The organism is Staphylococcus sp. 11511212, from assembly GCF_011394755.1.
Classification (GTDB): Bacteria; Bacillota; Bacilli; order Staphylococcales; family Staphylococcaceae; genus Staphylococcus; species Staphylococcus chromogenes.
Genome location: NZ_JAANBQ010000003.1, coordinates 230,685 through 288,355 on the forward strand (window position 1 = coordinate 230,685; position 57,671 = coordinate 288,355).

At 34.6% G+C, this 57,671-nt stretch carries 61 protein-coding genes (1 of these 61 only partly in view); 57 read left to right on the forward strand and 4 right to left on the reverse strand.

Annotation, left to right across the window (positions count from 1 at the left end; all coding sequences use genetic code 11):
- The first annotated feature begins 224 nt into the window (after nt 1-224).
- The 24 genes from G8Y84_RS02530 to holA all read left to right on the forward strand — a co-directional run bounded on the left by G8Y84_RS02530 (nt 225) and on the right by holA (nt 20,565).
- Nucleotides 225-869 (forward strand): O-methyltransferase, encoded by a 645-nt coding sequence (locus tag G8Y84_RS02530; protein ID WP_037574145.1) that lies wholly within the window; start codon nt 225-227, stop codon nt 867-869.
- A complete protein-coding gene (locus G8Y84_RS02535) occupies nt 862-1,791 on the forward strand; it encodes a peptidase U32 family protein (RefSeq protein WP_037574142.1) in 930 nt (309 codons plus the stop codon). The genes G8Y84_RS02530 and G8Y84_RS02535 overlap by 8 nt, the downstream gene beginning before the upstream one ends.
- Nucleotides 1,792-1,828: 37 nt before the next feature.
- Nucleotides 1,829-3,094, forward strand: coding sequence for a peptidase U32 family protein (locus tag G8Y84_RS02540; RefSeq protein WP_037574139.1), 1,266 nt, complete (start codon nt 1,829-1,831; stop codon nt 3,092-3,094).
- Nucleotides 3,095-3,097: 3 nt separating this feature from the next.
- Nucleotides 3,098-3,724 carry a uridine kinase gene (gene udk, locus G8Y84_RS02545; protein ID WP_037574136.1) on the forward strand — a complete coding sequence of 209 codons (627 nt, stop codon included), beginning with the start codon at nt 3,098-3,100 and terminating at the stop codon, nt 3,722-3,724.
- Nucleotides 3,725-3,750: 26 nt separating this feature from the next.
- Nucleotides 3,751-4,227: a transcription elongation factor GreA gene (gene greA, locus G8Y84_RS02550; protein ID WP_037574133.1), complete on the forward strand. Its 477-nt coding sequence runs from the start codon at nt 3,751-3,753 to the stop codon at nt 4,225-4,227.
- A gap of 237 nt (nt 4,228-4,464) precedes the next feature.
- On the forward strand, nt 4,465-5,196 hold the full coding sequence (pxpB, locus tag G8Y84_RS02555) for a 5-oxoprolinase subunit PxpB (protein ID WP_037574130.1): 732 nt from the start codon (nt 4,465-4,467) through the stop codon (nt 5,194-5,196).
- Nucleotides 5,186-6,211, forward strand: coding sequence for a 5-oxoprolinase subunit C family protein (locus G8Y84_RS02560; protein WP_037574127.1), 1,026 nt, complete (start codon nt 5,186-5,188; stop codon nt 6,209-6,211). Before pxpB ends, G8Y84_RS02560 begins: the two co-directional genes overlap by 11 nt.
- The gene (locus tag G8Y84_RS02565; RefSeq protein WP_103159032.1) at nt 6,202-6,648 is read left to right on the forward strand and encodes an acetyl-CoA carboxylase biotin carboxyl carrier protein; all 447 of its coding nucleotides are present in this window, start codon (nt 6,202-6,204) and stop codon (nt 6,646-6,648) included. The genes G8Y84_RS02560 and G8Y84_RS02565 overlap by 10 nt, the downstream gene beginning before the upstream one ends.
- 11 nt (nt 6,649-6,659) lie before the next feature.
- On the forward strand, nt 6,660-8,024 hold the full coding sequence (locus G8Y84_RS02570; protein WP_037574120.1) for an acetyl-CoA carboxylase biotin carboxylase subunit: 1,365 nt from the start codon (nt 6,660-6,662) through the stop codon (nt 8,022-8,024).
- Entirely contained in the window at nt 8,017-8,778 is a 762-nt protein-coding gene (gene pxpA, locus G8Y84_RS02575) for a 5-oxoprolinase subunit PxpA (RefSeq protein ID WP_037574117.1), read from the forward strand. The genes G8Y84_RS02570 and pxpA overlap by 8 nt, the downstream gene beginning before the upstream one ends.
- A gap of 3 nt (nt 8,779-8,781) precedes the next feature.
- Entirely contained in the window at nt 8,782-10,008 is a 1,227-nt protein-coding gene (locus G8Y84_RS02580) for an NRAMP family divalent metal transporter (RefSeq protein ID WP_165806096.1), read from the forward strand.
- A gap of 285 nt (nt 10,009-10,293) precedes the next feature.
- Entirely contained in the window at nt 10,294-10,986 is a 693-nt protein-coding gene (locus tag G8Y84_RS02585; RefSeq protein WP_037574111.1) for a 5'-methylthioadenosine/adenosylhomocysteine nucleosidase, read from the forward strand.
- Between the two features lie 66 nt (nt 10,987-11,052).
- Entirely contained in the window at nt 11,053-11,583 is a 531-nt protein-coding gene (locus G8Y84_RS02590; RefSeq protein WP_037574108.1) for a YqeG family HAD IIIA-type phosphatase, read from the forward strand.
- The gene (gene yqeH / locus G8Y84_RS02595; protein WP_037574105.1) at nt 11,580-12,680 is read left to right on the forward strand and encodes a ribosome biogenesis GTPase YqeH; all 1,101 of its coding nucleotides are present in this window, start codon (nt 11,580-11,582) and stop codon (nt 12,678-12,680) included. Before G8Y84_RS02590 ends, yqeH begins: the two co-directional genes overlap by 4 nt.
- 13 nt (nt 12,681-12,693) lie before the next feature.
- Nucleotides 12,694-13,506: a shikimate dehydrogenase gene (gene aroE / locus G8Y84_RS02600; protein ID WP_037574102.1), complete on the forward strand. Its 813-nt coding sequence runs from the start codon at nt 12,694-12,696 to the stop codon at nt 13,504-13,506.
- Nucleotides 13,507-13,515: 9 nt separating this feature from the next.
- A complete protein-coding gene (gene yhbY, locus G8Y84_RS02605) occupies nt 13,516-13,812 on the forward strand; it encodes a ribosome assembly RNA-binding protein YhbY (protein WP_037574099.1) in 297 nt (98 codons plus the stop codon).
- The gene (gene nadD / locus G8Y84_RS02610; RefSeq protein WP_037574096.1) at nt 13,812-14,378 is read left to right on the forward strand and encodes a nicotinate (nicotinamide) nucleotide adenylyltransferase; all 567 of its coding nucleotides are present in this window, start codon (nt 13,812-13,814) and stop codon (nt 14,376-14,378) included. Before yhbY ends, nadD begins: the two co-directional genes overlap by 1 nt.
- Complete coding sequence (yqeK, locus tag G8Y84_RS02615; RefSeq protein ID WP_037574093.1) at nt 14,371-14,943, forward strand: bis(5'-nucleosyl)-tetraphosphatase (symmetrical) YqeK; 573 nt, start codon at nt 14,371-14,373, stop codon at nt 14,941-14,943. Before nadD ends, yqeK begins: the two co-directional genes overlap by 8 nt.
- A 12-nt stretch (nt 14,944-14,955) precedes the next feature.
- Nucleotides 14,956-15,312 carry a ribosome silencing factor gene (rsfS, locus tag G8Y84_RS02620; RefSeq protein ID WP_103158624.1) on the forward strand — a complete coding sequence of 119 codons (357 nt, stop codon included), beginning with the start codon at nt 14,956-14,958 and terminating at the stop codon, nt 15,310-15,312.
- Complete coding sequence (locus tag G8Y84_RS02625; RefSeq protein WP_172458438.1) at nt 15,312-16,034, forward strand: class I SAM-dependent DNA methyltransferase; 723 nt, start codon at nt 15,312-15,314, stop codon at nt 16,032-16,034. Before rsfS ends, G8Y84_RS02625 begins: the two co-directional genes overlap by 1 nt.
- A 48-nt stretch (nt 16,035-16,082) precedes the next feature.
- Nucleotides 16,083-16,721 carry a helix-hairpin-helix domain-containing protein gene (locus tag G8Y84_RS02630; protein ID WP_103158622.1) on the forward strand — a complete coding sequence of 213 codons (639 nt, stop codon included), beginning with the start codon at nt 16,083-16,085 and terminating at the stop codon, nt 16,719-16,721.
- A gap of 82 nt (nt 16,722-16,803) precedes the next feature.
- Nucleotides 16,804-17,265, forward strand: coding sequence for a ComE operon protein 2 (locus G8Y84_RS02635; protein WP_037574083.1), 462 nt, complete (start codon nt 16,804-16,806; stop codon nt 17,263-17,265).
- 132 nt (nt 17,266-17,397) lie between these two features.
- On the forward strand, nt 17,398-19,491 hold the full coding sequence (locus tag G8Y84_RS02640) for a DNA internalization-related competence protein ComEC/Rec2 (RefSeq protein ID WP_107520542.1): 2,094 nt from the start codon (nt 17,398-17,400) through the stop codon (nt 19,489-19,491).
- A 96-nt stretch (nt 19,492-19,587) separates the two neighbouring features.
- Nucleotides 19,588-20,565, forward strand: coding sequence for a DNA polymerase III subunit delta (gene holA / locus G8Y84_RS02645; protein ID WP_037574078.1), 978 nt, complete (start codon nt 19,588-19,590; stop codon nt 20,563-20,565).
- Nucleotides 20,566-20,591: 26 nt separating this feature from the next.
- Here holA and rpsT read toward each other — a convergent pair whose 3' ends face one another.
- Entirely contained in the window at nt 20,592-20,840 is a 249-nt protein-coding gene (gene rpsT / locus G8Y84_RS02650; protein ID WP_037574074.1) for a 30S ribosomal protein S20, read from the reverse strand.
- 241 nt (nt 20,841-21,081) lie between these two features.
- Here rpsT and lepA point away from each other — a divergent pair, with 241 nt between their 5' ends.
- The 19 genes from lepA (at nt 21,082) to recO (ending at nt 39,065) form a co-directional block, all read left to right on the forward strand.
- Nucleotides 21,082-22,905, forward strand: a complete 1,824-nt coding sequence (gene lepA / locus G8Y84_RS02655) for a translation elongation factor 4 (RefSeq protein WP_037574071.1) — start codon at nt 21,082-21,084, stop codon at nt 22,903-22,905.
- A gap of 61 nt (nt 22,906-22,966) precedes the next feature.
- Nucleotides 22,967-24,088, forward strand: a complete 1,122-nt coding sequence (gene hemW, locus G8Y84_RS02660; protein WP_037574619.1) for a radical SAM family heme chaperone HemW — start codon at nt 22,967-22,969, stop codon at nt 24,086-24,088.
- 99 nt (nt 24,089-24,187) lie between these two features.
- On the forward strand, nt 24,188-25,171 hold the full coding sequence (hrcA, locus tag G8Y84_RS02665; protein ID WP_037574068.1) for a heat-inducible transcriptional repressor HrcA: 984 nt from the start codon (nt 24,188-24,190) through the stop codon (nt 25,169-25,171).
- A gap of 38 nt (nt 25,172-25,209) precedes the next feature.
- Nucleotides 25,210-25,815, forward strand: a complete 606-nt coding sequence (gene grpE, locus G8Y84_RS02670) for a nucleotide exchange factor GrpE (protein ID WP_037574065.1) — start codon at nt 25,210-25,212, stop codon at nt 25,813-25,815.
- A 63-nt stretch (nt 25,816-25,878) separates the two neighbouring features.
- A complete protein-coding gene (gene dnaK, locus G8Y84_RS02675; RefSeq protein ID WP_037574062.1) occupies nt 25,879-27,711 on the forward strand; it encodes a molecular chaperone DnaK in 1,833 nt (610 codons plus the stop codon).
- A gap of 115 nt (nt 27,712-27,826) precedes the next feature.
- Entirely contained in the window at nt 27,827-28,957 is a 1,131-nt protein-coding gene (gene dnaJ, locus G8Y84_RS02680; RefSeq protein WP_037574059.1) for a molecular chaperone DnaJ, read from the forward strand.
- A gap of 3 nt (nt 28,958-28,960) precedes the next feature.
- Nucleotides 28,961-29,890: a 50S ribosomal protein L11 methyltransferase gene (gene prmA / locus G8Y84_RS02685; RefSeq protein WP_103158626.1), complete on the forward strand. Its 930-nt coding sequence runs from the start codon at nt 28,961-28,963 to the stop codon at nt 29,888-29,890.
- 5 nt (nt 29,891-29,895) lie between these two features.
- On the forward strand, nt 29,896-30,645 hold the full coding sequence (locus G8Y84_RS02690; RefSeq protein ID WP_103158619.1) for a 16S rRNA (uracil(1498)-N(3))-methyltransferase: 750 nt from the start codon (nt 29,896-29,898) through the stop codon (nt 30,643-30,645).
- 18 nt (nt 30,646-30,663) lie between these two features.
- Nucleotides 30,664-32,010 carry a tRNA (N(6)-L-threonylcarbamoyladenosine(37)-C(2))-methylthiotransferase MtaB gene (gene mtaB, locus G8Y84_RS02695; protein WP_037574053.1) on the forward strand — a complete coding sequence of 449 codons (1,347 nt, stop codon included), beginning with the start codon at nt 30,664-30,666 and terminating at the stop codon, nt 32,008-32,010.
- A 130-nt stretch (nt 32,011-32,140) separates the two neighbouring features.
- Nucleotides 32,141-32,317 (forward strand): 30S ribosomal protein S21, encoded by a 177-nt coding sequence (gene rpsU / locus G8Y84_RS02700; RefSeq protein ID WP_002471046.1) that lies wholly within the window; start codon nt 32,141-32,143, stop codon nt 32,315-32,317.
- A 193-nt stretch (nt 32,318-32,510) separates the two neighbouring features.
- On the forward strand, nt 32,511-33,218 hold the full coding sequence (locus tag G8Y84_RS02705; RefSeq protein WP_037574050.1) for an NfeD family protein: 708 nt from the start codon (nt 32,511-32,513) through the stop codon (nt 33,216-33,218).
- A 12-nt stretch (nt 33,219-33,230) separates the two neighbouring features.
- Complete coding sequence (gene floA, locus G8Y84_RS02710) at nt 33,231-34,229, forward strand: flotillin-like protein FloA (RefSeq protein WP_037574047.1); 999 nt, start codon at nt 33,231-33,233, stop codon at nt 34,227-34,229.
- 12 nt (nt 34,230-34,241) lie between these two features.
- Nucleotides 34,242-34,859, forward strand: coding sequence for a hypothetical protein (locus G8Y84_RS02715; RefSeq protein ID WP_037574045.1), 618 nt, complete (start codon nt 34,242-34,244; stop codon nt 34,857-34,859).
- Between the two features lie 346 nt (nt 34,860-35,205).
- The gene (locus G8Y84_RS02720) at nt 35,206-36,153 is read left to right on the forward strand and encodes a PhoH family protein (protein WP_037574043.1); all 948 of its coding nucleotides are present in this window, start codon (nt 35,206-35,208) and stop codon (nt 36,151-36,153) included.
- Nucleotides 36,153-36,617 carry an rRNA maturation RNase YbeY gene (ybeY, locus tag G8Y84_RS02725; RefSeq protein ID WP_165806097.1) on the forward strand — a complete coding sequence of 155 codons (465 nt, stop codon included), beginning with the start codon at nt 36,153-36,155 and terminating at the stop codon, nt 36,615-36,617. Before G8Y84_RS02720 ends, ybeY begins: the two co-directional genes overlap by 1 nt.
- Nucleotides 36,617-36,952 carry a diacylglycerol kinase family protein gene (locus G8Y84_RS02730; protein WP_229717290.1) on the forward strand — a complete coding sequence of 112 codons (336 nt, stop codon included), beginning with the start codon at nt 36,617-36,619 and terminating at the stop codon, nt 36,950-36,952. The genes ybeY and G8Y84_RS02730 overlap by 1 nt, the downstream gene beginning before the upstream one ends.
- Nucleotides 36,953-36,966: 14 nt before the next feature.
- Nucleotides 36,967-37,371 (forward strand): cytidine deaminase, encoded by a 405-nt coding sequence (gene cdd / locus G8Y84_RS02735; RefSeq protein ID WP_037574034.1) that lies wholly within the window; start codon nt 36,967-36,969, stop codon nt 37,369-37,371.
- 1 nt (nt 37,372) lies between these two features.
- Entirely contained in the window at nt 37,373-38,269 is an 897-nt protein-coding gene (gene era / locus G8Y84_RS02740) for a GTPase Era (RefSeq protein ID WP_105965450.1), read from the forward strand.
- Nucleotides 38,270-38,291: 22 nt separating this feature from the next.
- Nucleotides 38,292-39,065, forward strand: a complete 774-nt coding sequence (gene recO / locus G8Y84_RS02745; RefSeq protein WP_165806098.1) for a DNA repair protein RecO — start codon at nt 38,292-38,294, stop codon at nt 39,063-39,065.
- Between the two features lie 89 nt (nt 39,066-39,154).
- On the opposite strand, the gene G8Y84_RS02750 is transcribed toward recO, so the two are convergent.
- A complete protein-coding gene (locus G8Y84_RS02750; protein WP_037574027.1) occupies nt 39,155-40,546 on the reverse strand; it encodes a glycine--tRNA ligase in 1,392 nt (463 codons plus the stop codon).
- 420 nt (nt 40,547-40,966) lie between these two features.
- On the opposite strand from G8Y84_RS02750, the gene ccpN reads away from it, so the two are divergent.
- The 6 genes from ccpN (at nt 40,967) to G8Y84_RS02780 (ending at nt 47,350) form a co-directional block, all read left to right on the forward strand.
- Entirely contained in the window at nt 40,967-41,590 is a 624-nt protein-coding gene (ccpN, locus tag G8Y84_RS02755) for a transcriptional regulator CcpN (RefSeq protein ID WP_103158618.1), read from the forward strand.
- A 15-nt stretch (nt 41,591-41,605) separates the two neighbouring features.
- Nucleotides 41,606-42,430, forward strand: coding sequence for a pyruvate, water dikinase regulatory protein (locus tag G8Y84_RS02760; protein ID WP_107363426.1), 825 nt, complete (start codon nt 41,606-41,608; stop codon nt 42,428-42,430).
- Nucleotides 42,431-42,501: 71 nt separating this feature from the next.
- A complete protein-coding gene (gene dnaG / locus G8Y84_RS02765; protein WP_136731877.1) occupies nt 42,502-44,286 on the forward strand; it encodes a DNA primase in 1,785 nt (594 codons plus the stop codon).
- A gap of 17 nt (nt 44,287-44,303) precedes the next feature.
- Nucleotides 44,304-45,413 (forward strand): RNA polymerase sigma factor RpoD, encoded by a 1,110-nt coding sequence (gene rpoD / locus G8Y84_RS02770; protein ID WP_019165210.1) that lies wholly within the window; start codon nt 44,304-44,306, stop codon nt 45,411-45,413.
- A gap of 162 nt (nt 45,414-45,575) precedes the next feature.
- Entirely contained in the window at nt 45,576-46,253 is a 678-nt protein-coding gene (locus G8Y84_RS02775; RefSeq protein ID WP_105965455.1) for a tRNA (adenine(22)-N(1))-methyltransferase, read from the forward strand.
- On the forward strand, nt 46,250-47,350 hold the full coding sequence (locus tag G8Y84_RS02780) for a Nif3-like dinuclear metal center hexameric protein (protein WP_107363428.1): 1,101 nt from the start codon (nt 46,250-46,252) through the stop codon (nt 47,348-47,350). The genes G8Y84_RS02775 and G8Y84_RS02780 overlap by 4 nt, the downstream gene beginning before the upstream one ends.
- Nucleotides 47,351-47,494: 144 nt before the next feature.
- Here G8Y84_RS02780 and G8Y84_RS02785 read toward each other — a convergent pair whose 3' ends face one another.
- Nucleotides 47,495-48,463 carry a 4-hydroxy-3-methylbut-2-enyl diphosphate reductase gene (locus G8Y84_RS02785; RefSeq protein WP_037574009.1) on the reverse strand — a complete coding sequence of 323 codons (969 nt, stop codon included), beginning with the start codon at nt 48,461-48,463 and terminating at the stop codon, nt 47,495-47,497.
- 186 nt (nt 48,464-48,649) lie between these two features.
- Here G8Y84_RS02785 and G8Y84_RS02790 point away from each other — a divergent pair, with 186 nt between their 5' ends.
- From G8Y84_RS02790 to G8Y84_RS02810, 5 genes are all read left to right on the forward strand, one after another.
- The gene (locus G8Y84_RS02790) at nt 48,650-49,990 is read left to right on the forward strand and encodes a DEAD/DEAH box helicase (protein WP_037574006.1); all 1,341 of its coding nucleotides are present in this window, start codon (nt 48,650-48,652) and stop codon (nt 49,988-49,990) included.
- Nucleotides 49,991-50,003: 13 nt separating this feature from the next.
- Complete coding sequence (locus tag G8Y84_RS02795) at nt 50,004-50,894, forward strand: deoxyribonuclease IV (protein ID WP_103158625.1); 891 nt, start codon at nt 50,004-50,006, stop codon at nt 50,892-50,894.
- A gap of 137 nt (nt 50,895-51,031) precedes the next feature.
- Complete coding sequence (locus G8Y84_RS02800) at nt 51,032-51,802, forward strand: metal ABC transporter ATP-binding protein (protein ID WP_037574004.1); 771 nt, start codon at nt 51,032-51,034, stop codon at nt 51,800-51,802.
- Nucleotides 51,799-52,650 (forward strand): metal ABC transporter permease, encoded by an 852-nt coding sequence (locus G8Y84_RS02805; protein ID WP_037574001.1) that lies wholly within the window; start codon nt 51,799-51,801, stop codon nt 52,648-52,650. The genes G8Y84_RS02800 and G8Y84_RS02805 overlap by 4 nt, the downstream gene beginning before the upstream one ends.
- The gene (locus G8Y84_RS02810) at nt 52,651-53,061 is read left to right on the forward strand and encodes a Fur family transcriptional regulator (protein ID WP_037573998.1); all 411 of its coding nucleotides are present in this window, start codon (nt 52,651-52,653) and stop codon (nt 53,059-53,061) included. It abuts the gene before it with no gap.
- Between the two features lie 32 nt (nt 53,062-53,093).
- Here G8Y84_RS02810 and ispG read toward each other — a convergent pair whose 3' ends face one another.
- Complete coding sequence (gene ispG, locus G8Y84_RS02815; RefSeq protein WP_037573940.1) at nt 53,094-54,194, reverse strand: flavodoxin-dependent (E)-4-hydroxy-3-methylbut-2-enyl-diphosphate synthase; 1,101 nt, start codon at nt 54,192-54,194, stop codon at nt 53,094-53,096.
- Nucleotides 54,195-54,522: 328 nt separating this feature from the next.
- On the opposite strand from ispG, the gene G8Y84_RS02820 reads away from it, so the two are divergent.
- The 3 genes from G8Y84_RS02820 to G8Y84_RS02830 form a co-directional block, all read left to right on the forward strand.
- Nucleotides 54,523-55,122, forward strand: a complete 600-nt coding sequence (locus G8Y84_RS02820) for a superoxide dismutase (RefSeq protein ID WP_037573937.1) — start codon at nt 54,523-54,525, stop codon at nt 55,120-55,122.
- A 225-nt stretch (nt 55,123-55,347) separates the two neighbouring features.
- Nucleotides 55,348-57,384, forward strand: coding sequence for a peptidoglycan D,D-transpeptidase FtsI family protein (locus tag G8Y84_RS02825; RefSeq protein ID WP_037573935.1), 2,037 nt, complete (start codon nt 55,348-55,350; stop codon nt 57,382-57,384).
- Between the two features lie 270 nt (nt 57,385-57,654).
- Nucleotides 57,655-57,671, forward strand: partial view of a PstS family phosphate ABC transporter substrate-binding protein gene (locus G8Y84_RS02830; RefSeq protein ID WP_037573932.1) — the 5' end (the start) only. 955 nt of this gene lie beyond the right edge of the window; only the first 17 of its 972 coding nucleotides appear in the window; its start codon is at nt 57,655-57,657; its stop codon lies beyond the right edge, outside the window.

The following is a 57,671-nucleotide window of genomic DNA, read 5'->3' on the forward strand; positions in this document are numbered from 1 at the left end:
AGAGTTGTTTTATGAATACTAAATGCATTTACATGAAAATCGTTGTTAAAAAATATTATGACTTATGGTATAATTCTAAGAAGTATTTTCAAGAATAGATAATAGTTACACACTTTTCGATTCTTTTTAAAACAAACCTACAATTATAATGGCATTGAGCAAATCAGTCAAAATGACTGGTTTATTTTTTGATGTATTCCTATAAAAGAAAAGGATGAACGTAAATGCAAGATCAAAATCTGCACTATTTTTTAAGTATTCAATCTCATGATACGCCCTTGAATACATTGCGAACTTATGCAGAAGAACACCAAGTGCCCATCATAGACCAGCTATCATTAGATTTAATTTTGCAATTAATCCGATTAAAAAAACCTAAAAATATATTAGAGATTGGTAGCGCAATAGGATACAGTAGTATGCATTTCGCATCTATTGATCCTTCCATTCATGTTACAACTATAGAGCGTAATGAAGAAATGATTCAATTAGCACGAGAAAACTTTAATCAATTTGGTTATGAATCTCAAATTCGCTTAATTGAACAAGACGCTCTACAAGCATATCACGCCGTTAATGATAGACAATATGATATGATTTTTATCGACGCTGCGAAAGCACAATCTCAAAAATTCTTTGAACTTTATCAAGATTTATTACCAGAAGGTGGCGTCATTATTACTGATAATGTGCTTTATCACGGGTTTGTAGCAAATATTGATATTGTAAAAAGTAGAAATGTGAAGCAGATGGTAAAAAAGGTTAAGAAATTTAATGAATGGCTTGTCCAACAAAATCATTTTTCAACTAATTTTATAAATATGGATGATGGATTAGCTATTTCTATAAAGGAGTATTCAAATGACTGAGTTATTAGTGACACCTAAGTCATTAAACCATATAGATACTTTAATTGATAAAGGCGCTGATGCTTTTGTTATCGGAGAGGAGAAATTTGGTTTAAGATTAGCAGGTGAATTTAATCGCGAAGCTTTAATAGAAGCAACACATAAAATCCAGGCAGCAGGTAAAAAAGTTTATGTAGCTGTCAATGGAATCTTTCATAATTATCATATTCCTGCATTAGAGGAGTATATACAATTTTTACATGAAATTCGTGTAGATCGTATCATCTTTGGTGACCCTGCTGTCGTGATGTTAGCGAAACAACAACCCGATCCAATACCATTACATTGGAATGCTGAAACCCTCGTAACCAACCATTTTCAATGTAATTATTGGGGCAAAAAGGGCGCATCACGAGCTGTCCTAGCACGAGAATTAAGTTTAGAAGAAATATTAAGCATTAAAGAAAATAGCAACGTAGAGATAGAAGTGCAAGTTCATGGTATGACGTGTATGTTCCAGTCAAAAAGAATGTTGTTAGGTAATTATTATACTTTCCAAGAAAGACAAATGAAGATTGAACGACCTCACGATAAGTCAGAAACACAATTATTATTGTACGATGAAGAACGTGACAATAAATACCCTGTGTTTGAAGATTATAACGGTACACATATTATGTCACCAAATGATATTTGTTTGATAGAAGAACTTGAACCTTTATTTGAAGCAGGGATTGATAGTTTTAAAATTGATGGTGTATTACACACTGAAGATTACATCAATGTTGTCACTGAACAATATCGTAAAGCTATTGATTTATTTGATGCATCTCCAGAAGATTACGAAGATGAAAAATTTATGCTCGTTGATGCTATTGAAGAAATTCAACCTGAGCACCGTCCGTTCGACGAAGGATTTTTCTATAAACAAACGGTTTACTAAATGTATTTGTAATAATAAAAAAATAGGAGAGATGATGATGAAGGTCATGGAGGCGACTCAGCCTAAAACAATGCCTAAAATAAAAAAACCAGAACTTCTTGCCCCCGCAGGCAACTTAGAAAAGCTTAAAATTGCCATTCATTATGGTGCTGACGCGGTATTTATTGGGGGTCAGGAATATGGTTTACGCTCAAATGCAGATAACTTTACAATCGATGAAATTAAAGAAGGCGTCGATTTTGCAAATCAATACGGCGCTAAAGTATACATTACGACTAATATCATTGCACATGATGAAAACATTGAAGGATTAGATACTTATCTTAAACAATTAGAATCTACAGGTGCCACAGGTATTATCGTCGCTGATCCACTTATTATTGAAACTTGTAAAAAAGTTGCTCCCAAGTTAGAAATTCATTTATCGACGCAGCAATCATTAAGTAACTATAAAGCGGTCGAATATTGGAAAGAAGAGGGCCTTGATCGCGTTGTTTTAGCACGTGAAACAGGTGCGATGGAAATGCAAGAAATTAAGGATAAAGTAGATATTGAAATTGAAGCTTTCATACATGGTGCCATGTGTATTGCTTATTCAGGTCGTTGCACACTAAGTAATCATATGACAGCACGTGACTCTAACCGTGGAGGTTGTTGTCAAAGTTGTCGTTGGGATTATGATTTACTTACTGTAGATAATGATGGAGAATTAGACTTATATTTTGAAGATGGTCAATCCGTCCCATTTGCTATGAGCCCAAGGGATTTAAAATTGATAGAATCTATTCCTAATATGATGGATTTAGGCATCGATTCTTTAAAAATCGAAGGCCGTATGAAATCTATTCATTATATTGCAACTGTTGTATCTGTTTATCGTAAAGTTATCGATGCGTATGCTGCTGACCCAGATAATTTTAAAATCAACCCTGAATGGCTTATTGAATTAGATAAATGTGCCAATAGAGACACTGCTCCAGCCTTTTTTAAAGGAACACCTGGATATGAAGAGCAAATGTTTGGTAACGAATCCTCTAAAAAATCACCGTTTGATTTTATTGGCCTTGTATTAGCATATGATGAAGATACGCAAATAGCGACAATACAACAACGTAATCATTTTAAACCAGGACAAGAAGTTGAATTTTTTGGGCCTGAAATTGAAACGTTTAAACAAGTGATTGATGTTATTTATGATGAAGAAGGTAACGAACTTGATGCAGCGCGTCATCCACTTCAAATTGTGCAAATTAAAGTTAAACAGCCAATATATCCTAACAACATGATGCGAAAGGAAGTATAAAGCATGACCTCTACGACAATAATTGGTATTGCTGGTGGTTCTGGATCTGGAAAAACATCAGTAACAAATGAGATTATGAAGAATTTAGATGGCCATAGTGTTGCACTTATAGAACAAGATTTTTATTATAAAGACCAATCACACCTTACTTTTGAAGAGCGTTTAAAAACGAACTATGATCATCCATTTGCGTTTGATAACGACTTACTTATCGAAAATCTAAAAGATTTAAAAGCAGGTAAATCAGTAGAAGTACCCACGTATGATTATACAATTCATACGAGAAGCGATAAAAAAATTGCATTTGAACCTAAAGATGTTATTATCGTAGAAGGTATATTTGCGCTTGAAAATGAAACGCTTCGTAATATGATGGATGTTAAAATATATGTTGATACAGATGCCGATTTACGTATTCTACGTCGTCTTATTCGAGATACAAAAGAACGCGATCGAACGATGGAATCTGTTGTAGATCAATATTTAAATGTAGTGCGTCCAATGCACAACCAATTTATTGAACCTACAAAAAAATTCGCAGATATTATTATTCCTGAAGGCGGAAGCAATAAAGTTGCCATAGATATCATGACAACTAAAATTCAAGCTTTAGTACAAACTCAAGATTAATCTATTAGTTAAAGGAAGATGCAAAAATGGAAAATCAAAAACAATATCCAATGACACAAGAAGGGTTCGAAAAACTCGAGCAAGAATTAGAAGAATTAAAAACGGTTAAACGTCCAGAAGTTGTTGAAAAAATTAAAGTCGCTCGTAGTTTTGGGGATTTATCTGAGAACTCAGAGTACGATGCAGCAAAAGACGAACAAGGATTTATTGAACAAGATATTCAACGCATTGAAACAATGTTACGCCATGCGTTAATTATAGAAGACACTGGTGATAATAATGTTGTACAAATTGGAAAGACAGTAACATTTGTCGAGCTTCCTGGTGATGATGAAGAAAGTTATCAAATCGTGGGTTCTGCAGAAGCAGATGCTTTTAATGGTAAAATCTCAAACGAATCACCAATGGCAAAATCTTTAATTGGCAAAAAATTAAATGAAGAAGTCCGTGTTCCTCTTCCAAATGGTGGAGAAATGAACATCAAAATTATAGATATTAAATAACACTAGAAGTCCATGAGGTTAAGATTCCTTTGAAAAGGGAATAACTTAACCTCATTTTTTATTAAACAAAATTGAAACCTCGTGGGTAAAGTAAGCCAATTTAAAATGATGGCATAATTATCGATGAATAAATACTATGTTTCAATATCTATTAATTATTCCTATCGAAATTGTAAGCTTATTATAAACGTGATAAAATTATCCTTTGAAAAGGTTTTCAGAAAGGGGAATGTGTGAGTGGAATGTCGTCAAATCAGTGAACAGTCATTTATGATTTACTTTAATCCAGAAATTAATGAGTACACTTTTAACCAAGTCAATGCGATGAAAGATTACATAAATTCTCTGGAACATCCGTTTATCAAAGAACTGTTACCGTCATACCGAGCAATATTGGTGTATTTTGACGGTATTGAGATTAAATATGAATCACTCATTGAAGAATTAAAACTCAATGAATTTCATTTTGAAAATATGCAAGGTCAATCACAAAGAAAGATTATCAATATTCCAGTTCTTTATGGTGGGGAATGGGGACCGGACTTAGACCTTGTTGCAGAGCATAATAAACTGACACCTGAAGAAGTCGTAAGGAAACATACCGAAAGTTTTTATCTCGTTTATATGATTGGATTTATGCCTGGTTTTCCTTTTTTAGGAGGCTTAGATAAAGCGCTCCATACACCTAGAAAAGCTGAACCACGTTTAAAAATTCCAGCCGGTTCAGTAGGAATTGCCAATAATCAAACAGGTTTATATCCTGAAGATTCACCAGGAGGATGGCAAATCATTGGACAAACGCCTATTAAGGTGTTTGATTTAAACCGTGATCCTAAAATTTTATATCAACCTGGAGATAAAATAAAATTTTATGCGATTAACGAAGAACAATTTTTGCATATCAAAAAATATACAGCTAAAGGTCTAATTGATTATACAGAATGGGTGATGACAGATTATGAGCATTAAAATTTTAAAACCAGGATTATTTTCAACTGTTCAAGACTTAGGTAGATTTGGTCACCAAGCTGAAGGTTTTTCTCCAGCTGGCGTAATGGATCGTCCAAGTTTTGAGCTTTTAAATGCCTTGCTCGACACTGAAAATCAACCTGCCATTGAAATTACGATGGTTGGACCTACGATTCAATTTCTAGAGCAAAATTTATTTGCTGTAACAGGAGCACCATTTGATATGAAATTAAATCAAAAATCGATACCACATCAAACGGTGATTAAAGTGAACAGAGGAGACATACTTGAACTTGGTGCGGCCAAACAAGGCGTTCGCGCATATATTGGTTTTGCCAACACGATAGATGTCCCACAAATTGAAGGAAGTGCTTCAACGCATACTCGAACATCGGTCGGTGGATTTAAAGGTCGCATTTTAAAAAAGAATGACATTATTCCTACAAATTCAAATAATTTAGATTATAGTTTGATTGGTCGTGCGACGGATTATCAAAGTTTTACCCCTAAAGGCAACCTCCCAATAGGAATTATGGATGGTCCACAAATAGATGCTTTTTCTAAAAGAACTATCAAAGAAATTGAAACGATTGAATTTCGCGTATCTGAAAATTCAGATCGGATGGGGTATCGTCTTAGTGGCGCTTCTATAAAACCAGATACTAGCGCAGATATTATATCAGAGCCTGTAGCATTAGGAAGTGTTCAAGTTCCTAATGATGGAAATCCAATTATTTTGTTAAATGATCGTCAAACTGTTGGGGGATATACTAAAATTGCCACAGTCATAGATTCTGATATTGTAGATGTGATACAGAAAAGACCAGGTGAAACCATTCAATTTGAATGGGTCACTTTTAACGAAGCTAATGAAATATTAGACCGAAAAAATAGAAAGTTAGAAGACGCAATAAAAAAATTACAACGTTATCCAAAACGATATTTAAACAACATTAGACCTTCTCAAAGTAAAATAAAAGATGTTTTAAAAGGAGATAGTAAGCCATGGATTTAAAACAAATCGAACAAACTTTAAACGTGTTAAAAACATACGGAGCTAAGCATTTTAGATATAGTGATGACGATATGGAACTAGAATTGGATTTAGCAGTCAACGCGCAAAATTATGATGGTGATACTTCTACACAACCAACGACAACTGCTAGCAAAAATGAAACTACACCATCTCAAGAAAACACATCTGAAGCACAAGATGAAAAGGTGATTCGTTCACAAATGATTGGAACATTCTACTTACAAGATGAAAAAGAATTGACAAAACCTGTCATCAAAGTAGGAGACAAAATCAATAAGGGAGACATTATTGGTTACGTCGAAGCCATGAAAGTCATGAACGAAGTTACTGCGGACGAAGCAGGTGAAATCACTGAAATTTTAGTAGATCATGGCGAGAACATTGAACATAATCAAATTATTGCTAAATTAAAATAGGGGGTCCAGTCATGTATCGAGTTTTAGTAGCCAACCGTGGGGAAATTGCTGTGCGAATTATTCGTGCATTACGTGAAATGAAAATGGAATCTGTAGCAGTATATGCAGTGGGTGATGAAAATAGTCTGCATGTAAAATTAGCAGACCACGCTGTGTGTATCGGTGATGCCAACCCTTTAGATAGTTACTTAAATATCAGAAATATTTTAGCTGCCGCAGAAATTACAAATGCGAATGCTATACATCCAGGATATGGCTTTTTATCAGAGAGTCCTATCTTTGCTGAAAAAGTGGAAAATGAAGGGTTATATTTCATAGGTCCAACTAAACGAACAATGGAACTTATGGGAGATAAAATCACTGCACGACAAACAGTAGACAAAGCAGGTGTCCCTGTAATACCCGGATCACATTCTTCAGTTGAATCTGTTGAGGAGATTAAAACATTAGCTGAAGAATTAGGTTACCCTATAGTATTAAAAGCTGCGAGTGGCGGAGGCGGTAAAGGCATTCGTATCGTAAAAGAGGAAAGTGAAGTTGAACGTCTCTTTAAAGAAGCTAAAAGTGAAGGAAATAAATATTTTAATGATGATCGTGTTTATGTTGAAGCATTTATTCCTGTTGCAAAGCACGTAGAAGTTCAAGTGCTCGGTGATGGTCAAGCGAACTTTATACATTTAGGAGAACGAGATTGCTCTGTACAACGTAAAAATCAAAAATTAATTGAGGAATCTCCTTGTAGTGCTCTCACACCTGAAAAAAGAGAACAAATGTGTAGTGATGCGGTTAAAGTTGCTCGAGCAGCGCAATACCGTAGTGCCGGGACAATTGAATTTTTGGTCACTGAAGATGCCTACTACTTTATAGAAATGAATGCGCGTATCCAAGTGGAACATACTGTAACAGAAATGCGTACAAACGTAGATTTAGTACGTCAACAATTATTGTTAATGAGAGATGGAGAATTAAAAATTCATCAAAATGATATTACGTTCCAAGGGCACGTGATAGAGGCGCGTATTAATGCCGAGGACCCAGAATTAGGGTTCAGACCTACTCCAGGAACTGTGCAAAGGTTGCATCTTCCACAAGGTTTTAATGTTCGTGTTGACTCGTTTTTATATAGTGGTTATACTGTTTCATCATATTATGATTCATTAGTCGCTAAAGTTATTGTAAAAGGGGACAATCGACTTCATGCAATCGAAAAATTAAAAGTGACACTTGATGAAATGATTATTGACGGTTTTAGTACAACAGCCGACTTTCTTTATGCTGTCTTAGCTTATCCACCATATTATGAAGGTGATGCTAAAAATGTAGACATCAAGTTTTTAGATCGTCACGAAATTTTCGAGGAGGCTAAACATGACTAAAATAGATTTAAATTGTGATCTTGGAGAAAGTTTTGGTAATTATAAGATTGGCAATGACGAACAAGTGATACCGCTTATCACCTCTGCAAATATTGCATGTGGTTTTCATGCAGGGGATTCTAATGTGATGGCCAAGACGGTAAAAATTGCTAAACAAAATAAAATTGGCATCGGAGCTCACCCAGGTTTTCCTGATTTACAAGGCTTTGGTCGAAGAAATTTAGATATGTCACATGATGAAATTTATAATATGATTGTTTATCAAATTGGTGCGCTTAAACTATTTTGTGATCTTGAAGGGGTCACTTTAAACCACGTTAAACCTCACGGAGCGCTTTATCAAATGGGGGCTAAAGATCCAAAAATTGCAAAAGTGATTGCACAAGCAGTGCATGATATTGATTCAAATATCATTTTTGTTGGTTTATCTAATTCTTACTTAATTGAAGAAGCGGAAAAACTTGGTCTTAAGACTGCTTCTGAGGTATTTGCAGATCGTCGCTATGAGGCAAATGGCCAATTAGTAAGCCGAAAGCAAGAAAACGCTGTGATTAATGACACGCAAGAAGCCATTGATCAAGTGGTTAAAATGGTGACAAAAGGAAAAGTAACTGCAATTAATGGGGAAGAAATTAACATTTCTGCAGATACAATTTGTGTACATGGAGATGGGGAACACGCATTAGAATTTGTTAAACAAATTCGCAAACAATTATCAACAGTGGGTGTTGAAATTGTAACTTTAGGGGGTTAATGAATGAAAAAAGATTCAAACGAAATTAAAAACCAAGGAGACTTCGAATTTACAAAAACACATAAACGTCTCCTGTTAGGTTCAGTATTCTTAATGGCAACGTCAGCGATTGGACCTGCCTTTTTAACACAAACTGCTGTATTTACACAACAATTCTTAGCAAGTTTTGCATTTGCAATTTTATTATCAATCATTATAGATATTGGAGCGCAAATTAATATTTGGCGTATTTTAGTTGTAACTGGATTACGTGGTCAAGAAGTGGCTAATAGCGTGGTCAAAGGTTTAGGAACATTTATATCAATTTTAATTGGTTTAGGTGGACTTGCGTTTAATATTGGAAACATTGCCGGTGCCGGTTTAGGATTAAATGCTATTTTCGGGATTGATGTCAGAATAGGCGCAGCAATCACAGCAATCATTGCAATTTTAGTCTTTGTTTCGAAAAACGGACAAAAAGTGATGGACGTAGTAACATTAATCTTAGGAATTGTAATGATTGCGATCGTAGCATTCGTTATGATTAAAACGAATCCTCCATATCTTGAAGCTGCTGGTCGCATGATTGTTCCTGAAAACCCAGCTTCTCTTGTTTTACCAATTATTACATTAGTTGGTGGATATATTACATTTGCTGGTGCACACCGTCTACTAGATGCTGATATCAAAGGTGAAAATTACTTACCTTTCGTCAATCGTTCAGCGATTTACGGGATTTTAACCACTGGCGTAATGCGTGCTTTATTATTCTTAGCTGTATTAGGTGTGGTTGTAACTGGCGTAGTCTTGAATCCTGATAATCCTCCAGCATCTGTATTTGAACATGCGCTCGGACCAATCGGTAAGAATATTTTTGGTGTCGTACTGTTTGCAGCAGCGATGTCTTCAGTCATTGGTTCAGCATATACAAGTACGACTTTTCTTAAAACATTACATCATAAAATTTACAAACATGACAATTACGTCGTGATTGCATTTATCGTTATTTCAACTATTATATTTTTATTCTTAGGAAAACCTGTCACATTATTGATCGTTGCTGGGGCATTCAACGGTTTAATTTTACCAATCGTACTTACAACGATTCTTATTGCTTCTAAAAAGAAAAGTATCGTTGGCAATTACCAACATCCGACTTGGATGCTTGTATTTGGTATTATTGCAGTGCTTGTTACAATTTTCACAGGTATTTATTCCTTCCAAGGTCTATTAGAACTATTAGGTAAATAATCATGAAAAGGTAAAGGACTCTGTTATCACAGAAGCTCTTTACCTTTTTTTAAGCCCTTTTTCGAGCTTTTTAAAACCAATTTATCTATACAATATACTTCTGGGTTAACCCCAAAACCTCAAAATAAGTTAGAAAACTTCAATATTAGCGCTAAGAAATTTGAGATTTTCAGACAACAATGTAAAGTATTTAACAACTCAACACTGTAATGACTAATTATTCTCATCTTCTAAACAGTTATGTTAAAATTGACAACGAATATAGAGACATCAAGGAGGAAAATTATGATTGGGATAATTGGTGCCATGGAAGAGGAAGTCGAAATTTTAAAATCACATATGCATGAAGTCGAAACTTTACAAATTGCGCACACTGTTTTTTATAAAGGGAATTTAAAAGGCGCTGAGGTCGTATTAATTCAAAGCGGGATAGGTAAAGTTAATGTTGCAATCTCAACTACTTTACTCATCCAACAATTTAAACCAGAACTAATAATTAACACGGGTTCAGCTGGTGGACTACAACCTGGCTTAGCATTAGGGGATGTCGTTGTAAGTACGAAAGTGGCGTATCATGATGCCGACGCACGCGCTTTCGGCTATGCAATGGGTCAAATACCAGGGATGCCTGAAACCTATGATGCAAATCGTCACTTGATAACCCAAGTAAATCATGTGTTAAATCAACTTAAACAACCTGTTAAAGAAGGCCTCATCGTATCTGGTGACAGCTTTATTGGAAGTGATGTACAACGAGCTGAAATATTAAAATATTTTCCTCAGGCATTGGCAGCGGAAATGGAAGCGGCAGCCATTGCCCAAACGTGCTATCAATTTAAAGTTCCATTTATCGTTACACGTGCTATTTCTGATCTTGCTGATGGCGATGCAGGAATGACATTTGAGGCCTTCCTCAAAGTTGCATCACAATCTTCAAGCCAAATGGTGATCGCCTTGCTCGAAAAATTAAATGAATAGAAATATTCAATAAATAGTACTTATGCTATAATAACAAGAATGAACTTTAATTAGTGGAGGATTAATATGGGTATTATAAGTCGCTTATTTTTGCCAAATCAATACGTTAAATCAATTCATGAAATTGATTTCGATAAATTACAAGAAAAAAATATTAAAGGGGTTATTACAGATTTAGATAATACTTTAGTAGGTTGGGACGAAGCGAACCCAACACCAGGCGTTGAGCAATGGTTTAAAAATCTAAGTGAAAGAAATATTAAAGTGACTATCGTTTCTAACAATAATGAGGCGCGAGTAAAAACATTTTCTAGTGATTTAGATGTAGATTATATTTTCAAAGCACGCAAGCCATTAGGTAAATCACTAAATAAAGCCACTCAACAAATGGGCTTAAACAAGGACGAAGTGGTCATTATTGGGGATCAAATGTTAACAGATGTTTTTGGCGGAAACCATAACGGTCTATATACAATAATGGTCGTTCCAGTAAAAAATTCTGATGGCCTTGCGACGAAGCTTAATAGAATGATAGAACGTCGTTTATTACATTATTTCAAGAGAAAAGGATATATTAATTGGGAGGAAACAAATTGACAGACGAATTAAAATGTATCGGTTGTGGCGCAACGTTACAATCAGACGATAAAGATAAACCTGGATATGTACCTGAATCGAGTTTGTTTAAAGACGATGTAATTTGCCGTCGTTGCTTTAGATTAAAGCACTATAATGAGGTTCAAGATGTCGGCATGGAAAGCGATGACTTTTTAACACTTTTAAATAAACTTTCAGATAAAAAGGGAATCGTCGTTAACTTAGTGGATGTTTTTGATTTAGAAGGTTCCTTCATTCACGCAATCAAACGTATCGTTGGTAACAAGAAGATTATTTTAGTAGCCAACAAAATCGATCTTTTACCTAAACAAATTAATAAGCGTCGTGTCACTGAATGGTTACGCCAATCCGCTAAAAATTATGGACTTTTTGCAGATGACGTTGTGCTTATCTCTGCACAAAAAAATTACGGAATAGATGTTTTAATGGAGACTATCGAAAAGCATCGTCAAGGACAAGACGTTTATATTGTCGGTACGACGAATGTTGGGAAATCTACCCTTATTAACAAACTTATTGAACAAAGTGTGGGCGAAAAAGATGTTGTCACAACCTCACGAATACCAGGAACAACACTTGATATGATAGACATTCCAATCGATGAAAAATCAGATATGTATGATACACCAGGAATCATTCAAGAACATCAAATGACACACCTTGTAACACCGAAAGAATTAAATATTATAATGCCTAAAAAAGAAATTAAACAACGCGTTTATCAATTAAATGAAGGACAGACGCTTTTCTTCGGCGGGCTCGCTCGAATAGATTATGAAACAGGTGGCAAACGACCGTTGATATGCTATTTTTCTAATGATTTAAAAATCCATCGTACTAAAACAGAAAACGCAGATCGTCTTTGGAAAGAAAAGGTAGGAACGTTTTTATCTCCACCATCAAATTCTAAATCATTTCAACTAGATGAACTTAAAAAAGTGACTTTATCCACCGATACTGAAAAGCAAGACGTGATGATTTCTGGTCTTGGTTTCGTTACAATCGACAGAGGGGCTTCATTTAGTGTGATGGTGCCAAAATCGGTTGATGTGACGCTTCGACCATCAATTATGTAAAGGAGGGCATAGAATGAAATTTGCGGTGATTGGCCATCCTATCAATCATTCTCTTTCCCCATTGATGCATCATGCTAATTTTAGTGCATTACAATTAGACTACGGATATGAAGCATTAAGTATACCAGAAACACATTTTAACCATATTAGGGATATTATTGATGATCGCCAATTAGATGGCTTTAATGTAACGATTCCACACAAGGAACGTATCATTCCTTACTTAGATGATATTTCAAAAGAAGCCCGTGAAATGGGTGCTGTAAATACAGTGAAAATTACCAATGGAAAGTGGATAGGCTACAATACCGATGGTTTGGGCTTTGTTAAAGGCCTTAAAAATTATTATGGTGCATTAACTGAAGCAAAAATTTTAGTTTTAGGGGCTGGAGGCGCAAGTAAAGGGATTACTTATCAATTAAAACAATATACTAAGTATCCTATATATGTTGCCAATAGAACGATGTCGCGATTTGATACATGGTCGTTTGATGTTGAAGCGATGCCCTTAACCTCAGTTCGTTCAAAAGCACACCATTTTGATATTATAATTAATACCACTCCTATAGGTATGCACCATTCACAAGAAGCGCTACTGACTTTTGATACACTAAAAAACAACGCATTAATTTGCGATATCATCTATACGCCTTTAGAGACGCCTTTTTTGGAAAATGCACGCCGTAATGGATATGACACGTATAATGGCTTAGATATGTTCGTGTATCAAGGCGCAGAAAGCTTTAAAATATGGACGAATCTAGATGCTAATATTGAAGCGATGAAAACAACAGTTTTAAATCAATTAACTCAAAATAATGATTAGGAGACGATTATGAATTTAACAGGGAAACAAAAACGATTTTTAAGAAGTGAAGCACATCACATTGATCCTATCTTTCAAATTGGAAAATCAGGAATTAATGAAAATATGGTACAACAAATTGTAGATGCTTTAGAAAAACGAGAACTTATCAAAGTACACATTTTGCAAAATAATTTAGATGATAAAACTGAACTTGCACACCAACTAAGCCAAGCTACAGAAAGCCACCTTGTTCAACAAATTGGTTCAATGATTGTACTTTATAAAACGTCTAAAAACCATCAATCTATTGAGTTGCCATCATAATGAAAAAAGTTGTCATATATGGTGGACAATTCAATCCAGTTCATAGTGCACATGAGATGGTGGCTACAATGGTATACGAGGCGATACAACCCGATATCTTCTATTTTTTACCGAGCTATAAATCGCCTCTAAAACAACACGAACAAAATATTGATGTTTTTCATCGAATTGAAATGCTCAAACTCGTTATCCATAATCTTGGTTTTGGTCAAATTCGTTATGATGAAATTGAACGTAAAGGTGATAGCTATACGTATGACACTTTAAAAGTCATTCAACAAGAACACCCTAACGATAAAATCTATTTCGTTATAGGGACTGATCAATATTTGCAGCTATCGAAATGGTACAACATTGAGGAATTAAGAACCTTTGTGACTTTTATCGTAGTCAATCGTGCACCGCAACATGAGTTTCAAGATGAATCTGTCATATTTGTCAATATGCCGGAAATGGCAATAAGTTCTACAGAAGTAAGACATCGACGGAAAAATGGAAAAACGATTCACATGTGGGTACCGCTTAATGTGGAACAATATATTAAAAAGGAGGGTTTATATGGATAAATCTTTCGCAATAGAGCTAGTCAAAGAAAAGCTACCGAAAAAAAGATTTGAACATTCTATTCGTGTAGCTGAAACTGCAGTGAAATTAGCACAACAATATGAAGGGGATGTTGATAAAGCTGAACTTGCAGGAATATTACATGATTTTTGTAAATACGATGACCTTGCATCCATGTATCAAATAGTAACGCAATATGACCTTGATTCTGCTTTATTAAGTTATGGTTCTGAAATACTGCACGGTCCGGTATGTGCTACTATTATGAAACATCAATATCATATCAATGATGAGGACATTCTTTTAGCGATTGCACATCACACTACAGGTCGAAAACATATGACAAAAAATGAAAAAATTGTTTTCATTGCGGATTATATTGAACCTGGACGTACGACTAAAGGTGTTGAAGATATTCGTGAAATGGTATATGGTGGCAAAGGATTAGATAAAACAATTTACGAAATTTCCAAGCGCACAGTTTTATATTTAGTTGAAAAAGATGTGAACGTTTTTCAAGCTACTATTGATTGCTTAAATTACTATAACTTTAACGATTCTAAATAAAAGGATGATTAAATGAACGCATATGAATTATTAACACTTGCAGTTGAAGCTGCAGGAAATAAAAAAGCTGAAAATATTGTTTCTTTGAACATGCAACAAATTTCTGATATCGCAGACTATTTCGTTGTTTGTCACGGTAACAATGAACGACAAGTTCAAGCCATCGCAAAAGCTGTGAAAGATAATGCAGAAGAACACGGCATTAATGTAAAACGTATGGAAGGATATCAAGAAGCAAAGTGGATTTTAGTAGATTTGACAGATGTAGTTGTTCACGTATTCTTAAGAGATGAACGCTTACATTATAATTTAGAAAAATTATATCATGATGCCGAAATGTACTTATATGAAGAGGTCGTCAAAGCATAATGTCTTATCAAAAATTAAGCTCTTTTTATGATGTTTTAACGTCAGATCAACCCTATGACCAATGGTTACAAATCGTGGAACATTTCAAACCTCATAAACCATCTCTTAGTTTTTTAGACTTAGGCTGTGGGACAGGCACTTTCACCTCAAAATTAACGCATATGGCTCCAATTGTTTATGGAATGGATTTAAGCACTGAAATGATTCAATATGCTAAACAAAAATCAACAGAAGTGCATTGGATACAAGGTGATATGTCAAATTTCAACTTAAATCAAACATTTGATCTTATTACGATTTTTTGTGATTCACTGAATTATTTGCAATCTGAAGAAGAGGTAATGGATACTTTCAATCATGTTTATCATCATTTGAATGAACAAGGAATTTTTATTTTCGATGTACATTCTGCTCATAAAATGTTAACACAATTTAATAATCAACTTTATATGGATGACCGTGAAGAACTTACACTTATTTGGCATACAACTGAAGGAGAACTTCCCTTAAGTGTATGGCACGATTTAACATTTTTCACTAAAACAGATTTAGGAACTTATGAAAGAATAGATGAATCCCAATTCCAACGCACCCTTGAAAAAGCAATATATGAATCAATGCTTAAAATGATTGGTTTTAAAAATATACAATCATTTTACGATTTTGATATTAACAATCATGACGAAAAAGGCGATCGTCTTTTTTTCGTTGCAACAAAATAAAGAAATGAGCCTCCTTAACACGTGTATAGATGTGAAAGGGGCTTTTTTATGTATCACCGTTTAAATCATTTACTTAAACATCCTCAAATAGTGATTGGTATTCTCGTTGTTAGTGTATGTATTTCGATTTTTTTAACTTTTTTATATTTCAATACCTCTCAGTCAAATGAGCATGCTGCACAAGCTAATCCAACAACGTTAACAGAAAATATCGCCACTTCTGACACTATAAACGAAAAAGAAACAGCACAAATAACTGATATTATTGTGGACGTTAAAGGAGCAGTTAAAAAAGTACAACCTTACACAATGAAATCGAATCAACGTGTCAAAGACGTCCTTGAAAAAGCCGGTATTCTCCCACAAGCAGACTTATCACAAATTAATTTAGCTGAAAAATTGATAGATCAAAAATTGATTTACGTTCCTAAGAAAGGAGAGGCGACTAGCGCCCAGGGGATAACTCCATCCCTTTCAAATCAAGATTCTCAAAAACAACCTATAAACTTAAATTTAGCCCAAGAGTCAGATTTAGTCGAAGTTCCTGGTATTGGTCCTTCAAAAGCACAATCAATTATTGCCTATCGTGATGAGAAAGGGGGATTTAAATCAGTAGAAGATTTAAAAGAAATTAAAGGCATCGGTGAAAAAACTTTCGAAAAATTAAAAGATTATTTTACAGTTTAGCTCAAAAATTTTGAGTACATTGTGACGAAATGCACACATGTAAGATATAATTAAATTAAGTTTTAATAGATGAGGTGAAATTATGGAACGCATTCAATGGGATGAGTATTTTATGGCTCAGTCACATTTGTTAGCATTGCGCTCAACGTGTAAACGTTTATCTGTCGGAGCGACAATTATTAAAGATAATCGAATCATCGCTGGCGGATATAACGGTTCAGTTGCAGGAGAAGTACACTGTATAGATGAGGGGTGTTTAATGGAAGATGGACACTGTATTCGCACTATTCACGCGGAAATGAATGCGATTTTACAATGTGCTAAACAAGGAGTTTCTACTGAAAATGCAACGATATATGTTACGCATTTTCCTTGTTTGAACTGTACAAAATCTATCATTCAAGCAGGCATTAAAACAATTTATTATGCTGAAGATTATCATAATCATCCATACGCTCTCCAATTGTTAAGACAGTCGGGTGTAAAATATGCACGTGTCCCATTTCACCCAGAAGATATCGTCAAATATATTTTAAGAACATAAATTTTTATGCAGTATATACTTTGTTTTTTTATCATCGGTCAACTTGCCATTCATCATTTATATACTGCATGTTTTTTATGCGCAATAATTACATGTAGTATATTTATAAAACATCAACGGTGGCCACTTACTTTGTTATGTATCATAAGTTGTATTTTGGGAGGGGCTATAGAGCACCACTTCATCAACAAAAATCAATCTTTTATACAAAGTAATTCTCAAACTTCACAATTACCAACAACAATTCGTATAAAATTTATTTCGTTACCTATTATTGATCGTACAGGCCTGCATGCTACAGTAGCAACTTCAAACAATAAAAAGATGATACTGAAGGTATACAACCCGCCGAAACAAACTGTCCCCTCCGCAAGATTCTTTTTTACCCATACATGTAAAATTCAAGGGAAAATAAAACCCGCTAATAATATGGGCCAAGTGGATTACTTCAATGTTCAAACTATAACATTTCAATCATGCTACCGTTCACAACCCTTATGGGATGATTATATACGATACTTCAGAAATATTTATACTGAACGATTACTCTCTTCAAAACTAATAGGGAAAGACAAAATTATCGCGCTTACAACTGGGAATAGCCAATATATCACTCCTAATGAACTTTCTCTTATACGTCAATTAGGGATTTCTCATTTATTTGCCGTCAGTGGTACACATGTAGGCATTCTATTATCTTTACTTTATTTGATTTTAAAACGATTGCCTATGCCTCTAGCTGTCGTGAAAATAATTATTTTATGTCTCTTACCCATTTATCTCATATTTGCGGGAGATGCTCCGAGTGCTCAACGTGCAGTACTTATGGCAAGCATAGTCCTCATTTTCTCAAAATTGCTATTACTTAATGGGATCACTATTTTATCTTTATCTTACATCGCATTATCCCTTTATGCTCCCGAACTCCATTATCATCTTGGTTTTCAATTTTCTTTTACTATCTGTTTTTTTCTCATTCTTTCTCAAAAATGGTTATCTAAACAAAATCTATACTTGGTCTTATGGAAAACAACGCTTGTTTCGTTTTATGGCACGCTTTCAATTAGCTATCATCACTTTAATGAGATTCAATGGCAAAGTATTATTACGAATATAGTTTTCGTACCTTTATATTCATTTATCATCATTCCTTTTGCATTTTTAACCATTCCTATGTATTTAATATCTCCTCATATAATAGAAAACATTTCCATTCTACCTAACACTCTTTTTCAATTCCAAGAAGCGCTATTACAAATGTTCCAGCCGTTAACTAAATTTCATTGGGTAATCGCAAATTATGGGGAACCTGGATTTTTAATAATTACTTTTTGTAGTTTTATAAGTATGCTTTTACTTAATCTTAAGAAATATCGTTACTTTCTTATTTTCACAGTGATTGCTATCTTTTTTTCTATTGTATTCAAACCTTCTTTTACTGATGAAATGATCCTCATAGATGTTGGTCAAGGTGATGCCATATTATTTAAAAGTCGCACACATAAGACGTTACTTATCGATACAGGGGGGCAACTTCCACATCTAAAACAACGTTCAAATTTTAATATTACTGAGCGGAAACTCTATCCAACATTAAAATCCAAAGGAATTACGCAAATTGATTATTTGTTAATTACACATGATCATGCGGATCATATGGGAGAACTTAAGGAACTCGCTGATAAAGTAACAATAAAAAATATCATTATAAATCCACATCATTTTAATAGGGATTTGTTGCATGAAGTCATTGATATTACTAAATCAGAACAAGCCATTTTGCATTCTGCATTTGAACTAAAAACGCTTAAATTAGATGAATTTCAGTTTCAATTTTTAAATGCTACGATTAAAAATAGTGAAAATCCGAATGAGCACTCTATTATTACGCTTGCAAACATTTATAATAATCGTATTCTATTAATGGGAGATGCAACGGTTGCAAATGAAGATTTGTTAAGGCAAAAATATAACATACCTAAAATAAATATTTTAAAAGTAGGGCACCACGGTAGTAAAACGAGTACCTCAGAAAATTTTCTCGCAACAATACGACCTGAAATTGCGTTAATTTCAAGTGGCAAAAATAACATGTACAGGTTACCGCATCCAGAAATTTTAGAGCGACTAAGCAAGCAAGATATAGCTACTTATAACACGGCTGAGAATCAAAATTTAACAATTCAATTTACTAGTGAGAATTACACATTAAGTAAACCACCTTAAGGCGAAAGGGTATATACTTTTAAATATGAGGCGCTATACTCCTCAATATCTAACATGTTATAATAAGTCTAATTGTTCGAAGAGAGGAAGTAACTGATGTCTGATTACATCTACACAGTCTATGGGGATGTTCCTGAACTTATAGAGAGGGAAACAAATAAAATTATCGAGGCTTATCTTAAAGGTGAACCAAAAGATGACTTCAATTTCACAAAATATAATTTATACGAGACACATTTTAATCAAATCATTGAAGAAGCCATGACTTTGCCTTTTTTTTCAGATAAAAAAGTGGTTTTAGTTCAAAATGCGTATATTTTTACTGGTGAAAAAGTTGCAAAAGAGCAACAACCCAATATGGATAGTATGATTGAATTTATTGAGAAGTATGATAATCAAACTTTAATTATTTTCCAAGTCAATCATTCAAAATTAGACGAACGAAAAAAAATCGTTAAAGTATTAAAGAAACACGCTAAGCTTAAAAAAATAGAACAGATGACTGAACAAGAAACTAAAAAGTGGATACACAGCTATTTAAATGAAAATTTTAAAGATATTAAACAGGACGCACTTGATACGTTCCTATCTTTAACTGGGATTCACCATCAAATCATTGTGCAAGAATTAGAAAAATTATTATTGTATGTTGGGGAACGGCCTCAAATCAACTTAGAAGATGTCAAAACAATCGTCAATCGAAGTTTAGAACAGAATGTCTTTTTATTAACAGAATACATTCAAAAGGGGAATAAGTCTGAAGCTGTTCGGCTTATGAAAGACTTAATTCAATTAAAAGAAGAGCCTATAAAGCTATTAGCCTTAATTACAAGTAATTATAGATTGTATTATCAGAGTCTCATCTTAAATCAAAAGGGGTATTCAGAACAGCAAATAGCGAAAACGGTCGGAGTTCATCCTTATAGAGTGAAACTTGCATTAAGGCAAGCACGTAAGTACTCCTTAGAAACGATTTTAGATATTATGAATGCTTGTGCGGAAACAGACTATCAACTTAAGTCTTCCTATATGGATAAAACTTTAATTTTAGAGTTATTTATTTTGAAACTATAAAAAACACGAGGCTTGGCCTCGTGTTTTTATTTCGCTGACATTAATTTAGATTTCATTCTGTCCGCTTTATTAGAGTGGATTAAATTACTTTGCGCAGCTTTATCAATCTTTTTAATAGCGCTGTTAATTAATTCTTGTTTATTATCAGCATTTGATTCGATAGCTGTTTTAGCGTTTTTAACCGCTGTACGCATATCATTTTTTTGTGAAATATTTTTGCTTTCAGCTGTGTGCGTTGTTTTCACACGTTTAATAGCAGATTTGATATTTGGCATTTAAAGCACCTCCTAGAAACATTATGATCAAAAGGTTTTGATTACAACAAAATTTATTCTATCAAAACTCCTATCATTGTGCAATCATTATTTCATTTGAATCATGCATTTTTAGCGTAATTTTCCATCTCATAGCGAACTGAATATTATTACTTCAAAAGTTGCAATTATAGGTTAAAAACGTTATCATATCAAAGATGCGAAACATAATTCGGAAGAACGAGAAAGTGAGAAGGATACGATGAATAATGAAGAACGTTTGAATCGACGAAAAAATATTAGAAACTTTTCAATAATTGCTCATATTGATCACGGTAAATCAACACTTGCCGACCGTATACTTGAAAATACAAAGTCTGTTGAAGCCCGTGAAATGCAATCACAACTATTAGATTCTATGGATTTAGAGCGTGAACGTGGAATCACAATCAAACTTAATGCAGTCCGTTTGAAATACGAAGCAAATGACGGTGAAACATATACGTTTCATCTAATTGATACACCCGGACACGTCGATTTTACTTACGAAGTTTCACGTTCTTTGGCTGCTTGTGAGGGTGCTATACTTGTTGTGGATGCTGCTCAAGGAATTGAAGCCCAAACACTAGCAAACGTCTATCTTGCTTTAGATAATGATTTAGAATTAATACCTGTCATTAATAAAATCGATTTACCTGCAGCAGAACCTGAGCGTGTAAAACAAGAAGTTGAAGATGTAATTGGTTTAGATAAGGACGATGCTGTTTTAGCCAGCGCAAAATCAAATATTGGAATTGATGAAATTTTAGAAAAAATAGTAGAAATGGTGCCACCTCCTGAGGGTGATCCAGAAGCTCCTTTAAAAGCGTTAATTTTCGACTCGGAATATGATCCATATCGTGGGGTGATTTCGTCAATTCGTGTGGTTGATGGGGTAGTTAAACCAGGTGATAAAATCAAAATGATGGCAACAGGTAAATCGTTCGAAGTGACTGAGGTCGGCATTAATACACCGAAACAACTCCCTGTTGAAGAGTTAACAGTAGGAGATGTAGGCTATATTATAGCAAGTATTAAAAATGTGGATGAGTCTCGAGTTGGAGATACGATTACACATTTTGACCGCCCTGCAGAAACGCCGTTAAAAGGGTATAAAAAAATGAATCCAATGGTTTATTGCGGACTATTTCCAATAGATAATAAAGATTACAACGATTTACGTGAAGCGCTTGAAAAATTACAATTAAATGATGCGTCATTAGAATTTGAACCTGAATCTTCCAAAGCGCTTGGTTTCGGTTATCGAACTGGCTTTTTAGGAATGCTACATATGGAGATTATTCAAGAACGTATCGAGCGTGAATTTGGCATCGAACTCATTGCCACTGCACCGTCAGTAATTTATTCAGTTGTCCTTAGAAACGGGGACACGATACAAGTCGATAACCCAGCGCAAATGCCTGAGCGTGACAAAATCGAAAAAGTTTTTGAACCTTTTGTACGTGCAACGATGATGGTTCCAAATGATTATGTAGGCGCAGTGATGGAATTATGCCAACGTAAACGTGGCCAATTTATAAATATGGATTATCTTGATGACATTCGAGTAAGTATTGTTTATGAACTTCCATTATCTGAAGTGGTATTTGATTTCTTTGATCAGTTAAAGTCAAATACAAAAGGCTATGCTTCTTTCGATTATGAGTTCATTGAAAATAAAGAAAGTAACCTTGTGAAAATGGATATTCTATTAAATGGTGATAAAGTAGACGCATTAAGTTTTATTGTTCATAAAGACTTTGCATATGAACGTGGTAAAGCATTGGTTGAAAAACTTAAAACCTTAATTCCGCGTCAACAATTTGAAGTGCCGGTACAAGCGGCTGTGGGTCATAAAATAGTGGCAAGAACTAATATTAAATCCATGGGTAAAAACGTACTTTCTAAATGTTACGGTGGCGATATTAGTCGTAAGCGTAAATTATTAGAAAAACAAAAAGCAGGTAAAGCAAAAATGAAAGCAGTCGGTAATGTCGAAATACCACAAGATGCCTTTTTAGCTGTTTTAAAAATGGACGAAGAATAAATACTCCACTCCCAATTACAAATAGATATGTGATTGGGAGTTCTCGTTGTCAGGAGGGAAAATAATGATTAAAAGCGCATATATCCACATTCCTTTTTGCGTCAACATTTGCACATATTGTGATTTCAATAAATATTTTATTCAAAATCAACCTGTAGATGCGTATATTGATGCTTTAATTAAAGAAATGCATTTTGATTCAAAACAAACACTGGAAACCCTTTTTGTAGGTGGAGGTACACCGACCGCATTAACTATGAAACAGCTGGATAAATTATTATTAGCTATCGAAAATCAATTTAATATTTTAGGGGAATATACTTTTGAAGCCAATCCCGATGAGCTCACAGAAGAAAAGATTAAGTTATTAAAATCATATGGTGTCAATCGATTATCCATGGGAGTTCAAACTTTTGACGATGCGCTTTTAAAATTATTGGGAAGAACACACAAAACTCAAGATATTTATCAAGCTGTTGAGTTTGCCAAAAAATTTAACATCCCTTCCGTGAGCCTCGATTTAATGTATCATTTACCTACACAAACGCTAGAACAATTTAATCACAGTTTAAACGAAGCATTGGCGCTCGATATTGATCATATTTCTTGTTATGGATTGATATTGGAGCCACAAACACAGTTTTATAATCTTTATCGAAAAGGGAAACTCATTCTTCCAAGCGACACCCTTGGTGCAGAAATGTACGAACATTTAATGAAAAAAATGAAGCAAACCGAAATGCATCAATATGAAATTTCAAATTTCGCTAAAAGTGGTCATGAATCACAACATAATAAAGTCTATTGGAAAAATGAAAGTTATTATGGTTTTGGAGCAGGTGCAAGCGGGTACGTCAATGGGTGTCGTTATACAAATGTAAAACCGGTGAATCATTATATTCAACATGTCACTAATAATGAAAAGCCAATTTTAGAAAAATCATTTCCTACAGTTAAAGAACAAATTGAGGAGGAAATGTTTTTAGGTTTACGCATGAATCAAGGGGTTAATAAAACCATTTTCCACCAAAAATATAACGAAAATATTGACCACTTATTTGAAAGACAGCTACTCACGTTAGAGAATAAAGGTTGGATTAACAATGATAAAAACACAGTATCTCTTACTGATCAAGGTCGTATAGTCGGTAATGAAGTTTTCGAAGCTTTTATCGAGATATAAAATATTTTCATTTTCAATGCTTTAACATTGACTTACTTTGACCAATTTGATAAATTATAATTAGCACTTGAGATGAAAGAGTGCTAATGAGGTGGAAACATGATTACTAAAAGACAATTAAGTATTTTAAATGCAATTGTTGAGGATTATGTTGAACTTGGCCAACCTATTGGATCTAATACAATCATTCAGCGTCATAACGTCAATGTAAGTCCAGCGACGATTCGAAATGACATGAAACTTCTCGAATCAAAAGAATTAATCGTAAAAACACATACGTCTTCAGGGCGTATTCCTTCAGAGGCTGGTTTTAGATTGTATGCGAATCGATTGTTAAAACAACCGATGAAAGACAACAAGCAAAATAATATCAATATTAACGAAATGTATTTAAAACATCATTTTGATATATCTTCAACACTCGATAATTTTGCTGAAGATTTTTCTAATCAATCACATTATACTACGCTTGTAGTAGGTCCAGATCATTCAAAGGTGGCAATATTAGATATTAAATTAATGAAAGTTCATGATTATCATCTTATTATTGTGTTGATTTATGAAACAGGTCATGTGAAACATTTACATTTATCTTCACAAACACCCATATCCTCTTCATCTGTTGTGAAATTGTCTAACTTTTTATCCTTACATTGTGTTTCGATTGTAAATCGCACAATGGATATTCAATTACAAAGTTTAGACGGTCTTTCAAAATCTGAAGTGACTTTTTTAAATCAACTTATTGATTTGATTCATCGTGAGGTTGCAAGTGAATCTTCGCGTATATATTTAGGTGGTAAACACCAACTCATCGAGAGATTAAATGAAACAAACGTTTCAGCCATACAAACCATCCTAAAATATATCGAATCAAACCAAATAACAGATTTACTAGATGAAATGGTGGATTCAAGTATCTCGATTAAAATTGGTCATGAGATTGAACAGGATGTTGAAAATATAGCAATTTTAACTCGAAGATATGAGATTGATCATGCACTGAACGGTTATGTTGCCGTTATCGGTCCTACAGCAATGCATTATCAAAATGTGATTCAATTGCTTAGTCGAATTTCATAAGTATTTCATTTATCGAATTAAAGTATGGAGGTTTCAAAATGTCTGAAGAAAAAGATTTTTCTGCACAAGAAACAAACGAAGAAAATACTAACGATGACGTTACTCAAAATGCTGCAGAACCATCAACAAACTCTGATTCAGCATCAACTGAAGAAGTTGATACTGAGGTTAACCAAGAGGATGTTGATCCAAAAGACGAGGAAATTGCGTCATTAAAAACTCAAGTTGATCAAGAACAAGAAAAATATTTACGTCTCTATGCTGAGTTTGAAAATTATAAAAGACGTATCCAAAAAGAAAATGACACACAAAGAAAATATCAAGCACAGGGGGTTTTAAGTGATGTCCTACCTGCTTTAGATAATTTCGAACGTGCCTTACAAATAGAAGGTGATGATGAATCATTCAATTCACTTAAAAAAGGGGTAGAAATGGTTTATAGTAGCCTTGTTAAAGCTTTAGAAGACAACGGTCTTGAAGCGATTAAATCAGAAGGTGAGGCGTTTGATCCAAACTATCACCAAGCTGTTGTTCAAGATAATAATCCAGATTTCGAATCTGGACATATTACTGAGGAACTGCAAAAAGGTTACAAATTAAAAGATCGCGTTTTAAGACCTTCAATGGTAAAAGTAAATCAATAGTTTTGACGAAACTTACCAACCTATGTAAAAATAACAATGTTTGAATTTAGGAGGAATTTGATTATGAGTAAAGTAATTGGAATTGACTTAGGAACAACAAACTCTTGTGTATCTGTATTAGAAGGCGATGAGCCAAAAGTAATCCAAAATCCAGAAGGCGCACGTACAACTCCTTCAGTTGTTGCATTTAAAAATGGTGAAACTCAAGTCGGAGAAGTAGCAAAACGTCAAGCCATCACAAACCCAAATACGATCCAATCCATTAAACGTCATATGGGTACAGATTATAAAGAAAATATTGATGGTAAAGACTACACACCACAAGAAATTTCAGCGATGATTCTACAAAACTTAAAAAATACTGCTGAAAGTTATTTAGGCGAAAAAGTTGAAAAAGCAGTTATTACAGTTCCTGCATACTTTAACGATGGTGAACGTCAAGCAACTAAAGATGCTGGTAAAATTGCTGGTTTAGAAGTAGAACGTATCATTAATGAACCAACAGCTGCTGCTTTAGCTTATGGTTTAGATAAAACTGATAAAGATGAAAAAGTGCTTGTATTCGACCTTGGTGGCGGTACATTCGACGTATCTATCCTTGAATTAGGCGATGGTGTATTTGAAGTATTATCAACTGCAGGGGATAATCGTCTCGGCGGTGATGATTTTGACCAAGTCATTATCGACTATTTAGTACAAGAATTTAAATCAGAAAATGGCGTTGACCTTTCTAAAGATAAAATGGCATTACAACGTCTAAAAGATGCGGCTGAAAAAGCGAAAAAAGACTTATCAGGTGTATCTTCAACTCAAATTTCATTACCATTCATCTCAGCAGGTGAAGCAGGTCCATTACATTTAGAAACAACATTATCTCGTGCTAAATTTGAAGAATTAGCAGATCATTTAATCGCTAAAACAATGGAACCTACACGTCAAGCATTAAGTGATGCTGGCTTAACTAAATCAGATATCGACGAAGTAATCTTAGTAGGTGGTTCAACACGTATTCCGGCAGTTCAAGAAGCAATCAAAAAAGAAATCGGAAAAGAACCTAACAAAGGCGTTAACCCTGACGAAGTTGTTGCAATGGGTGCTGCAATTCAAGGTGGCGTTATCACTGGTGACGTTAAAGACGTTGTATTACTAGACGTTACTCCACTTTCATTAGGTATTGAAATTATGGGAGGCCGTATGAATACGTTAATTGAACGTAATACAACTATCCCTACTTCAAAATCTCAAGTTTACTCAACAGCAGCAGATAATCAACCTGCAGTGGATATTCATGTATTACAAGGTGAACGTCCGATGGCATCAGATAACAAAACACTTGGTCGTTTCCAATTAACAGACATCCCACCAGCTCCACGCGGTGTACCACAAATCGAAGTGACATTTGATATTGATAAAAACGGTATCGTTAACGTTACTGCTAAAGATTTAGGTACTAATAAAGAACAAAATATTACAATCGAGTCATCATCATCACTTTCAGATGACGAAATCGATCGTATGGTGAAAGATGCTGAGCAAAATGCTGAAGCTGACAAAAAACGTCGTGAAGAAGTAGACTTACGTAATGAAGCAGATCAACTTGTTTTCCAAGTAGATAAAACATTAACTGATTTAGGTGACAACGTAAGTGAAGATGATAAAAAAGATGCAGAAGCTAAGAAAGATGACTTAAAAGCTGCACTTGAAGGTAACGATATTGAAGATATTAAATCTAAAAAAGAAGCGCTTGAACAAGTCGTTCAACAATTATCAATGAAAGTATATGAACAAGCACAACAAGCGCAACAAGCTCAAGGTCAACAAGGTCAATCATCTCAACAAGATGATACCGTTGAAGATGCAGACTTTAAAGAAGTTAAAGACGACGATAATAAATAATGTTTGTGTTAAAATAAGCACATATCAATAGTCTATCAATATAAAATAGAGGGGCTAGGACAGCAACGTCCCAGCCCTTTTTTATTCATAAGAAGGTTAAAAGGGAGCGATAGCATTGGCAAAAAGAGACTACTATGAAGTCCTAGGCGTAGATAAAAATGCTAGTAAAGACGAAATCAAAAAAGCATATCGTAAATTATCAAAAAAATATCATCCTGACATTAATAAAGAAGAGGGTTCTGACGCTAAGTTCAAAGAAATTAGTGAGGCCTATGAAGTCTTAAGTGATGAGCAAAAAAGAAAACAATATGATCAATTTGGACATGCAGGTGCTCAAGGTGGCTTTAATCAAGGCTTTGGTGGTCAAGACTTTTCAGGTTTTGGTGGCGCAGGTTTTGAAGACATCTTTAGTTCTTTCTTTGGTGGACAACGCCAACGTGATCCAAACGCCCCTCGTAAGGGAGACGATTTACAATATTCGATGACGGTGACGTTTGAAGAAGCTGTTTTTGGTACTAATAAAGAAATCACGGTTCGTAAAGATGTGACTTGTCATACATGTGATGGTGATGGCGCAAAACCGGGTACGAAAAAGAAAACATGTTCTTATTGTAAAGGGTCAGGCCATGTCTCAGTAGAACAAAATACAATCCTTGGTCGTGTACGTACAGAAAAAGTGTGTCCTCAATGTAATGGCTCAGGAGAAGAATTTGAAGAAGCATGTCCAACTTGTCATGGACGTGGAACAGAAACTAAAAATGTCAAAATTCAAGTTACTGTCCCTGAAGGCGTCGACAACGATCAACAAATCCGCTTAGCGGGTGAAGGTGCTCCCGGTGAAAATGGGGGTCCTGCTGGAGATCTATTTGTCGTTTTCCGCGTAAAACCGTCTGATAAGTTTACACGTGATGGAGATGACATCTTATATAAACAATCCATTAGTTTTGCACAAGCTGCGTTAGGTGATGAAATTAAAGTACCTACTTTAAATGGTCAAATCATGTTAACTGTTCCAGCAGGTACACAGTCGGGTAAACAGTTCCGTTTGAAAGGCAAAGGCGTTAAAAACGTACATGGATACGGGCATGGAGATTTATTTGTTAACATCCGAGTTGAAACACCAACAAACCTAAACGAAAAACAACGTGATTTGCTTAAAGCATTTGCCGAAGAAAGTGGAGAATCTATTTCAGAACAACCTTCAAATTTCAAAGATAAAGCACGTCGTTTCTTTAAAGGAGAATAGATGATGAAGTGGATAGAATTATCTGTAGTTGTTAATTCCGACGCTGAAGAAAGTGTCACGGAAATCCTTCAAAATGCAGGTTCGAATGGAGTCGCAATTGAAGATTCAAATGAAATACACCGTGTCCGTGAAGATAAATATGGTGAAATTTTCGATTTAAATCCGAACGATTATCCTAAGCAACATATGGTTATTAAAGCATACTATAATGAAACCCAATTTTCCCAATCGTTCTTTGAAAATATAAAAAGCCAAATTTCGAATTTAGAAATGGTAGATCCTAGCGTCTTTCAAAGTGACTATAAAGAAATTGAAGAGTCTGATTGGGAAAATGAATGGAAAAACTACTTTCATCCGTTCCAAGCTTCAGAACGTTTTTATATTGTCCCAAGTTGGGAAACTGTTTCAAAAGAGGAAAACCATTTATATATTGAACTCGATCCGGGTATGGCGTTTGGAACAGGGGACCATCCCACAACAAGTATGTGTTTAAAAGCAATTGAAAAAATTATCGAACCTCATCATGATGTAATAGATGTCGGCACTGGTTCAGGTATTTTGAGTATTGCCGCACATCTATTAGGTGCAAACCATATCAAAGCCATTGACTTAGATGAAATGGCAGTACAAGTGGCCAAAGAAAATTTCGTTAAAAATCATTGTGAGGCAGCCATTGAAACAACTACAGGTAATTTATTAAACGACGAAAGTAACCAATATGATGTCGTTATTGCCAATATTCTTGCCCATGTTATCACATTAATGGTGGAAGAAGCCTATGCTAGACTTCATTCAAAAGGGTATTTTGTCGCTTCTGGTATAATTGAAGAGAAAGCTGACGAAATAAAAACACAGATGAAGCAAGCAGGATTTAAAATTAACGAGACGCAACACGATAATGGTTGGGTCTGTATAACCGGACAAAAGGTGTGAAAACGATGCAACGTTATTTTTTAAATGAAAACGCTGAACGCCATCAGCGTTTTTTTATAACAAATGAAGAAGATATCCACCATATCCGTGCTGTCATGCGAATGGCCGAAGGGGAAAGTGTCATTATCAATTTTAAAGAAAAGCGCACATTTGAAGCTAAAATTATCTCCATTGAAAATACGCATGTAGAAATTGAAACAACGCAAGAACTTTCTATTAATTCTGAATTACCTGTTAAGGTCACTATTTGTAGTGGCCTCATTAAAAGCGACAAGTATGAATGGTTACTGCAAAAAGCAACAGAACTTGGTGCGTCTCATTTTATCTCCACACATATGGAACGGTCTGTCGTTAAACTTAATGATCAAAAAGCTCAGAAAAAATGCCTTCGTTGGCAAAAAATTGTTAAAGAGGCCGCTGAACAAAGTTATCGCCAACTGATTCCTGATGTAGAATTTATATCGAAATTCAGCTCTATTTATGATATGATTAGTCAATATGATTATGTACTTATGGCTTATGAAGAAACAGCTAAACAAGGCGAGACCGCTCTTTTCAAGAAAAAGTTACAAGAAATTCAACCCGGTTCCACAGTACTTATGATGTTTGGACCTGAGGGAGGGTTTTCACCAAATGAAATTAATGACTTACATGACAAAGTCACATACGTTGGTTTAGGTCCACGTATTTTGCGAGCAGAAACTGCACCCTTATATGCTTTAAGTGCGTTGAGTTATGAATTTGATTTAAATTAGATAAAATGAGGTGAATTTATGTCAACCGTTGCATTTCATACTTTAGGTTGTAAAGTTAACCATTATGAAACAGAAGCCATTTGGCAACTATTTAAAGAAGCGTCTTATGAACGCGTTGACTTCGAACAAAATGCAGATGTATTTGTTATTAATACATGTACTGTAACCAATACAGGTGATAAAAAAAGCCGTCAAGTGATACGTCGTGCCATCCGAAACAATCCTGATGCAGTCGTTTGTGTAACAGGTTGTTACGCTCAAACTTCTTCAGCAGAAATCATGGAGATTCCAGGTGTAGATATTGTTGTAGGTACACAAGACAGACATAAGTTATTGACTTACATTGAAACTTATAAAAATGAACGTCAGCCAATTAACGGTGTAAGTAACATTATGAAAAACCGAACTTATGAAGAGTTAGATGTGCCTTATTTTACAGATAGAACACGTGCTTCTTTAAAAATTCAAGAAGGTTGTAATAACTTTTGTACGTTTTGCATTATCCCTTGGGCAAGAGGTTTAATGCGTTCACGTGATCCACAAAAAGTGGTTGAACAAGCAACAACGCTTGTGAACTCCGGTTATAAAGAAATTGTATTGACGGGGATTCATACTGGTGGATACGGTCAAGACTTAAAAGATTATAATTTAGCCCAGCTTTTAAGAGATCTTGAAGAAATTGAAGGCTTAGAACGTATTCGTATTTCTTCTATCGAAGCAAGCCAATTGACTGATGAAGTGATTGAGGTGCTTCAAAACTCTTCAAAAGTGGTACGTCATTTACATGTTCCTTTACAATCTGGGTCTGATAGTGTCTTAAAACGTATGAGACGTAAATACTCGATGGCCCACTTTTCTGAAAGAATCACAAAGTTACATGAGGCTTTACCCGGCTTAGCCATCACTAGTGATGTTATTGTAGGCTTTCCAGGAGAGACAGAACAAGAGTTCCAAGAAACTTATGATTTCATTGTCAATCATCATTTTTCTGAATTACACGTCTTTCCGTATTCACAACGTATAGGAACACCTGCCGCAAGAATGGATAATCAAATTGATGAAAGCGTAAAAAATGAACGTGTTCATCGTCTCATTGAATTAAGCGATCAACTTGCTAAATCGTATGCTTCTCATTTTGAGAATGACGTTCTAGAAGTGATTCCAGAAGAAAAGGGCTCTGAAGATGGAGTGTTAGTTGGCTATGCTGATAATTACATGAAAGTGCAATTTTCCGGAGATGAATCTCTTATTGGACAAATTTGCAAAGTTAAAATTTCTAAAGCCGGATATCCTATTAATGAAGGTCATTTATTGAGAGTGGTGGAACACGCTTCAAACAAATCAGAAGAAGAGATACTTATTTAAACAGAAATTGTATAATTCAACATTGACCATAATTAAGATTTAACTTATACTAGTGTTTACATGGCACAAACTTGTGACATGTAAACACTGAATAAAAGTTTTCTTGATAGTTGGAGGGAGGGAAATACAGATGTCTAAAACAGTAGTCCGTAAAAACGAATCATTAGAAGATGCTTTACGTCGTTTTAAACGCTCAGTTTCTAAAAGCGGTACAATCCAAGAAGTTCGTAAACGCGAATTCTATGAAAAACCAAGTGTAAAACGTAAAAAGAAATCTGAAGCGGCTCGTAAACGTAAATTCAGATAATTTTAACCTATCATTGTATTGAACTCCCTCAACGTTCAAATTAAATGATAAATAAAACCTCAAACACCTTTTTTATAAAGGCTGTTTGAGGTTTTTTGTTGTTTCTGAATATATTCATTTTCATTTAACTTTATCACTATTAGTATGCAAGAATTTCATGTATACTACAAAGAGAGAGTGAGGTGTCTGTTTCATGCCGTTTTCAATACATATGCTAGAGGTTCTTAGCTCAACGCAAAATCAAAATCTTGCAACAACTTTTTCAAGTTGGATAACAAACCCAACGGTATCATTACTTCTTTTATGTATCTTGTTTTTAGGGTTTGTGTATCAACTCTATTCAAAATCATTTAATTGGGTTGGTATTCTAGCAATATTAGCTTTACTTTTAATCTTTTTAGGCTTTTTAGTCGAAGGGACTATTTCCGCAATTACTATCATCATATTCTGTATTGGTGTGCTTCTTGTTATTATTGAATTATTTGTCGTCGGTGCTGTGTTAGGCTTAATAGGTATGGCCTTAATCATCTTTAGTATTATTACGATGGGTGATAATCTTCCAATTATGCTCCTAAACGTATGCATCGCATTAATTCTTGCTATTATAGAATGGGTGATTTTAGTGAAATTTTTCAAGAAAAAAATATCCTTTTTTGAAAACGTCGTCCTAAAAGATTCGACTAACAAAGAGTCTGGTTATTCGTCACACAATGATCGTTCATATCTTGTGGGTACAACTGCAATGACACTTACAGATTTACGTCCCGCTGGGATCATCTTATATGATAACGAACGTATAGATGCTGTATCAGAGGGCTCTTTCATCAATAAAGATATCAAAGTTGAAATCATTGAAGTTGAAGGTACTCGCGTAGTTGTACGTGAATTGAATAAAAATTAAAGGAGTGTCAATATGTTTACAACTGGATTTATTTCTTTCATCGTGATTGTTGTATTGATCATCGTTGCACTAATGATACTATTTTCATTTGTGCCTGTGGGTCTCTGGATTTCAGCGCTTGCTGCTGGTGTCCATGTTGGAATTGGAACTTTAGTAGGAATGCGTTTACGTCGTGTTTCTCCAAGAAAAGTAATTGGACCATTAATTAAAGCCCATAAAGCCGGCTTAAAATTAACAACTAATCAGTTAGAATCGCATTATTTAGCTGGTGGTAATGTAGACCGCGTTGTAGATGCTAATATTGCAGCGCAACGTGCAGATATCAACTTGCCTTTTGAACGTGGTGCAGCCATTGATTTAGCTGGACGTGACGTTTTAGAAGCCGTACAAATGTCTGTAAACCCTAAAGTTATTGAAACACCATTTATTGCGGGTGTCGCTATGAATGGTATTGAAGTCAAAGCCAAAGCTCGCATTACTGTACGGGCAAACATTTCTCGACTTGTTGGGGGTGCCGGAGAAGATACAATTATTGCCCGTGTGGGTGAAGGGATAGTTTCTACAATCGGTTCTAGTCAGCATCACACTGAAGTTTTAGAAAATCCCGATAATATATCTAAAACAGTATTAAGTAAAGGTTTAGATTCTGGTACCGCTTTTGAAATCTTATCAATCGATATTGCAGATGTTGATATTAGTAAAAACATTGGTGCCGATTTACAAACCGAACAAGCGATTGCTGATAAAAACATAGCACAAGCAAAAGCAGAAGAAAGACGTGCGATGGCTGTTGCTCAAGAACAAGAAATGAAAGCACGCGTTCAAGAAATGCATGCTAAAGTTGTTGAAGCAGAAGCGGAAGTTCCTCTTGCAATGGCAGAAGCATTACGTTCTGGAAATATCGGTGTCAAAGATTATTATAATTTAAAAAATATTGAAGCTGATACTGGCATGAGAGAAGCAATTAATAAGAGTTCACAAAACGCTAAAGAAAATCATAATGAACAGTAATGGGGTGAGGTTATGAGCATAGGATTGATTATTTTTATCATTAGCGTCATCGTAACAATCATTTCAGCGGTTAATGATAAAAGTCATGAAAAGCGCAAGCAAACGCCTCCACCACCTTCACAATCGAATCAATCCAAATCTTTTATGGAAAAAATTGAAAAAACTTTAAAAGAGATGGAAACTGAACTAGATAAAGAATTTGATGAAGTACCAAAAGCACCAAAAGAAAAAACAACACAGCCCAAACCTATCCAACATGATATCCCACGTTCCCCAACTGAAACACAACAAACACCAGAAGTTGCTCCAAGGCGCGCACAAAACTCGCGAAAAGATCAACAAGAGGTGCAAAAGGAATTATGGGAAACGTTACAGGGAGATATTACTTCATTAGACGAACAATTAAATCGAGAACGTCAAAAACAAATTAGTCATATTGAACGGCGAGCAAAAAGTATCATCGAAGATCAGTACCTTTCTCCAAGAGCAAAAAGAATCAAGCTAAAACAACTGTTAGCGAATTCAAGGAAGCGCCAACAAATGAAAGGTGATCTCACTTTTTCTGATAATGAAGTCGTTAATGGGATTATTTGGGCAGAGGTCATTGATAAACGGAAACAACTAAACTAACTCACTTTCAAATGAGATGAAGTAGGGGGAATAATGGTTGAATATAAGTTTTTTAGATAAACAATCTAACCCTCTATGTTATCTTAAAATAAAAAGGACTCAGATGATGAAAATTTGAGTCCTTTTCTTATGCTTAATTTAATTTGTAAATCGTAATATGTTTTATAAATGGAATTGCGTCTTCATTATTGCAACCTCATTTACATTCCTAAAGGTTCAGTTCAAATAGGTGCATTTAATTGTTTACTCCATGATATAATAAGAATAAACATGTTAGGTTAAGTATTGAATGCATTCAAACATGTTTGGTACATTAATCATACATTATCAGTAAAGGAGCAAGTATATGCCTGAAATGATTCAAATCGATGACATACATCAAGCTCAAGCGTTATTTGGAAATAATGATGAGTATATTCATTTAATAGAAGATGCTTTTGATGTTGTTATTCACGCAAGGGGTCAAGAAGTGGCTGTTCAAGGTCAACAATTAAACGAAGTCTCACAAGCAGAAGAAGTGCTAAAAAACTTATTAAAAGTAATTGAACAAGGGGCTTCAATTTCTGTCAAAGATGTACAAGCGGCTATAAAAATGGCTAAAAACGGAACGATTCAAAACCTTATTGATTTATACGAAGAGGAAATTGCACGAGATGCTCATGGGAAAATTATTCGTGCAAAAACCATGGGGCAAAGAATGTATATTCATGCTATTAAAAATCATGATCTCGTTTTCGGTATTGGCCCTGCAGGAACAGGGAAAACATTTCTAGCTGTTGTCTTCGCTGCAAAAGCTTTACGTGCAGGCCAAGTTAAGCGTATCGTTTTAACAAGACCTGCTGTTGAAGCGGGAGAATCATTAGGATTTTTACCCGGCGACTTAAAAGAGAAAGTTGACCCATACTTACGACCGCTTTATGATGGTTTGAATACTGTATTAGGTGCAGAGGCTACCGAAAGACTCATTGAAAAAGGCGTCATAGAGATTGCACCTTTAGCTTATATGAGGGGACGTACCCTTGAAGATGCATTTGTTATCCTTGATGAAGCTCAAAATACAACTCATGCACAAATGAAAATGTTTTTAACGCGCCTAGGATTCGGATCAAAAATGGTCGTCACTGGCGATAAAACACAAATTGACCTACCTAAAGGGATTAAAAGTGGTCTAATTGAAGCAGAAACAAGACTGCAATCTGTTAAAGGGTTAAGTATTCAATACTTAGATCAAGCAGATGTCGTTCGTCATCCATTAGTAGGCCGCATCATTTCAAGATATGAGGAGGAAGCTTGATGTTTACAATAGACTTTACAGATCATACTGGAGAAGTTCAAAACGAATGGTTTCAACATATTGAAGCACTTTTAACCTTTGCTAAAGAATTTGAACGAATTACAGATGATGCAGAATTATCATTTTCATTTGTGAACAAAGAAGAAATCCAAGCGATTAATCGAGATTATCGTCAAAAAGATAAAGTGACGGATGTTATCTCCTTTGCTTTTGAGGAAGAGGAGCCTATTATTGAAGGCGTAGACATGCCACGCATACTAGGAGATATTATTATTTGTGCAGATGTCGCTGCAGAACAAGCTCAAGCCTATAACCATTCTTTTGAGAGAGAATTAGGCTTTTTAGCGCTTCATGGATTTTTACATTTACTCGGCTATGATCATATGACTGAAGCAGATGAAAAAGAAATGTTTCAACGACAAGATGATATTCTTAATAAATATGGGTTGACAAGAGATAAATGATAAAACGTTTTAAACCTGCCGTTGAGGGAGGTTTGACATTATTACGTAAAGACGCCAATTTTTTGATTCATATCGTCGCAGCAATTCTTGTCGTTATTTTAGGAGTTTATTTTGACGTATCAAAATTTGAATGGTTCTTTTTATTAATTGCTATTTTTAGTGTACTTATTACTGAGGCAATCAATACAGCAATCGAATATGCGGTGGATTTAACCACTGAAGATTATCACATTTGGGCAAAGTACGCCAAAGACATTGCTGCATTTAGTGTGTTACTCGCTTCAATATTTTCAATCATTATTGGTTTAATGATTTTTCTTCCAAGACTATTTTAAGGGCGTGATATTTTATGAGTTATACAGAACACCATTTCAACGAAGTAAGAAAAGCACAACAAAACGCGTATGCACCTTACAGTCAATTTAAAGTAGGGGCATATTTAAAAACAAAAGATGGACAAGCATTTTATGGCGCAAATGTAGAAAATGCGGCTTACCCATCGACAATCTGTGCTGAGCGTTCAGCACTTGTCTCTGCGATAGCACAAGGTTATCGTCCAGGAGACTTTGAATCTATCACTGTCACTGTTGATAGTCCAGAGGTTTCTTCACCTTGTGGTTCATGTCGACAAGTACTTAAAGAGTTGTGTGATGATGATATGCCCGTTTATATGACGAACCAGACAGGTAACATGAAAATGTTAACTGTTGCAGAATTATTACCATTAGGCTTTTCAGGAAAGGATTTAAAATAACATGAACGAATACAAGTCAGGATTTGTAACTATCATTGGTCGTCCAAATGTGGGTAAATCGACATTTGTTAACCGAGTTATCGGACATAAAATCGCTATAATGTCCGATAAAGCCCAGACTACACGTAATAAAATCCAAGGCGTGATGACAACAAATGATGCTCAAATCATATTTTTAGACACGCCAGGTATTCACAAACCTAAACATAAATTAGGCGATTATATGATGAAAGTTGCTAAAAACACACTGTCCGAAATTGATGCAGTCATGTTTATGGTCAATGTGAATGAAGATATCGGTCGTGGCGATGAATACATTATGGAAATGTTAAAAACAGTTAAAACACCAGTCTTCTTAGTTTTAAATAAGATAGATTTAGTGCATCCAGATGCTTTAATGCCAAAAATTGAAGCTTACCAAAAATATATGGATTTTACAGAGATTATTCCAATTTCTGCTCTCGAGGGTCTTAATATTGATCATTTTATCAGTGTTCTTAAAACTTATTTACCGGAAGGCCCTCAATATTATCCAGATGGTCAAATCTCTGATCACCCTGAACAGTTTGTTGTAAGTGAATTAATCCGTGAAAAAATTCTCGAAACAACGACTGAAGAAATACCACATTCTATTGGTGTTAATGTGGAAAGAATGATTCAAGAATCTGAAGATCGTGTCCGTGTAGAAGCCACTATTTACGTTGAAAGAGACTCGCAAAAAGGGATCGTGATTGGTAAAGGTGGAAAAAAACTTAAAACGATAGGACAAAGAGCGCGTAGAGATATTGAACATTTATTAGGCTCAAAAGTCTATTTAGATTTATGGGTAAAAGTACAAAAAGATTGGAGAAACAAATCTAGTTTTATTAAACAAATGGGATATGTTGAAGATGAATAATAGGAGTTAGGGTGGTGAAGGCATGCTCGTTAAACAAAAAGGCATCATTATTAAAGCAGTCGATTACGGAGAATCCGATCGTATCATCACGATTTTAAATGAGCATGGCGCCAAAATCCCGATTATGGTAAGACGTGCCAAAAAAATTAAATCAGGGGTTCAAGCTACGACACAACCCTTTGTGGAAGCACTGTTTATATTTAATAAATTTCGTGGGATGGGGACGTTAAATTCAATTGATGTGATTCATTTGAATTACAATATGAGGGTAGATATATTTACGAATAGTTATGCGAGTCTTTGTTTAGAAACGATTGAACGCTCAATGGAAAATGATGAGGTCAATCAAGCAAATTATCAATTACTAACATTCGCAATTCAACGAATAAACAATGGCATCTCACCGCAACTCATAGCGAACATTGTTATGTTAAAGTGTTTACCACGTTATGGGGTAACAATTGCACTTGACCATTGCGTGTTATCTCACTCAACTGAAGCCAAATATTTCTCAGCTTATAGTTTTAAATATAACGGTGTTCTCTCCGACCAAAAAAGACATCTAGATGAACACGCTTTACCCCTCTCAAATAAAATGATTTACATTACACATTTACTTCAAACGCTGCCTTTATCTAAAATTAATGAACTCCACGTTCATCAAAATATCATTGATGAAATGTCATCTTTTATACTCTTAATCTATAAAGAATATATAGGCATGTACTTTAAAAGCCAACGTCTCATTAACCAATTAAAAAGAACGCACATAGATGCTTCTTCCAATGACCATTAGTAAATTAAAATAGCCATCAAAATTTATTCTCAGATAAATTTTGATGGCTTCTAAATTATAGAAGGGTGCTATGTTTCAATTATCTCAATTTAGAATTTAACTTTTTCAGCTAAGAAGTCATTAAGTTCATTAATGGACATACGGACCTGTTCCATTGTGTCACGGTCACGTACAGTGACTTGATTATCTTCTAAAGAATCAAAATCAAATGTAATACAATATGGTGTACCAATTTCATCTTGACGGCGATAACGCTTACCAATCGATTGTGATTCGTCAAAGTCTACAACAAAGTCTTCGCTTAATTGTTCATACACTTTTAATGCTTCTTTTGATAATTTTTTACTCAAAGGTAATACCGCTGCTTTATATGGCGCTAAAGCTGGATGGAAATGTAATACTGTACGCGCATCCTTGCTTCCTTCAACACCTTCTTCTTCGTATGCATCACATAAGAATGCGAGTGTTACACGATCAGCACCTAATGATGGCTCAATACAGTATGGAATGTATTTTTCATTAGTTTCAGGATCGTGATATTTAAAGTCTTCACCTGAGTGTTCACTATGTTGTTTTAAGTCATAATCTGTACGACTTGCAATTCCCCATAGTTCTCCCCAACCAAATGGGAATTTATACTCAATATCCGTTGTTGCATTTGAATAGTGTGAAAGTTCGTCTTCGTCATGGTCACGTAAACGCGTATTATCTTTATTTAAACCTAAGTCCGTTAACCATTTTGCAGCATACTCTTTCCAATAAGATTGCCATTCAATTTCTGTACCTGGCTTACAGAAGAATTCTAGTTCCATTTGTTCGAACTCTCGTGTACGGAAAATAAAGTTACCTGGTGTAATCTCATTACGGAATGATTTACCGATTTGGCCGATACCAAAAGGTAACTTTTTACGCATAGAACGTTGAACATTTTTATAATTTACAAATATACCTTGTGCAGTTTCAGGACGTAAAAAGATTTCATTTGTTGAATCTTCAGTAACCCCTTGGAATGTTTTAAACATTAAATTAAATTGACGAATGTCTGTCCAATTTGCAGTGCCGCTCACCGGACAAGTAATACCTTCTTCATCAATAATGCGTTTCATTTCATCAAAACTAAGTCCGTCGGCAATAAAGTTTTCATCACCTTTTTCATTTAGCATGTAATCTTCAATAAGTTTATCGGCACGGTAACGAATCTTACTGTCTTTGTTATCAATCATAGGATCATTAAAGTTTCCTAAATGTCCAGAAGCTTCCCATGTTTTAGGGTTCATTAAAATAGCAGCATCTAAACCGACATTATATGGGGATTGGGTAATGAATTTTTTCCACCATGCTTTTTTAACATTGTTTTTCAACTCAACACCTAATGGGCCGTAATCCCAAGTATTAGCTAAACCACCATAAATTTCACTACCTGGAAAAACAAAACCTCTATGTTTTGCGAGTTGAACAATTTGATCCATATTTTTTTCCATCATCAAACACTCCTTAAAAAATATAAAAAGCCCCAAGCCAAAGAAAATACTTTGCCTTGGGACGAATTAATATAGTTAATCCGCGGTTCCACCCAAATTAGTGTGTCCACTCACTTTTATTCAGATTAATCATTAAGCCATTTTAGTTGTTAAGCTTTCACTATCCTTAACTCGCTTTGATTTAATTTTAAAGTATAGTTAAAAGAATCGCAAGCAAAACATAATTGTCTAGTGGTAGATAAACCGTTATAATATTAAATGTATGTTTTTATGAAAGTCGTATTGATAACTTACTGATTTGTATACTTCATCAAATCAAAACGTTGCATATGAAAATAAATATGATGCTAGTATCTCAAAGGAGGCATTTCTGCTATTTAATTAGCATAACCAGAGGGTTTTAAATGAGCAGAGATCAATATAGAACTGAGTAAACGTCAACAACAAATTGTAGATATTGTAAAAAATTCTGGTCCTATTACAGGTGAAAAAATAGCCGATCAGCTCAATTTAACTCGAGCGACTTTAAGACCTGATTTAGCAATTTTAACCATGGCAGGTTATTTAGAAGCGAGACCGAGGGTAGGATATTTTTATTCAGGAAAATCCAGCTCTCAACTACTTACTGAACAACTTAAACATTATATCGTAAAAGATTATCAGTCTCATCCTGTCATTTTAAAAAGCGATGTCACTGTATATGATGCAATTTGTGCCATTTTTATAGAAGATGTGGGAACATTATTTATTGTAAACGAAGAAAATGATTTAGTAGGAGTGTGCTCAAGAAAAGATTTGTTACGTGCTTCGATGGCAGGTCAAGACATTCATAATATGCCTGTACAAATCATTATGACGAGAATGCCTAATATCGTCTTATTAGAAGAAAATGATCTTTTATTGTATGCCGCCCGACAAATGATTTCTAAAGAAATTGATTCCATTCCAATAGTTAGATCTAAAGGGGATGGCAAATATGCTGTGACAGGCCGTATTTCAAAAACAACTATTACAAAATTGTTTGTGTCTTTATTTGATCAATAGGAGGTTCAACGACTTATGACGAAAGTGAAAATTATCATTGCTTCAGACTCCGTAGGTGAAACAGCGGAACTTGTCGCAAAAGCCTGTATATCCCAGTTTAAAAACGTGGAAAGTAAGGCAGATGTTATTCGATACCCATATATTGAAACCAAACAAAACATTGATGAAATTATCCAATTGGCTAAAGAAAACAATGCTATGATTATTTATACATTGGTTCGTCCAGATATAAGAGATTATATGGCGACGCTAATCATTGAAAATCGTTTAAAATCTGTTGATATCATGGGCCCAATTATGAGCATGATGGAAGAAACGTTTCAACAACAACCGATTAACGAACCAGGTATCGTTCACAAATTAGATGAAGATTATTTTAAAAAGATTGAAGCAATGGAATTTGCGGTGAAATATGACGATGGCAAAGATCCAAAAGGCTTACCTAAGGCAGATATTGTACTTATAGGTGTTTCCAGAACATCAAAAACGCCTATTTCACAATATTTAGCACACAAACGATATAAAGTTATGAATGTACCTATCGTCCCAGAAGTGAATCCACCGGAAATGTTGTTTGAAATCGATCCTAAAAAATGCATCGCCTTAAAAATTACAGCTGAAAAATTAAATGCGATTCGTAAAGAACGCTTAAAACAGTTAGGTCTTTCAGATTCCGCACGTTATGCTACAGATACAAGAATTGAGGAAGAATTAGAATACTTTAATAAAATTGTAGAAAAAATCGGGTGTCCTGTACTAGATGTTTCCAATAAAGCTATTGAAGAAACAGCAAACAATATTATTCAAATTATTGAGCATAATAATTTCTTTTCAAACTAAATTAGAATATAATTAAAAGACTGCCATAAACTGAATTATCGCTATTCATAAAACGATTAAGGTGATATATTTTGAGAATTCCACAATCTACCATTGATCAAATTAAAGAAAATACAGATATATTAGATGTCGTGAGTGAATACGTCAAACTTGAAAAAAGAGGGCGCAATTATATTGGGTTGTGTCCTTTTCATGATGAAAAAACACCATCTTTTACAGTCTCAGAGGACAAGCAAATTTGTCATTGTTTTGGTTGCAAAAAGGGCGGTAATATTTTTCAATTTATCCAAGAAATTGAAAACGTGTCTTTTACTGATGCAGTAAAACAGCTAGGTGACCGAATTAACATTAAAGTCGATGTAGGAGATGAAACGTCCCACCAACAAGTGGCGTCTGATGATTTACAAATGATTCAAATGCATGAAGCACTTGTGGATTATTATCATTATATTCTTACGAAAACTGTAGAAGGTGAAAAAGCACTAAATTATTTATATGAACGCGGCTTCACTGACGACATGATTAAAGAAAGAAAGATTGGCTTATCTCCAGATTCATCTCATTTCGCGACTGATTTGTTCGAAAAAAAAGGTTTTGAGTTACATCTCGCTTATGAAGCAGGCATATTATCTAGAAATGAAACAAATTTTACGTATTATGATCGTTTTAGAGATCGTATCATGTTTCCATTAGCCAATGCGCAAGGGCGAATAGTGGGGTATTCAGGACGTACGTATAAAAATCAAGAACCTAAGTACTTAAATAGTCCTGAATCGCCCATTTTCCAAAAACGTAAACTTCTTTATAATTTGGATCGCGCGCGTAAAACGATTCGTTCAAATGATGAAATGATTCTATTAGAAGGTTTTATGGATGTCATTAAAGCGAGTGACGCAGGTTTACTAAACGTTGTGGCAAGTATGGGGACGCAACTATCAGATGAACATATACATTTTATAAAAAAATTGTGTAATCATGTCACACTTCTATTTGATGGAGATAACGCCGGTACGCTAGCGACTTTGAAAACAGGTCAAGCATTATTAGAACAAAAAATTGATGTATTCGTCGTTCAATTACCTAAAAATATGGATCCAGATGAATATATCGTAAAACATGGCAAACAATCCTTCTTAGATTTTGTAAATACAGAAAAGAAAGCATTTGTACTATACAAACTACTACTCAATCAAGAACAAATAGAAAGCAATGATTTGGCTTATGAGAAGTATTACAAGTCATTTATTACAGATGCTAGTTTAATACAATCGCAAATTATTAAACAAAAAGTGATTCAAGATGCATCGAGATTGTTTAAAATTTCTTCAGATAGTCTAAATAATGAAGTAGAAAAGGTTTTGCCTAAATCTTCTCAATCTTCATCATTTGTGCAACCCACCCAAAAACAATCCGTTCGTTTAAATAAAAATGCGGTTGCTGAAAGAGCCGTTTTAAAACATTTCATAAATGATAAAGATGTTTTTTTAAGTTTTTATAAAAATATTGAAGAAACTGACTTTACAAATGAGTATTTTAAACGTATATTTAATGTTTTACGAGACTTTTATTCAAGTCATGAACAATTTGAAATAAGTGAGTGTATTACCTATATTAATCAGAATGAAATTAAAGAAGCGTTGATATATTTAGTAGATTATCCGCTTAACCATGAACCATATGAGAATGAAATGAATGATTATATACGTGTAATGACCGAACATAGACACTCAGACTCTCTTGAATCACTTCATGAGAAATTACGAGAAGCAACACGTAATAAAGATTTAGAATCTCAGAAATATTATTTAGAGATGATAGTGAATAAAAACAGAAATAGATTGAAGCGTCAAGATTAATATCGGGAGGCCTTTGTATGTCAGATAATCAGGTAAAAGTAATCAAAAAAGAGACCATCGATCCGACTTTAACGTTAGAAGATGTTAAAAAACAACTTATTGAAAAAGGGAAAAAAGAAGGTCACCTTAGTCATGAAGAAGTTGCAGACAAATTGCAAAACTTCGATATGGATTCAGATCAAATGGATGAATTTTTCGATATGATTAACGATAATGATATTCAACTTGTCAACGAAAAAGACAGTTCTGACACAGATGATAAATTGAATCCTAATGATTTAAGTGCGCCTCCAGGTGTAAAAATAAATGACCCTGTACGTATGTATTTGAAAGAAATTGGGCGTGTAGATTTATTAAGTGCACAAGAAGAAATTGAACTTGCCAAAAGAATTGAACAAGGGGATGAAGTGGCAAAAGCCCGTCTAGCTGAAGCGAATTTACGTCTGGTTGTAAGTATTGCGAAACGTTATGTTGGCCGAGGTATGCTTTTCCTTGACCTTATTCAAGAAGGGAATATGGGTCTTATTAAAGCAGTTGAAAAGTTCGATTTTAGTAAAGGATTCAAATTCTCTACGTATGCGACATGGTGGATTAGACAAGCCATTACACGAGCCATTGCAGACCAAGCGCGTACAATTCGAATTCCCGTACACATGGTTGAAACAATTAATAAATTAATTCGTGTACAACGTCAACTATTACAAGACTTAGGTCGTGACCCTGCACCTGAAGAAATTGGTGAAGAAATGGACTTACCACCAGAAAAAGTACGTGAAATTCTTAAAATCGCACAAGAACCTGTTTCTCTTGAAACACCGATTGGTGAAGAGGATGATAGTCATTTAGGTGACTTTATTGAGGACCAAGAAGCTCAGAGTCCTTCTGACCACGCGGCTTATGAGTTATTAAAAGAACAACTGGAGGACGTATTAGATACCTTAACTGATAGAGAAGAGAACGTTTTACGTCTTCGTTTCGGATTAGATGATGGTAGAACACGTACACTTGAAGAAGTAGGTAAAGTGTTTGGCGTGACGCGTGAACGTATCCGCCAAATCGAAGCAAAAGCATTACGTAAACTAAGACACCCAAGTAGAAGCAAACGTCTAAAAGACTTCATGGATTAAAACAAGAAGTGAACTATAAGGCATTAACATCAATTTTAAATGAGTGATGACGTCGTAAGTACTAATTGAATAGGATATAATAAGGGAGGATTCAGCATATCAAATATGTAACTATACTTGATGGCTGTTTTACTCTCTTTATTTTTTTAAAGGAGCAATGTAATGATACCAATCAATCGTCGTTTATTAAAAGTAAGTGAATACATAAAAGGAAAAAAGTTAGCCGATATTGGTTCTGACCATGCATACTTACCCATTTATGCAATTCAAAGTGGTCAAATTGAGGAAGCTATTGCTGGAGAAGTCATTAAAGGACCTTTTACTGCAACTCAAAAAAGTGTCGCAGAGCATGGTCTGTCATCAAAAATAAATGTACGACTTGGCGACGGTTTAACGATTTTGAATCATGATGATCACGTGGATACAGTCACTATTTGTGGGATGGGGGGACCATTAATTACACGTATTTTGAAAAATGGTTTTCAACATATTCCAAATTATCCAAGATTAATTCTACAATCAAACATTCAATCTGAACCCATCCGCCGCTTTTTACAAGACCATAACTATAAAATCGTAACAGAAACACTAATTAAAGAACGTGCGCATATATACGAAATTATTGTCGCTGAAAAAGGCACAATGAATTTATCTGAAAAGGATTTTAAATTTGGGCCATTTCTTCATACACTTATTAATGAATTATTTATCGAAAAATGGGAAAGAGAATTAGAAGCATTAGATGAAATCAAACAACATTTAAATCCTGAAAAACATCAAATTCGATTTAATGAAATTACACAACAACAATTGTTGATTAAAGAGGTGTTAAATCAATGAATGTAAAAACGTTATTGTCTCTTCTTGACGAAAAAGTCCCATTCCAGTCTGCTGAAAACTGGGATAATGTTGGACTCTTAATCGGAAATCCTGATAACGAGGTTTCTGGCATAATTACAACATTGGACTGTACTTACGAAGTTGTCCTGGAAGCGATGGATAAAGGGTGCAATACAATTATTGCGCATCATCCATTAATTTTTAAAGGGATGAAGCGAATCGTTGATGATAAAGGCTACGGATCTATTTTATATAAGCTCATCCAAAATAACATCAATTTGATAGCACTCCATACAAATCTTGACGTTCACCCTAAAGGTGTAAATGCAATGTTAGCAGAGCGTATCGGTATTGATGCGCCTAATATATTAGAACAAAATCAAACAACATATTACAAAGTCCAAGTGTTTATTCCCGAAACACATGCCACATCATTTAAAGATGCTATGAGTCGTGCAGGTCTTGCCAAAGAGGGCAATTACGAATATGCCTTTTTTAGTTCAAAAGGAACAGGCCAATTTAAACCTGTGGGCGAAGCAAAACCAACAATTGGTTCATTAGGAGAAGTAGAAAATGTTACAGAAGTAAAAATAGAATTCATGATAGAATCGTTTCAAAAAGAAAAAGCGCGCGCGCTAATTCATGAAGCGCATCCTTATGAAACACCCGTTTATGATTTTATACCGTTAACTAAAAATTTAAATCAAGGGCTTGGTATGATAGGCAAACTTGAAAAATCGTATTCAGTAGAATCTTTTATTAATCATTTAAAAACAACATTAAATATGCCAAGTATTCGATTCATCGGCGATTCTGAAACAGAAATTAATACGGTAGCTATTATTGGTGGGGCCGGAATCGGATATGAACAACTCGCTTTTGAAAAGGGTGCTGATGTTTTTATTACAGGTGATATTAAGCATCATGAAGCATTAGACGCCAAAATTGCAGGTGTCAATTTAATTGATATTAATCATTATAGCGAACACGTCATGAAAGAAGGATTAGTAAACTTGTTATCCGAATGGTTAAAAGCCGACAAAAGTTTTAAAATCATTCCATCTGAAACACATACAGATCCATTCCTTTATTATTAATTTCATCAAATTTCTTATACGATTCACTATTATATTAACCTTTCCATGTATCTTATTTTGAATCTTACAATATTTACTCTACATTTATAAAAATCAATCTCGTGTAGCGATAAAAAAACACGCCTTAACAAAAGGGCGTGTTTTTTACTCCATAATTTTAACAGGTTTGGCTTGCTTAATTTTAGGTAAGATTTTTTCAACAGGGACATGCGACTGAACTTGATGTGTTTCTGGATTTCCAGGATCATAATTTTTTAAGAAGTTAATCACTTCTTTTACAATAGGTGTTGGCGTAGAAGCACCCGCAGTGACAGCGACAGTTTCAACTCCATCTAGCCATTCAAGCTGTAATTGTGATAAATCGGCAATTCTATAGGAATTAGTGTGCGCAATATCTTTTGACACTTGTGCCAGTCTATTGGAATTATTACTTTTCGGGTCTCCAACAACGATGAGTAAATCAGCACTGCCAGCTTGATTAGCCACCGCTTCTTGACGAACTTGTGTTGCTTGGCAAATTTCTTTATGTTGCTCAATATGTGGATATTTTTCTTGCAACTCTTCCATTAAATGCATCACATCCCATTGGGACATTGTGGTTTGGTTCGTAACAATCAGTGGATATTGTTCAAGTGATTCAGGCAAGGCTGCCACATCATCTTTTGTTTCAACCAAATGGACAACGTCAGGGGCAACTCCAACAGCGCCCTCCGGTTCAGGATGTCCTTTTTTCCCAATATATATCACATGATAGCCTTCTGATTTCTTTTCTCTGATTAATGCATGTGTATTTTCCACATCTGGGCATGTTGCATCAATACATGTTAATCCTTTTTCTTTTGCGCGACGTTTCACTTCAGGGGAAACACCATGTGCTGTAAAAATAACAGTCCCTTGATCAATTTGATTTAATATTTCTAAGCGGTTTGGACCATCTAATGTGATTATACCGTCTGATTCGAATGCATCTGTCACATGTTTATTATGGACAATCATTCCTAAAATATATATGGGTCTTGGTAAATTCGGATCTAAAGAGGCATTACGTGCAATCACCATTGCATCGACGACACCATAACAATAACCTCTCGGGGTAATTTTTATAATTTCCATAATATAACGGACCCTCCTTCAATGGTATATTATAACAACTTCATGACCTGAAGGAAACTAAACAAGTAGGGGAGTTCAAACAAAATCTAATCAAAATTTCTCAATTTTTCAGTTTTGACAGCACTAGTTTTCAATCACGTGAAATTCCTATATAATATAGAGACGATATATTAAGGAGGGCCATTCATGCCTAAGCATCCATTTGGTCATTTTAATTTTGACCTGAGTTTAATTTCAGCCATTGATGAATTAAACTTTAAACAACCGACAGACGTACAACAACGTGTTATTCCTAAATTATTAAAACGCGTCAATTTAATTGGTCAATCACAAACTGGAACAGGTAAATCTCACTCTTTTTTACTACCTATATTCCAATTATTAGATACTCAAATTACAGAACCTCAAGCAGTTATTCTCGCACCAACTAGAGAATTAGCAACTCAACTTTACCATGCAGCACTGCAACTTGCCTCTCATAAACAAGGTGTGAAGGTGAGTCTTTTCATTGGAGGCACAGACTTCGAAAAAGACAAACAAAAAACGACGCAACAACCTCAAGTTGTTATTGGTACCCCTACACGTATTAACGATTTATCTAAAATAGGGGCTTTACATGTACATCTCGCACAACAACTTGTCATAGACGAAGCGGATTTAATGATTGATTTAGGTTTAATACAAGAAGTTGATCAAATTGCTTCTCGATTAGATTCTGAAGCTAAAATGGCTGTATTTAGTGCAACCATTCCAAAATCATTACATCCTTTCTTAAATAAATATTTAGAGAACCCGGAGTTTGTCGAAGTAAAAGCAGAGCAGAAAAACAAAAAAAACATTACATTTTATTTAATTCCAACGCGAGGTACGAACAAATTAGAAAAGACGATTGAACTTATCGACACAATTAATCCTTATCTAGGTATTATTTTCTGTAATAGCCGTGAAAATGCGAATGATTTAGCAGAGAATTTGAATCAAAAAGGGATTCAAGTCGGTATGATTCATGGGGGCTTATCACCTCGTGAACGTAAACAACAAATGAAACGCATCCGTAATTTAGACTTTCAATATGTTATCGCCAGTGATTTAGCGTCACGTGGTATTGATATTGAAGGGGTGAGTCATGTCATTAACTACGATGTGCCATTAGATATAGATTTCTTTACACACCGCGTTGGCCGTACAGGTAGAGGGAATTATAAGGGTATTGCTATTACCTTATATAAGCCTGATGAAGAATATCTCATTCAACAAATAGAACAAAAAGGGTATCACTTTGAAAATGTTGACATCAAAAACGGTGAATTACGTCCAATTAAAGCGCACAATACGAGAAAATTACGTCAAAAACAAGATGACCACATTACCCAACAAGTAAAGAATAAAATAAAACGAAATAACAAGAAAAAAGTTAAACCTGGCTACAAAAAGAAATTTAAACAAGAAGTTGAAAACTTAAAAAGACAAGAAAAACGTCAGCATAGTAGACGTAAAAAACGTCTTGATCGAAAAAATAAAAAATAAAGGTTGGATTCACATGTTAATAGGCTCACATGTTTCAATGAGTGGTAAAAAAATGTTGTTAGCCTCTGCAGAAGAGGCACATCAATACGGCGCATCTACTTTTATGATTTATACAGGGGCGCCTCAAAATACGCGAAGAAAAGCTATTGAAGATTTAAATATCGAAGCTGGTCACGCTGCTATGAAAGAATATGGACTTTCAAATATTGTCGTTCACGCACCTTATATCATCAACATAGCAAATACAAATAAACCTGAAGTCTTTGAATTAGGTGTTAATTTTTTACAAAATGAAATCGAACGTACAGAAGCAATTGGTGCGAAGGATATCGTTCTTCACCCTGGTAGCCATGTTGGCGCAGGAGCTGATGTAGGCATTAAACGCATTATTGAAGGCCTCAATGAAGTTTTAACAAATAATAATGATGTGCGTATTGCACTTGAAACAATGGCAGGTAAAGGATCTGAAATAGGGCGAACATTTGAAGAAATCGCTCAAATTATCGACGGTGTCACACATAATGAACGACTTTCTATTTGTTTAGATACTTGCCATATTCATGATGCTGGATATGATGTCGTCAACGACTTCGATGGGGTTCTCAATGAATTTGACAAAATCATTGGTGTAGATCGTATTAAAGTTGTTCATGTTAATGACAGTAAAAACCCACGTGAAGCACATAAAGACCGTCATGAAAATATAGGTTTTGGCCATATCGGTTTCGATGCTTTAAACTATGTGGTTCATCATCCTCAATTTGAAAATATACCTAAAATTTTAGAAACTCCTTATGTTGGCGAAGATAAGAAAAATAAAAAGCCACCTTACAAATTTGAAATTGAAGCTTTTAGAAATGAAAAATTCGATCCAGAAATGAAAAACAAAATTGTTTCTTTATAGGACAAGATATCACCGTACAAGCAATGACGCTTGTATGGTGTTTTTTGTTACAAAGATCGCTATTCTATTATTTTTCGTAAACATTACTATTTACATTACTTTCATTAAGAGGTATTATATGATGTTGAGGTGAGAAGATGAATCAACCAATTTTTGAGTTAAAAGATATTGATTTTTATTATGACCATAAAAAGGTACTCGAAAATATCAACATTAAAATTAATAAAGGTGAGTTTTTAGCTATTGTTGGTCCTAATGGGGCAGGGAAATCTACATTATTAAAGTTGATTTTAGGTCTTTTACCCATTCAAAGTGGTGAAATTTATATCGATGGTTTAACTTATCATAAAAAATTAACAACAGACAAAATTAGTTATGTTTCTCAAAAAGCTTCCTCAGTCACTGCTGGATTTCCGGCTACGGTTAAGGAAGTTATTTTAAGTGGATTAACTCGAAAAAAACGTCTATTCAAGTGGTTTAATTCATCTGACAATATTAAAGTAGATCAAGTTTTACAACGATTAAATATTAAGGACTTAAAACATAAAAATGTTTCGGAATTATCTGGAGGACAACAACAACGCGTACTTATTGCAAGGGCACTCGTTTCTGATCCCTCCGTTTTAATACTAGATGAGCCGACAAATGGAATTGATGCAAAGCATGTTGGTGAGTTTTATGAAACATTGGAAAATTTAAAAAGAGAAGGGGTCACGATTATACTCGTCACGCATGATATAGGTGTGGTGGCAGATACGGCAACCGAAGTCGCATGCTTAAATAAACATCTTCATTTTCATGGGAGTATCTATGAATTTAAATCCTTAGATGAAGTACAAATTTCAAAAATTTATGGTCATCCTATAAAGTTCGTTGACCATCAACATGATAGGGTGTGCTGTAAATGATAGATGCAATTTTGAATTTTGAATTTATAAGATATAGTTTTATTAGTGGTCTTCTCATAGGACTGATTGCACCGCTTATAGGAACTTTTATAGTTGTGAGGAGACTCTCACTTATTGCTGACGCATTAAGTCATGTGACGTTAAGTGGGATTTCATTTGGTATGTTTATAGTCAGTGCCTCATCAGCCTTTGCTTTTGTGAATCCGATATGGACAGGTATCCTTTTTGCTATCGTAGGTGCATTACTTATTGAAAAATTAAGAACTTCGTATAGTAATTATCAAGAAATTGCAATACCTATTTTGATGAGTTCTGGTATAGGATTAAGTGCCATTTTTATCTCTTTAGCAGATGGCTTTAACCAAGAATTAGTAGGGTTACTATTTGGTTCAATCAGCGCAGTTTCATTTAGTGATTTAGTGACTATTACGATTATTTCCATACTTGTCCTTGCTTTTATTTTACTGTTTTACAAAGAATTATTTATACTTTCGTTTGATGCTGAATACAGTAAAGTGATAGGCATTCCAAAATGGATTTCATTTTTATTTATTATCATTGTTGCACTAGTGATTTCTGCATCTATGAGGGTTATTGGGGTTTTACTAGTGAGTGCATTAATTACACTCCCTGTAGCCATTGCAATGCGTTGGTCAAAAGGCTTTAAACAATTTATTATTATGAGTATTGTCATTGGTGAATTTTCTGTTATTGCAGGACTTATTACAGCATTTTATTTAGATATATCTCCAGGCGGAGTTATTGTCGTGATATTAATTCTTTTATTGGGATTAACATTTCTTTTGCAAAAAGTAACTAAAGGGGCAGTTAAAAGGAGTGAATATTAATTGAAGACACAAGAAGCGATTCATATTCTTAAAGAACAAGGACATAAATATACGGACAAACGTAAAGACATGATTAACATTTTTATTCAGGAAGATAAATATATTAATGCTAAACATGTTCAACAATTGATGAATGAAAATTATCCAGGTATTTCATTCGATACGATATATAGAAATCTCCACTTATTCAAAACACTCGGTATTATTGAGAGTACAGAATTGGACGGTGAAATGAAGTTTCGAATCGCTTGTACATCACATCATCATCACCATTTTATTTGTACTTCCTGTGGAGATACTAAAGTTATCGATTATTGTCCAATGACTGAAGTTAAAAAAGCATTGCCTGATGTAGAGATTGAAATGCATAAACTTGAAGTATACGGCGTTTGTGAAAAGTGTAAAGCATAATAAAAAAGCTACCCTTTATGGTAGCTTTTTTATTATGACGTTGCTTCTTCTTTATTTTTTTCCCACTCAGCTGCAAGTTTATCTATTTCCATTTTTAGTTCATCAACCATGGATTCTTCAGGAACTTTACGGACTGTTTTTCCTTTCATAAATAGCAAACCTTCACCACGTGCACCTGCAATACCAATATCAGCTTCACGTGCTTCACCAGGTCCATTTACTGCACAACCTAATACCGCAACTTTTAACGGTACTTTTAATTTTTCAATATAATCCTCTACCTCATTTGCAATAGAAATCAGGTCAATTTCAATACGTCCACATGTTGGACAAGCAATTAACGTTGCAGCATTACTTGCTAAACCGAACGATTTTAAAAGAGCTTTCGCCACTTTTACTTCTTCTACTGGATCAGCAGATAATGAGATACGGCAAGTATTTCCTATACCTAATGCAAGAATTGCACCTAAACCTGCTGATGATTTAACAGTTCCATTGAATAAAGTACCACTTTCTGTGATTCCTAGATGTAATGGATAGTCAAACGCTTTAGCCGCTTTTGTGTATGCCTCAATGGCTAAATTGACATCACTTGCTTTCATAGAAACGATAATATCGTGAAAATCTAAGTCCTCAAGTATTTTAATATGATGTAATGCACTTTCCACCATGCCGTCAGCAGTAGGGTAGCCATACTTTTTCAAAATATGTTTTTCTAATGATCCCGCATTCACACCAATACGAATAGGGATACCTTTAGCTTTACATGCTTCTACTACAGCTTCTACTTTTTCACGACGACCTATGTTACCTGGATTAATACGAATTTTATCAGCACCATTTTCAATTGCAATGAGTGCAAGTTTATAGTTAAAGTGTATATCAACAACTAACGGAATATTTATCTGTGCTTTTATATCTTTAATTGCATGTGCGTCTTCTTCGTTAGGACATGCCACACGTACAATTTGGCAACCCGCTTCCTCTAAACGTTTAATTTCAGCCACTGTTGCCTCAACATCATGTGTTTTCGTTGTCGTCATACTTTGGATTACAACTTCATCAGATCCACCGATAGTTAAGTTGCCCACTTTTACAGGTCGTGTATTTTTACGATGTGTAATTTCAGACATGAATAGAAACTCCTTTAAATTCTAAATTTAATTGAAAACGCACGTTCCATCATGTGTTTCAATGTTAAATCTATTATACAATACCAAGTTACGGTTATTCAAAACAATCACACTACATTTAAAACAATTATTGAGAAAAGCTTCCTATATCTTATAAAAATGGCACATTGCTTTATTTATCGATAAAAAATTTTATGTTTAAGCATAACAGAAAAGGCAATAAAATAAATTAGATACAACTTTAAGAAGTTATTAAGCATATTCATTGTAGTTAAGCGAGCGAAGTTGCTACAATAATGTTGAACATATTTTAGGAGGATGATTATTTATGGCTTTTGAATTACCAAAATTACCTTATGCATATGATGCATTAGAACCTCATATTGATAAAGAAACGATGGAAATCCATCATAGTAAACACCATAACACATACGTGACTAAGTTAAACGATGCAGTTAAAGGTACTGATTTAGAGAACAAATCAATCGAAGAAATTATTGCTAACTTAAATAGCGTACCAGAAGATAAACAAACTCCTGTACGTAATAATGGTGGCGGTCACTTAAACCACTCTTTATTCTGGCAATTACTTTCACCACAATCAGAAGAAAAAGGTGAAGTCGTAGATAAAATTAAAGAGCAATGGGGCTCTTTAGATGATTTCAAAAAAGAATTTGCAGACAAAGCAGCAGCTCGTTTTGGTTCTGGTTGGGCATGGCTCGTTGTAAATAATGGTCAATTAGAAATCGTTACTACACCAAACCAAGACAACCCAATTTCTGAAGGTAAAACTCCTATCTTAGGATTAGACGTTTGGGAACATGCTTATTATCTTAAATATCAAAACAAACGTCCAGACTACATTAGCGCTTTCTGGAATGTAGTCAATTGGGAAAAAGTTGACGAATTATATAACGCAGCAAAATAATAAACTTACTGTTGTTTTAGGCTAAAGACACTATGTCTTTAGCCTTTTTTGCGTCATGAATAAATAATACTATAAGAGATAACGATTTTATTTTAAATACTTTGACTTAGAGAGAGGTCAATATTGTTTAGCGATTTTCTACGAACAAATGACATAAAACATTAGCAATCAAAGCCATTTTCATATATCATTTTTAATAGAATGATGGAATAGAGGTCGGTTGAGTTGCTTAAACGATTAAAAGAAAAAACAAACGATGAAAAAATGCGGCAGACGATGAATCTTCGTATTAACTTCATCTTTATTGTCATTGTACTAGCTTTTGTATTAATAGTCTTAAGATTAGGTTATTTGCAAATCGCGCAGGGTGCTCATTTTAATCAAATGATTCGAGAAAGTGACAATGTCACAGTCAATGAATCAGCACCAAGAGGAAGAATTTTAGATAGAAATGGAAATGTTATTGTAGATAATGCTTCAAAAAAAGCGATTACATACACACGTGGTAAAAATACAAGTCAAAAAGAAATTTTAACTACCGCAAAAAAACTTTCAAATATTATAACGATGGACACAGATTCAATTACAACTCGTGATAAAAAAGACTTTTGGATTCAAAAATACCCTGAAAAAGTGAAACAACTTATGAAAAAGGAACAGGCTTTAGTCGAAAATGGAGATATCTCACAAGAACAATTTGATCAATCCTTACGAGACAAAATCAGTGATAAAGATATCAATCAACTCACTAAAAAAGATTTACAAGTATTAGCAATTTACCGCGAAATGTCTCAAGGTACTACTTTAAGTCCAAGGACAATTAAAAAAGAGGGCGTCACAGATGAAGAATATGCGGCTGTTTCTCAACAACTTTCAGATATGCCGGGTATCAATACGAGCATGGACTGGGATCGAAAATACCCTTATGGTAGTACATTGAAGGGCGTTTTAGGTCAAGTTTCTACATCTGAAGAAGGGCTTCCAAAAGAGTTAACTGATGATTATTTATCTAAAGGTTATTCCCGTAATGACCGTGTTGGAAAATCTTATCTCGAACAACAATATGAGAGTGTACTACGTGGTGAAAAGAAAGAAATTCAATATACCACTGATAAATCTGGTGAAATCATAGATTCAAAAGTTATCAATGAAGGTTCTCGCGGTGATGATCTTGTACTTACAATTGATATTGAATTGCAACAAAAAGCAGAATCTTATTTAGAAAAACAAATTGCAAAATTGCGTTCAGAAGGTGCGAAAGATATGGACAGCGCAATGATGGTTGTTCAAGATCCTAAATCTGGTGATATTCTTGCAATGGTAGGTAAAAAAATTAATAAAAATGGTAACTTAACAGATTTCGATATTGGTAATTTCACTACACAATATGCAGTTGGATCTTCAGTCAAAGGCGGAACGCTCTTAGCGGGTTATCAAAATAAAGCCATTCAAGTTGGCCAAGAAATGATAGATGAACCCTTGCATTTCCAAGATGGAGGTACAAAACGTTCATATTTTAATAAGGATGGTCAAGTTCGTATTAATGATAGTGAGGCCTTGATGCATTCATCCAACGTTTATATGTTTAAAACTGCACTCAAAATGGCGGGTTTAGATTATTCTAATAATATGCCTTTGCCGAGTGATGTAAGTGTGCCTGGCCAAAAATTACGTAAAGGACTGAACCAAGTCGGTTTAGGCGTAAAAACAGGTATTGATTTACCAAATGAAGTCACTGGACAAATCGAACCTTTAAAAGATAATCCTGGTAATTATTTAGACCTAGCAATTGGTCAATATGACACGTACTCACCCTTACAACTTGCACAATATGTCTCAACAATTGCAAATGACGGGGTAAGAATTCAACCTCATATCGCTAAAGAAATTCGACAAGCGACACGTGATGATCAACTCGGACCGGTTAAGAAAAGTATTCAGGGACGCGTGCTCAATCATGTGAATAATACACCAGAAGAAATCAAGGAAGTTCAAAAAGGATTTGATATGGCCTTTAATAAAGAAAAAGGCACAGGATATGCAAGTTTTAGTAATACTAAAGTTCGCTCTGCAGGTAAAACTGGAACGGCAGAAGTTTTCCAAGATGGTGAACCGAGAGTTAATTCCACGTATGTAGGTTATGCGCCAGCTGACGATCCGAAGTTATCATTTTCAATCGTCTATACAAATCAACCTGTACCTGAACCTTGGCTAAATGGCGGGGATTTAGGTAGAGATGTGATTAATTACTTCTTTAGTTAAAGCATTACCATTGGTTGAAACCTAATTTCAATGGAACAATATGAACAATTATATTCAAATAATCGCTATTTTATAAAAATGGCACATTAACTAAGAGAGTGGCAGAAATTATCATATTTCCGCCGCTCTTTTTATATTTTCTGTGTACTTCTCCACAATTTCTTAATATTAACACAAAATTTACAATCACTTTATCGATAGTTAACAATTAGTTTGTATGCTAAGTATGTAATCAAAAGTAGTGATTTCAATTACTAGGAGGATGTTTCAATGAAGAAATGGCAAGT

Coding starts and splice junctions, on each gene's coding strand:
- G8Y84_RS02530 (WP_037574145.1), top strand. CDS start 225: ATGCAAGATCAAAATCTGCACTATTTTTTAAGTATTCAATCTCATGAT.
- G8Y84_RS02535 (WP_037574142.1), top strand. CDS start 862: ATGACTGAGTTATTAGTGACACCTAAGTCATTAAACCATATAGATACT.
- G8Y84_RS02540 (WP_037574139.1), top strand. CDS start 1,829: ATGAAGGTCATGGAGGCGACTCAGCCTAAAACAATGCCTAAAATAAAA.
- udk (WP_037574136.1), top strand. CDS start 3,098: ATGACCTCTACGACAATAATTGGTATTGCTGGTGGTTCTGGATCTGGA.
- greA (WP_037574133.1), top strand. CDS start 3,751: ATGGAAAATCAAAAACAATATCCAATGACACAAGAAGGGTTCGAAAAA.
- G8Y84_RS02560 (WP_037574127.1), top strand. CDS start 5,186: ATGAGCATTAAAATTTTAAAACCAGGATTATTTTCAACTGTTCAAGAC.
- G8Y84_RS02565 (WP_103159032.1), top strand. CDS start 6,202: ATGGATTTAAAACAAATCGAACAAACTTTAAACGTGTTAAAAACATAC.
- G8Y84_RS02570 (WP_037574120.1), top strand. CDS start 6,660: ATGTATCGAGTTTTAGTAGCCAACCGTGGGGAAATTGCTGTGCGAATT.
- pxpA (WP_037574117.1), top strand. CDS start 8,017: ATGACTAAAATAGATTTAAATTGTGATCTTGGAGAAAGTTTTGGTAAT.
- G8Y84_RS02580 (WP_165806096.1), top strand. CDS start 8,782: ATGAAAAAAGATTCAAACGAAATTAAAAACCAAGGAGACTTCGAATTT.
- G8Y84_RS02585 (WP_037574111.1), top strand. CDS start 10,294: ATGATTGGGATAATTGGTGCCATGGAAGAGGAAGTCGAAATTTTAAAA.
- G8Y84_RS02590 (WP_037574108.1), top strand. CDS start 11,053: ATGGGTATTATAAGTCGCTTATTTTTGCCAAATCAATACGTTAAATCA.
- aroE (WP_037574102.1), top strand. CDS start 12,694: ATGAAATTTGCGGTGATTGGCCATCCTATCAATCATTCTCTTTCCCCA.
- yhbY (WP_037574099.1), top strand. CDS start 13,516: ATGAATTTAACAGGGAAACAAAAACGATTTTTAAGAAGTGAAGCACAT.
- nadD (WP_037574096.1), top strand. CDS start 13,812: ATGAAAAAAGTTGTCATATATGGTGGACAATTCAATCCAGTTCATAGT.
- yqeK (WP_037574093.1), top strand. CDS start 14,371: ATGGATAAATCTTTCGCAATAGAGCTAGTCAAAGAAAAGCTACCGAAA.
- rsfS (WP_103158624.1), top strand. CDS start 14,956: ATGAACGCATATGAATTATTAACACTTGCAGTTGAAGCTGCAGGAAAT.
- G8Y84_RS02625 (WP_172458438.1), top strand. CDS start 15,312: ATGTCTTATCAAAAATTAAGCTCTTTTTATGATGTTTTAACGTCAGAT.
- G8Y84_RS02630 (WP_103158622.1), top strand. CDS start 16,083: ATGTATCACCGTTTAAATCATTTACTTAAACATCCTCAAATAGTGATT.
- G8Y84_RS02635 (WP_037574083.1), top strand. CDS start 16,804: ATGGAACGCATTCAATGGGATGAGTATTTTATGGCTCAGTCACATTTG.
- holA (WP_037574078.1), top strand. CDS start 19,588: ATGTCTGATTACATCTACACAGTCTATGGGGATGTTCCTGAACTTATA.
- rpsT (WP_037574074.1), bottom strand. CDS start 20,840: ATGCCAAATATCAAATCTGCTATTAAACGTGTGAAAACAACGCACACA.
- lepA (WP_037574071.1), top strand. CDS start 21,082: ATGAATAATGAAGAACGTTTGAATCGACGAAAAAATATTAGAAACTTT.
- hrcA (WP_037574068.1), top strand. CDS start 24,188: ATGATTACTAAAAGACAATTAAGTATTTTAAATGCAATTGTTGAGGAT.
- grpE (WP_037574065.1), top strand. CDS start 25,210: ATGTCTGAAGAAAAAGATTTTTCTGCACAAGAAACAAACGAAGAAAAT.
- dnaK (WP_037574062.1), top strand. CDS start 25,879: ATGAGTAAAGTAATTGGAATTGACTTAGGAACAACAAACTCTTGTGTA.
- prmA (WP_103158626.1), top strand. CDS start 28,961: ATGAAGTGGATAGAATTATCTGTAGTTGTTAATTCCGACGCTGAAGAA.
- G8Y84_RS02690 (WP_103158619.1), top strand. CDS start 29,896: ATGCAACGTTATTTTTTAAATGAAAACGCTGAACGCCATCAGCGTTTT.
- mtaB (WP_037574053.1), top strand. CDS start 30,664: ATGTCAACCGTTGCATTTCATACTTTAGGTTGTAAAGTTAACCATTAT.
- rpsU (WP_002471046.1), top strand. CDS start 32,141: ATGTCTAAAACAGTAGTCCGTAAAAACGAATCATTAGAAGATGCTTTA.
- G8Y84_RS02705 (WP_037574050.1), top strand. CDS start 32,511: ATGCCGTTTTCAATACATATGCTAGAGGTTCTTAGCTCAACGCAAAAT.
- floA (WP_037574047.1), top strand. CDS start 33,231: ATGTTTACAACTGGATTTATTTCTTTCATCGTGATTGTTGTATTGATC.
- G8Y84_RS02715 (WP_037574045.1), top strand. CDS start 34,242: ATGAGCATAGGATTGATTATTTTTATCATTAGCGTCATCGTAACAATC.
- G8Y84_RS02720 (WP_037574043.1), top strand. CDS start 35,206: ATGCCTGAAATGATTCAAATCGATGACATACATCAAGCTCAAGCGTTA.
- ybeY (WP_165806097.1), top strand. CDS start 36,153: ATGTTTACAATAGACTTTACAGATCATACTGGAGAAGTTCAAAACGAA.
- cdd (WP_037574034.1), top strand. CDS start 36,967: ATGAGTTATACAGAACACCATTTCAACGAAGTAAGAAAAGCACAACAA.
- era (WP_105965450.1), top strand. CDS start 37,373: ATGAACGAATACAAGTCAGGATTTGTAACTATCATTGGTCGTCCAAAT.
- recO (WP_165806098.1), top strand. CDS start 38,292: ATGCTCGTTAAACAAAAAGGCATCATTATTAAAGCAGTCGATTACGGA.
- G8Y84_RS02750 (WP_037574027.1), bottom strand. CDS start 40,546: ATGGAAAAAAATATGGATCAAATTGTTCAACTCGCAAAACATAGAGGT.
- G8Y84_RS02760 (WP_107363426.1), top strand. CDS start 41,606: ATGACGAAAGTGAAAATTATCATTGCTTCAGACTCCGTAGGTGAAACA.
- rpoD (WP_019165210.1), top strand. CDS start 44,304: ATGTCAGATAATCAGGTAAAAGTAATCAAAAAAGAGACCATCGATCCG.
- G8Y84_RS02775 (WP_105965455.1), top strand. CDS start 45,576: ATGATACCAATCAATCGTCGTTTATTAAAAGTAAGTGAATACATAAAA.
- G8Y84_RS02780 (WP_107363428.1), top strand. CDS start 46,250: ATGAATGTAAAAACGTTATTGTCTCTTCTTGACGAAAAAGTCCCATTC.
- G8Y84_RS02785 (WP_037574009.1), bottom strand. CDS start 48,463: ATGGAAATTATAAAAATTACCCCGAGAGGTTATTGTTATGGTGTCGTC.
- G8Y84_RS02790 (WP_037574006.1), top strand. CDS start 48,650: ATGCCTAAGCATCCATTTGGTCATTTTAATTTTGACCTGAGTTTAATT.
- G8Y84_RS02795 (WP_103158625.1), top strand. CDS start 50,004: ATGTTAATAGGCTCACATGTTTCAATGAGTGGTAAAAAAATGTTGTTA.
- G8Y84_RS02800 (WP_037574004.1), top strand. CDS start 51,032: ATGAATCAACCAATTTTTGAGTTAAAAGATATTGATTTTTATTATGAC.
- G8Y84_RS02805 (WP_037574001.1), top strand. CDS start 51,799: ATGATAGATGCAATTTTGAATTTTGAATTTATAAGATATAGTTTTATT.
- ispG (WP_037573940.1), bottom strand. CDS start 54,194: ATGTCTGAAATTACACATCGTAAAAATACACGACCTGTAAAAGTGGGC.
- G8Y84_RS02820 (WP_037573937.1), top strand. CDS start 54,523: ATGGCTTTTGAATTACCAAAATTACCTTATGCATATGATGCATTAGAA.